Origin of the sequence: Microbacterium sp. LKL04 (genome assembly GCF_900102005.1) — a bacterium.
GTDB lineage: Bacteria > Actinomycetota > Actinomycetes > Actinomycetales > Microbacteriaceae > Microbacterium.
This window is the reverse complement of record NZ_LT627736.1, coordinates 2,775,693-2,831,948: the sequence shown is the minus strand read 5'-3', so window position 1 is coordinate 2,831,948 and position 56,256 is coordinate 2,775,693. Positions and strand designations below refer to the sequence as shown.

General features: G+C 71.2%; 55 protein-coding genes, 1 tRNA gene and 1 pseudogene (2 of these 57 running past the window's edge). 21 read left to right on the top strand and 36 right to left on the bottom strand.

Going from position 1 to position 56,256, the window contains the following annotated elements:
• On the bottom strand, positions 1-385 hold the beginning of the coding sequence (gene xylA / locus BLP38_RS13815) for a xylose isomerase (protein ID WP_091359122.1). The gene continues 803 nt to the left of window position 1, outside the view; the window shows 385 of its 1,188 coding nt (coding positions 1-385); its start codon is at positions 383-385; its stop codon lies off the left edge, out of view.
• Between the two features lie 87 nt (positions 386-472).
• Here xylA and BLP38_RS13810 point away from each other — a divergent pair, with 87 nt between their 5' ends.
• Positions 473-1,651: an ROK family transcriptional regulator gene (locus tag BLP38_RS13810; RefSeq protein WP_091359119.1), complete on the top strand. Its 1,179-nt coding sequence runs from the start codon at positions 473-475 to the stop codon at positions 1,649-1,651.
• Positions 1,652-1,770: 119 nt separating this feature from the next.
• Here the strand turns inward: BLP38_RS13810 and BLP38_RS13805 are convergent, their stop codons facing one another.
• The 8 genes from BLP38_RS13805 to BLP38_RS13770 all read right to left on the bottom strand — a co-directional run bounded on the left by BLP38_RS13805 (position 1,771) and on the right by BLP38_RS13770 (position 8,806).
• Positions 1,771-2,208 (bottom strand): GNAT family N-acetyltransferase, encoded by a 438-nt coding sequence (locus BLP38_RS13805; protein WP_231916523.1) that lies wholly within the window; start codon positions 2,206-2,208, stop codon positions 1,771-1,773.
• Positions 2,209-2,219: 11 nt separating this feature from the next.
• Positions 2,220-2,915, bottom strand: coding sequence for an SDR family oxidoreductase (locus BLP38_RS13800; protein WP_091359113.1), 696 nt, complete (start codon positions 2,913-2,915; stop codon positions 2,220-2,222).
• 27 nt (positions 2,916-2,942) lie between these two features.
• Positions 2,943-3,518 carry a TetR/AcrR family transcriptional regulator gene (locus tag BLP38_RS13795; protein ID WP_091359110.1) on the bottom strand — a complete coding sequence of 192 codons (576 nt, stop codon included), beginning with the start codon at positions 3,516-3,518 and terminating at the stop codon, positions 2,943-2,945.
• Entirely contained in the window at positions 3,515-4,306 is a 792-nt protein-coding gene (locus BLP38_RS13790; protein ID WP_091359107.1) for an HpcH/HpaI aldolase/citrate lyase family protein, read from the bottom strand. Before BLP38_RS13790 ends, BLP38_RS13795 begins: the two co-directional genes overlap by 4 nt.
• Entirely contained in the window at positions 4,303-4,794 is a 492-nt protein-coding gene (locus tag BLP38_RS13785; RefSeq protein ID WP_091359104.1) for a MaoC family dehydratase, read from the bottom strand. Before BLP38_RS13785 ends, BLP38_RS13790 begins: the two co-directional genes overlap by 4 nt.
• On the bottom strand, positions 4,791-6,758 hold the full coding sequence (locus tag BLP38_RS13780) for an acetyl/propionyl/methylcrotonyl-CoA carboxylase subunit alpha (protein WP_091359101.1): 1,968 nt from the start codon (positions 6,756-6,758) through the stop codon (positions 4,791-4,793). The genes BLP38_RS13785 and BLP38_RS13780 overlap by 4 nt, the downstream gene beginning before the upstream one ends.
• Positions 6,758-8,320: a carboxyl transferase domain-containing protein gene (locus tag BLP38_RS13775; RefSeq protein WP_091359921.1), complete on the bottom strand. Its 1,563-nt coding sequence runs from the start codon at positions 8,318-8,320 to the stop codon at positions 6,758-6,760. The genes BLP38_RS13780 and BLP38_RS13775 overlap by 1 nt, the downstream gene beginning before the upstream one ends.
• 90 nt (positions 8,321-8,410) lie before the next feature.
• The gene (locus tag BLP38_RS13770) at positions 8,411-8,806 is read right to left on the bottom strand and encodes a polyketide cyclase (protein ID WP_091359095.1); all 396 of its coding nucleotides are present in this window, start codon (positions 8,804-8,806) and stop codon (positions 8,411-8,413) included.
• 58 nt (positions 8,807-8,864) lie between these two features.
• On the opposite strand from BLP38_RS13770, the gene BLP38_RS13765 reads away from it, so the two are divergent.
• Positions 8,865-9,440 (top strand): nitroreductase family protein, encoded by a 576-nt coding sequence (locus BLP38_RS13765; RefSeq protein ID WP_091359093.1) that lies wholly within the window; start codon positions 8,865-8,867, stop codon positions 9,438-9,440.
• A gap of 10 nt (positions 9,441-9,450) precedes the next feature.
• Here BLP38_RS13765 and BLP38_RS13760 read toward each other — a convergent pair whose 3' ends face one another.
• The 4 genes from BLP38_RS13760 to BLP38_RS13745 all read right to left on the bottom strand — a co-directional run bounded on the left by BLP38_RS13760 (position 9,451) and on the right by BLP38_RS13745 (position 12,779).
• Complete coding sequence (locus BLP38_RS13760) at positions 9,451-10,545, bottom strand: fatty acid desaturase family protein (protein WP_442922945.1); 1,095 nt, start codon at positions 10,543-10,545, stop codon at positions 9,451-9,453.
• Between the two features lie 167 nt (positions 10,546-10,712).
• Complete coding sequence (locus BLP38_RS13755; protein WP_091359090.1) at positions 10,713-11,693, bottom strand: cation diffusion facilitator family transporter; 981 nt, start codon at positions 11,691-11,693, stop codon at positions 10,713-10,715.
• Complete coding sequence (locus tag BLP38_RS13750; RefSeq protein ID WP_091359916.1) at positions 11,690-12,166, bottom strand: transporter substrate-binding domain-containing protein; 477 nt, start codon at positions 12,164-12,166, stop codon at positions 11,690-11,692. Before BLP38_RS13750 ends, BLP38_RS13755 begins: the two co-directional genes overlap by 4 nt.
• A 73-nt stretch (positions 12,167-12,239) precedes the next feature.
• Positions 12,240-12,779, bottom strand: a complete 540-nt coding sequence (locus tag BLP38_RS13745; protein WP_091359086.1) for a YaeQ family protein — start codon at positions 12,777-12,779, stop codon at positions 12,240-12,242.
• 90 nt (positions 12,780-12,869) lie between these two features.
• Between BLP38_RS13745 and BLP38_RS13740 the strand changes: the two genes are divergently transcribed.
• Both BLP38_RS13740 and BLP38_RS13735 read left to right on the top strand, forming a co-directional pair.
• Complete coding sequence (locus BLP38_RS13740) at positions 12,870-13,241, top strand: hypothetical protein (protein ID WP_091359083.1); 372 nt, start codon at positions 12,870-12,872, stop codon at positions 13,239-13,241.
• Positions 13,238-14,065 (top strand): hypothetical protein, encoded by an 828-nt coding sequence (locus BLP38_RS13735; RefSeq protein ID WP_157681117.1) that lies wholly within the window; start codon positions 13,238-13,240, stop codon positions 14,063-14,065. Before BLP38_RS13740 ends, BLP38_RS13735 begins: the two co-directional genes overlap by 4 nt.
• On the opposite strand, the gene BLP38_RS13730 is transcribed toward BLP38_RS13735, so the two are convergent.
• Positions 14,026-15,042, bottom strand: a complete 1,017-nt coding sequence (locus tag BLP38_RS13730) for a methyltransferase family protein (RefSeq protein WP_331710084.1) — start codon at positions 15,040-15,042, stop codon at positions 14,026-14,028. The genes BLP38_RS13735 and BLP38_RS13730 overlap by 40 nt on opposite strands.
• Positions 14,970-15,272, bottom strand: coding sequence for a DUF1540 domain-containing protein (locus tag BLP38_RS13725; protein ID WP_091359073.1), 303 nt, complete (start codon positions 15,270-15,272; stop codon positions 14,970-14,972). Before BLP38_RS13725 ends, BLP38_RS13730 begins: the two co-directional genes overlap by 73 nt.
• Positions 15,273-15,657: 385 nt before the next feature.
• Here BLP38_RS13725 and BLP38_RS13720 point away from each other — a divergent pair, with 385 nt between their 5' ends.
• Entirely contained in the window at positions 15,658-18,120 is a 2,463-nt protein-coding gene (locus BLP38_RS13720) for a helix-turn-helix transcriptional regulator (RefSeq protein ID WP_091359069.1), read from the top strand.
• A gap of 232 nt (positions 18,121-18,352) precedes the next feature.
• On the opposite strand, the gene BLP38_RS13715 is transcribed toward BLP38_RS13720, so the two are convergent.
• Positions 18,353-20,101 (bottom strand): DUF4012 domain-containing protein, encoded by a 1,749-nt coding sequence (locus BLP38_RS13715; protein ID WP_091359065.1) that lies wholly within the window; start codon positions 20,099-20,101, stop codon positions 18,353-18,355.
• Positions 20,098-20,832 (bottom strand): LPXTG cell wall anchor domain-containing protein, encoded by a 735-nt coding sequence (locus BLP38_RS13710; RefSeq protein WP_091359061.1) that lies wholly within the window; start codon positions 20,830-20,832, stop codon positions 20,098-20,100. The genes BLP38_RS13715 and BLP38_RS13710 overlap by 4 nt, the downstream gene beginning before the upstream one ends.
• A gap of 755 nt (positions 20,833-21,587) precedes the next feature.
• Here BLP38_RS13710 and BLP38_RS13705 point away from each other — a divergent pair.
• On the top strand, positions 21,588-22,232 hold the full coding sequence (locus tag BLP38_RS13705; protein ID WP_231916522.1) for a WecB/TagA/CpsF family glycosyltransferase: 645 nt from the start codon (positions 21,588-21,590) through the stop codon (positions 22,230-22,232).
• Positions 22,233-22,388: 156 nt separating this feature from the next.
• On the opposite strand, the gene BLP38_RS13700 is transcribed toward BLP38_RS13705, so the two are convergent.
• The 4 genes from BLP38_RS13700 to BLP38_RS13685 all read right to left on the bottom strand — a co-directional run bounded on the left by BLP38_RS13700 (position 22,389) and on the right by BLP38_RS13685 (position 27,513).
• Positions 22,389-23,567: a DegT/DnrJ/EryC1/StrS family aminotransferase gene (locus tag BLP38_RS13700; protein WP_091359057.1), complete on the bottom strand. Its 1,179-nt coding sequence runs from the start codon at positions 23,565-23,567 to the stop codon at positions 22,389-22,391.
• A 63-nt stretch (positions 23,568-23,630) separates the two neighbouring features.
• Positions 23,631-24,695, bottom strand: coding sequence for a Gfo/Idh/MocA family protein (locus BLP38_RS13695; RefSeq protein ID WP_091359053.1), 1,065 nt, complete (start codon positions 24,693-24,695; stop codon positions 23,631-23,633).
• A gap of 530 nt (positions 24,696-25,225) precedes the next feature.
• Entirely contained in the window at positions 25,226-26,479 is a 1,254-nt protein-coding gene (locus BLP38_RS13690) for a glycosyltransferase family 2 protein (protein WP_091359910.1), read from the bottom strand.
• Positions 26,479-27,513, bottom strand: coding sequence for a hypothetical protein (locus BLP38_RS13685; RefSeq protein WP_091359050.1), 1,035 nt, complete (start codon positions 27,511-27,513; stop codon positions 26,479-26,481). Before BLP38_RS13685 ends, BLP38_RS13690 begins: the two co-directional genes overlap by 1 nt.
• Before the next feature lie 149 nt (positions 27,514-27,662).
• On the opposite strand from BLP38_RS13685, the gene BLP38_RS13680 reads away from it, so the two are divergent.
• From BLP38_RS13680 to BLP38_RS13660, 5 genes are read left to right on the top strand one after another with little or no spacing between them, the layout of a single operon-like run.
• The gene (locus BLP38_RS13680; protein ID WP_091359045.1) at positions 27,663-28,784 is read left to right on the top strand and encodes a hypothetical protein; all 1,122 of its coding nucleotides are present in this window, start codon (positions 27,663-27,665) and stop codon (positions 28,782-28,784) included.
• Positions 28,781-29,887, top strand: coding sequence for a glycosyltransferase (locus BLP38_RS13675; protein WP_091359040.1), 1,107 nt, complete (start codon positions 28,781-28,783; stop codon positions 29,885-29,887). The genes BLP38_RS13680 and BLP38_RS13675 overlap by 4 nt, the downstream gene beginning before the upstream one ends.
• Positions 29,884-30,879: a glycosyltransferase gene (locus BLP38_RS13670; protein WP_091359035.1), complete on the top strand. Its 996-nt coding sequence runs from the start codon at positions 29,884-29,886 to the stop codon at positions 30,877-30,879. Before BLP38_RS13675 ends, BLP38_RS13670 begins: the two co-directional genes overlap by 4 nt.
• Entirely contained in the window at positions 30,876-31,685 is an 810-nt protein-coding gene (locus tag BLP38_RS13665) for a glycosyltransferase family 2 protein (protein WP_091359031.1), read from the top strand. The genes BLP38_RS13670 and BLP38_RS13665 overlap by 4 nt, the downstream gene beginning before the upstream one ends.
• A gap of 42 nt (positions 31,686-31,727) precedes the next feature.
• Positions 31,728-32,411: a hypothetical protein gene (locus BLP38_RS13660; protein ID WP_133398738.1), complete on the top strand. Its 684-nt coding sequence runs from the start codon at positions 31,728-31,730 to the stop codon at positions 32,409-32,411.
• Between the two features lie 19 nt (positions 32,412-32,430).
• On the opposite strand, the gene BLP38_RS13655 is transcribed toward BLP38_RS13660, so the two are convergent.
• From BLP38_RS13655 to BLP38_RS13625, 6 genes and pseudogenes are all read right to left on the bottom strand, one after another.
• On the bottom strand, positions 32,431-32,976 hold the full coding sequence (locus BLP38_RS13655) for a dihydrofolate reductase family protein (RefSeq protein ID WP_091359024.1): 546 nt from the start codon (positions 32,974-32,976) through the stop codon (positions 32,431-32,433).
• Between the two features lie 64 nt (positions 32,977-33,040).
• On the bottom strand, positions 33,041-33,376 hold the full coding sequence (locus tag BLP38_RS13650) for a hypothetical protein (RefSeq protein WP_091359020.1): 336 nt from the start codon (positions 33,374-33,376) through the stop codon (positions 33,041-33,043).
• A gap of 62 nt (positions 33,377-33,438) precedes the next feature.
• The gene (locus tag BLP38_RS13645) at positions 33,439-33,897 is read right to left on the bottom strand and encodes a GNAT family N-acetyltransferase (RefSeq protein ID WP_091359017.1); all 459 of its coding nucleotides are present in this window, start codon (positions 33,895-33,897) and stop codon (positions 33,439-33,441) included.
• Between the two features lie 341 nt (positions 33,898-34,238).
• Positions 34,239-34,823: pseudogene (locus tag BLP38_RS13635) on the bottom strand (APC family permease); the annotation flags it as partial.
• Positions 34,824-34,922: 99 nt separating this feature from the next.
• Complete coding sequence (locus tag BLP38_RS13630) at positions 34,923-36,311, bottom strand: cytochrome P450 (protein ID WP_091359014.1); 1,389 nt, start codon at positions 36,309-36,311, stop codon at positions 34,923-34,925.
• 73 nt (positions 36,312-36,384) lie between these two features.
• Positions 36,385-37,083 (bottom strand): hypothetical protein, encoded by a 699-nt coding sequence (locus BLP38_RS13625; protein ID WP_091359011.1) that lies wholly within the window; start codon positions 37,081-37,083, stop codon positions 36,385-36,387.
• A gap of 90 nt (positions 37,084-37,173) precedes the next feature.
• Between BLP38_RS13625 and BLP38_RS13620 the strand changes: the two genes are divergently transcribed.
• Positions 37,174-38,418, top strand: coding sequence for a phosphotransferase (locus BLP38_RS13620; RefSeq protein ID WP_091359008.1), 1,245 nt, complete (start codon positions 37,174-37,176; stop codon positions 38,416-38,418).
• Between the two features lie 25 nt (positions 38,419-38,443).
• On the opposite strand, the gene BLP38_RS13615 is transcribed toward BLP38_RS13620, so the two are convergent.
• The 5 genes from BLP38_RS13615 to BLP38_RS13595 all read right to left on the bottom strand — a co-directional run bounded on the left by BLP38_RS13615 (position 38,444) and on the right by BLP38_RS13595 (position 45,700).
• Positions 38,444-38,704: a DUF3072 domain-containing protein gene (locus tag BLP38_RS13615; protein ID WP_091359005.1), complete on the bottom strand. Its 261-nt coding sequence runs from the start codon at positions 38,702-38,704 to the stop codon at positions 38,444-38,446.
• A 55-nt stretch (positions 38,705-38,759) separates the two neighbouring features.
• Positions 38,760-41,048 (bottom strand): maltose alpha-D-glucosyltransferase, encoded by a 2,289-nt coding sequence (gene treS, locus BLP38_RS13610; protein ID WP_091359002.1) that lies wholly within the window; start codon positions 41,046-41,048, stop codon positions 38,760-38,762.
• Between the two features lie 240 nt (positions 41,049-41,288).
• Positions 41,289-43,808, bottom strand: a complete 2,520-nt coding sequence (locus tag BLP38_RS13605) for a polynucleotide kinase-phosphatase (protein ID WP_091358997.1) — start codon at positions 43,806-43,808, stop codon at positions 41,289-41,291.
• Complete coding sequence (locus BLP38_RS13600) at positions 43,805-45,154, bottom strand: 3' terminal RNA ribose 2'-O-methyltransferase Hen1 (RefSeq protein WP_091358994.1); 1,350 nt, start codon at positions 45,152-45,154, stop codon at positions 43,805-43,807. The genes BLP38_RS13605 and BLP38_RS13600 overlap by 4 nt, the downstream gene beginning before the upstream one ends.
• A 189-nt stretch (positions 45,155-45,343) precedes the next feature.
• Positions 45,344-45,700, bottom strand: coding sequence for an ArsR/SmtB family transcription factor (locus tag BLP38_RS13595; RefSeq protein WP_091358989.1), 357 nt, complete (start codon positions 45,698-45,700; stop codon positions 45,344-45,346).
• 82 nt (positions 45,701-45,782) lie between these two features.
• Between BLP38_RS13595 and BLP38_RS13590 the strand changes: the two genes are divergently transcribed.
• From BLP38_RS13590 to BLP38_RS13575, 4 genes are read left to right on the top strand one after another with little or no spacing between them, the layout of a single operon-like run.
• Entirely contained in the window at positions 45,783-47,084 is a 1,302-nt protein-coding gene (locus BLP38_RS13590; RefSeq protein WP_091358986.1) for an FAD-dependent oxidoreductase, read from the top strand.
• Positions 47,084-47,602, top strand: coding sequence for a GNAT family N-acetyltransferase (locus tag BLP38_RS13585; RefSeq protein ID WP_091359903.1), 519 nt, complete (start codon positions 47,084-47,086; stop codon positions 47,600-47,602). The genes BLP38_RS13590 and BLP38_RS13585 overlap by 1 nt, the downstream gene beginning before the upstream one ends.
• Positions 47,599-48,000, top strand: coding sequence for an arsenate reductase ArsC (locus BLP38_RS13580; RefSeq protein ID WP_091358983.1), 402 nt, complete (start codon positions 47,599-47,601; stop codon positions 47,998-48,000). The genes BLP38_RS13585 and BLP38_RS13580 overlap by 4 nt, the downstream gene beginning before the upstream one ends.
• Positions 47,997-48,710: an aquaporin gene (locus tag BLP38_RS13575; RefSeq protein ID WP_231916521.1), complete on the top strand. Its 714-nt coding sequence runs from the start codon at positions 47,997-47,999 to the stop codon at positions 48,708-48,710. The genes BLP38_RS13580 and BLP38_RS13575 overlap by 4 nt, the downstream gene beginning before the upstream one ends.
• A gap of 61 nt (positions 48,711-48,771) precedes the next feature.
• Here the strand turns inward: BLP38_RS13575 and BLP38_RS13570 are convergent.
• A tRNA-Ser gene (locus BLP38_RS13570) sits at positions 48,772-48,862 on the bottom strand.
• A 145-nt stretch (positions 48,863-49,007) separates the two neighbouring features.
• Here BLP38_RS13570 and BLP38_RS13565 point away from each other — a divergent pair.
• From BLP38_RS13565 to radA, 4 genes are read left to right on the top strand one after another with little or no spacing between them, the layout of a single operon-like run.
• Positions 49,008-49,778, top strand: coding sequence for a DUF429 domain-containing protein (locus tag BLP38_RS13565; protein ID WP_091358980.1), 771 nt, complete (start codon positions 49,008-49,010; stop codon positions 49,776-49,778).
• 59 nt (positions 49,779-49,837) lie between these two features.
• On the top strand, positions 49,838-51,217 hold the full coding sequence (locus BLP38_RS13560; protein ID WP_091358977.1) for an MFS transporter: 1,380 nt from the start codon (positions 49,838-49,840) through the stop codon (positions 51,215-51,217).
• Between the two features lie 53 nt (positions 51,218-51,270).
• Positions 51,271-52,224, top strand: coding sequence for an L-lactate dehydrogenase (locus tag BLP38_RS13555; protein WP_091358974.1), 954 nt, complete (start codon positions 51,271-51,273; stop codon positions 52,222-52,224).
• 51 nt (positions 52,225-52,275) lie between these two features.
• Positions 52,276-53,634: a DNA repair protein RadA gene (gene radA, locus BLP38_RS13550; protein ID WP_091358969.1), complete on the top strand. Its 1,359-nt coding sequence runs from the start codon at positions 52,276-52,278 to the stop codon at positions 53,632-53,634.
• A 5-nt stretch (positions 53,635-53,639) separates the two neighbouring features.
• Here the strand turns inward: radA and BLP38_RS13545 are convergent, their stop codons facing one another.
• From BLP38_RS13545 to BLP38_RS13535, 3 genes are all read right to left on the bottom strand, one after another.
• Positions 53,640-54,041, bottom strand: coding sequence for a dehydrogenase (locus BLP38_RS13545; RefSeq protein WP_091358966.1), 402 nt, complete (start codon positions 54,039-54,041; stop codon positions 53,640-53,642).
• A 291-nt stretch (positions 54,042-54,332) separates the two neighbouring features.
• Positions 54,333-55,043, bottom strand: a complete 711-nt coding sequence (locus BLP38_RS13540; RefSeq protein WP_231916520.1) for a hypothetical protein — start codon at positions 55,041-55,043, stop codon at positions 54,333-54,335.
• A 45-nt stretch (positions 55,044-55,088) separates the two neighbouring features.
• Positions 55,089-55,601, bottom strand: a complete 513-nt coding sequence (locus BLP38_RS13535) for an amino-acid N-acetyltransferase (RefSeq protein WP_091358863.1) — start codon at positions 55,599-55,601, stop codon at positions 55,089-55,091.
• 86 nt (positions 55,602-55,687) lie between these two features.
• Between BLP38_RS13535 and BLP38_RS13530 the strand changes: the two genes are divergently transcribed.
• Positions 55,688-56,256, top strand: partial view of a circularly permuted type 2 ATP-grasp protein gene (locus tag BLP38_RS13530; protein WP_091358859.1) — the beginning only. Its footprint extends 1,942 nt past the window's final position; only the first 569 of its 2,511 coding nucleotides appear in the window; it begins with the start codon at positions 55,688-55,690; the stop codon falls past the right edge of the window.

Below are 56,256 nucleotides of genomic sequence, written 5' to 3'. Positions count from 1 at the left end.
CGAGCTCGGCGCCGAGGTCGAGCTGACGGAAGACCTTGCGCAAGGCGAACCGTCGCACGTCGCGGTCGTTCGCGGTGAAGCCGCCGTCCTTGAAGACGGGTGCGCTGAAGAGGTTGGTCGTCACCATCGGGACGATCATGCCGGTCGCGTCGAGGGCGCCCTTCAGGCGGTCGATCTCGCGCTGACGATCGGTGTCGCTCGACCCGAAGGCGAACAGGTCGTCGTCGTGGAAGGTGAGACCGTACGCGCCGAACTCGGCGAGCTTCTCGACCGCGTGGACGACGTCGAGCGGGGGACGGGTGGGGCCGCCGAACGGGTCGGTGCCGTTGTAGCCGACGGTCCACAGTCCGAAGCTGAACTTGTCTGCGGGGGTGGGGGTGACCATGACGCTCCTTCGCGAGCCGGACAAAATGTTGTTGTCAGCAACGTATACCAGGCGCGCCGCGGCGACAAACCCCTTTCGGTGGCTATCGTGGGGTCCGTGACCGATCAGGGGCGAACCGTCGAATCCGTGCGGCGCGCGAACCTGGGCAGCATCCTCCGCATCGTGCACCGCGAGGGGCCGCAGTCGCGTGCCGCCCTCACCGAGTCGACCGGACTCAACCGCTCGACCGTCGCCGACCTCGTCGGCACGCTCGTGTCGTTCGGTCTCGTCGCCGAGCGCGCTCCCGACCCGTCCCACCGCGTGGGACGCCCCTCCCCCGTCGTCGCCGTCGACCCCGCCGTCGTCGCGATCGCCGTCAACCCCGAGGTCGATGCGCTCGAGATCGCCGCCGTCGGCCTCGACCGCGACATCCGCGCCGTCGTGGTCCTGCCGCAGGACCATCTGCTCACGCCCGAACGGACCGCGGAGCTCATCGCCGAGCAGATCTCCGCGTGGCGCTCCGCAGAACTCGCGGGCTCCCGCATCCTGGGCGTCGGCCTGGCGGTCCCGGGGCTCGTCCGCATCGAAGACGGCCTCGTCCGCGACGCACCCCACCTGGGCTGGGTCGACGTGCCGCTCCGAGACCTCGTCGCGGGGGCCACCGGCATCCCCGTCGTCGTCGGCAACGACGCGACCCTCGGCACCATCGCCGAGCACCTGTTCGGCGCCGCGCGCGGCATCGACCACGCGGTCTACCTCAACGGCGGCGCGAGCGGCATCGGCGGCGGGATCATCGTGAACGGGATGCCGGTGGTCGGCGCCGGCGGCTACGCCGGGGAGTTCGGGCAGAACCGGCCCGGCATCGCGACCCTCGCCGACCGCCGCGCCCGCGACGGTGTGCTCGAGGACGAGGTCAGCCGCGCGCGCCTGCTGTCGGTCGTGGGACTGATCCGCGGCGACGACCGTGAGCTCGCCGACGCCCTTGCAGCGCACGCCGACACCCCGTCTGTCGCGGGAGAGGTCGACCGACAGCGCCGCATCCTCGCCACCGCTCTCGCGAACGCGGTCAACGTCCTGAACCCGTCGGCGATCGTACTGGGCGGGTTCCTCGCGGTCCTCGCGGAGCTCGACGTCGATGCGCTCCTGCAGGCCGTGCGGGCACAGGCGATGCCGGCCTGCGGGGAGGATCTGCAGATCCTGCCCGCCGCCCTCGCCGAGCATCGGTTGCTCATCGGCGCGGCCGAGGCCGTCTTCGAGGGCGTGCTGGCGAACCCGCAGGCCGTCTGAGCGGCGCGCGGTTGCTCGCGCGTGTGCCGAGTGCAGGTTGAGTAGCCCCGGCAGACCCCGAACATCCCCGGATGCGGGGCTGAACCTGCACTCGGCACATCACAGGCGAACCCGGCGCGTCAGTCGCCGAGGCACCAGGTGACGAACGGGATGCCGGTGACGCCGTCACGCGTGCGGTCGGTCGCCCGCCAGCCGCGCGCGGCGTAGAAGGCCTTCGCGCGCGCGTTGCCGTCCCACACCTCGAGCTCGGCCGGGCGACCGCCGCAGATCTCGTCGAACCGCTCGTGGAGGGCCGACCCGATCCCCCGCCCGAAGAGGTCCGGCAGGACGTACAGGCTCACCAGCTCGACGGTATCCCCGAGCCGCACGTGCAGGAACCCCGTCGGCCCCTCGTCCTCAGCGACGACGGTGACCCGCCCGTCCTCGGCGACGAGCCGCCGCCACATCGGCTGCCGGTCGCGCGCCGCCTCGGCCGGGTCGAGGTGCTCGCCGTAGTACGCGGCGCGCGATGCGACGTGGATCGCGGCGATCGCCGCGGCATCCGCCACCGTCGCCATCCGAAACATCGTCAGCGCGGGCCGGGCTTCACCGACAGGTCGGTGATGACGGCGTCGGGGGGCAGGTCGAGGGCGGTGAGGACGGCGGTGACGACGGATGCCGGCTGGATCCAGGCATCCGCGTCGTAGTCCTTGCCCTCCTGCGCGTGGACCTGCGCCTGCATCGGCGTGGCGGTGCGGCCGGGGTAGACGGTCGTCACCCGCACGCCGCGCTCGGCCTCCTCGCCGCGGAGCGCGTCGGCGAGGGCCTTGAGCCCGTGTTTCGACGCGGCGTAGGCGGCCCACTGCGGGTGGGCGGTGAGCCCCGCGCCGGAGTTCACAAACAGCACCTGTCCGCGCGCGGCGCGCACGCGCGGCAGCAGCAGGCGCGTCAGCTCCGCCGGCGCGACGAGGTTGACGGCGAGCTGGTCCTGCCACGACTGCACCGTCAGATCGGCGACGTGCCCGAGGTCGACGATGCCCGCGGCGTGCACGATCGCGTCGACCTCGTCGGGGGGATCGGATGCCGCGACCGCCGCCGCGAGCGACTCGGGCCGCGCGAGGTCGGCGACGATCGCGCCGGCGCCGGGGTGCTCGGCGACGAGGTCCTCGGCCCGCGAAGCATCCCGCGCGACGAGGACGAGGCGGTCGCCGCGCTCGGTCAGACGCTGGGCGAGGAGCTGCCCGATGCCCGACCCGGCACCGGTGAGGACGATGGTGTGCGGCATCCCCTCATCCTGTCATCGCGGCGCGCGTCAGTCGTCGAGCAGTGCGCGGCGAGCCATCCCGGCCAGGATGCCGCCCGCCCGCTCGCCGCTGGGCGCGGCCGAGTGCGGCGTCGAGTTCAACAGCCCGAACGCGGCGAGCAGCCGGGTCTCGCGCTCGGCGTCGTCGAGGTCCGGGCGGAGCGCGGCGAGCGGCCGATCCCATTCCCGGACGTACTCGCGCTGCAACCGGCGCACCCGCTGGTTGACGTCCGCGGGGAGGTTCGCCAGCTCGCGATCCTGCACGCGGATGACGTTCGCGTCGCTCGTGGCGAAGTCGAGGTGGAAGGCGATGAGCGCGTCGAAGACCTCCCGCGGCCCGCCGCCGGACGACGTGAGCCCTCGCCCACCCTCGAGCAGTCGTTCGCTCGCATCGACCAGCAGGTCGCACAGCAGCGCCTCCTTGCTCGCGAAGTGCCGGTACAGCGCGGGGCCGCTCATCCCGACCGCATCGCCGAGGTCTCCGGTCGACACGGCCGCGAACCCGCGCTCCGCGAACAGCCGCGCCGCCGAGGTCATGAGCTCCGCGCGCCGGTTCGCCTTCTGCGTCGCCCGCCAGGTGGTCATCGCGACAGCGCCCGCCGGGCCTGCCGCAGCACCGGCTCGTCGATCATCTGCCCGCGGAACCGGAACACCCCGGGCTGCCGCGTCGCCTCGTCGAGCACAGCGTCGGCCCACTCGAGCTCCTCGGGCGTCGCCGCGTAGGCGCGGCGGATCACCTCGACTTGGGACGGATGGATGCAGGCGGTCGCCGCGAACCCCGAGGCCGCGGCATCCCGCGCCTCGTCCTCGAGCCCGGCGGTGTCGGTGATGTCGAGGTGGACCGCGTCGACCGCGTCGATCCCGGCAACGGCCGCGGCGATCAGCACGCGCGAGCGGGCGTAGCGCGCGACGTCGCGGTACCGGCCGTCCTCGAAGCGGCTCGAGCGCCCGCCGATCCCGGCGATGAGGTCCTCGGCGCCCCACATGAGCCCATCGACGAGCGGATGCCGCGCGAGCGTACCCGCGTTCTCGACCCCGCGCGGCGTCTCGCACAGCGCGATGACCCGGTACCCGTCGAGCCCGTCGACCTCGGCGGTCTCCTCGGCCTTCGCGAGCATCAACCGGCGGAACCCCGTGCCCTGCAGCGCCGCCAGGTCGCGCTCGAGTTCGGGAGTGGATGCCGGATTCACGCGCACGATCACGCGCGCCGCGTCGACGTCCGCCGCGGCGAGCGCCTCGCGGGCGCCGGCTTTGTCGGCCGGCGCGACGGCGTCCTCGAGGTCGAGGATCACGGCATCGGCCACGGCGAGCGCCTTCGCGTACCGCTCGGGTCGGTCGGCAGGGCAGAACAGCAGCGCAGGGCCCAGGCTCATGCCGGCGCTCCCGGCGACATCCGCATGAGGGTCGAGCGGCGGGCGGTCGCGACGACCTGGTCGTGCTGATTGCGCATCGTGTGCACGAACTCAACGACGCCCTGGCCCGGCCGCGAGCGCGATCCCCGTTTCGAGGCGACGACGGTCTCGGCGTAGAGCGTGTCGCCGTGGCGGACGGGCGCCGGGAAGCTCACCTCCGAGAAGCCGAGGTTCGCGACGATCGTCCCCTGCGTGAGCTGCGCGACCGACAGCCCGACGAGGGTCGACAGGGTGAACATGCTGTTGACCAGCCGGTCGCCGAACTCGGTCTGCTCCGACCACGCGGCATCCAGGTGCAGCGACTGCGTGTTCATCGTGAGCGTCGTGAACAGCACGTTGTCGGCCTCGGTCACGGTACGGCCCGGGCTGTGGACGTAGACCGCGCCCTCCTCGAGCTCGTCGAAGTACAGTCCGCGCTGCACGATGCGCCGCGGAGTCTCCTCGCTCATGCGTCCTCCTCCGGGGTCGGGGTCGGGGTCACGACGGCCAGGGTCTGCCCGCGGCCGACGCTGTCGCCGGTCGCGACGCGCAGCGCCACGGTGCCCGCGACCTCCGCTCTCACCACATGTTCCATCTTCATCGCTTCGACGACCACCACCGCGTCACCGGCGGCGACCTCGGCCCCGTCGGCGACCGAGGTCATCACGACCACACCGGGCATGGGCGAGACGAGTTCGGGTACGGCGGACGCATCCGCGTCGCGGCGATGGTCGAGCCGCACGCGCCGCACCTCGTGCGCGCGTCCGCCCGTCGAGAACCAGACGATGTCGCCGTCGACCGCCGCGACGAGCGAGACGTTCCGGTCGCCGATCCGCACGACAACCCGGTCCCCGGCAGGACGGACGGATGCCGGGGCCGCCGCGCCGTCGACGATCACCCGGTCGCCGACCAGCTCCACGGTCCGTTCCTGCCCGCCGGACACGAGCCGGTACCGTCGCGGCGCGGGCGGGCCCAGACGCCAGCCGTCCGCGCGCCGCCACGGATCGCCGGTGCGCGGCACCGCGGCATCCATCAGCACGGCGGCTTCGGCGAAGGGTGCCTCGCCGTCGGCGGCGACGAGCCCGTCGAGCTCCCGCGCGATGAGCCCCGTGTCGAGGTCGCCGGCGGCGACGGCGGGCAGCTCGAGCAGCGCCCGCAGGAACGGGATGTTCGTCTCGAACCCGAGCACGGCGGTATCGCCGAGCGCCGCGACGAGCCGGCGCCGCGCCTCGTCGCGGGTGGCACCCGTCGCGATGACCTTCGCGAGCATCGGGTCGTAGTCGACCGAGACGTCGAGTCCGTCGGCGAGGGCACTGTCGACCCGGATGCCGGGGCCAGCCGGGTGTCGCACGGCCACGACGTGCCCGCCGGTCGGCAGGAAGCCGGCGGCCGGATCCTCGGCGTAGACGCGCGCCTCGATGCTGTGGCCCGTGAGTGTCACGTCGTCCTGCCCGAACCCGAGCGGCTCACCCGCGGCGATCCGCAGCTGCGCGGCGACGAGGTCGATGCCGGTGACCTCCTCGGTGACGGGGTGCTCGACCTGCAGTCGGGTGTTCATCTCCATGAAGAAGAACTCGTCGGGGCGGTCTGCCGCGACGATGAACTCGACCGTCCCGGCACCTCGGTAGTCGACGCTCCGCGCCGTCTCGCACGCCGCCTGCCCGATCCGGGCGCGGGTCGCCTCGTCGAGGAGAGGCGACGGGGCCTCCTCGATGACCTTCTGGTGCCGGCGCTGCAGCGAGCACTCCCGCTCGCCGAGGTGCACGACGGTGCCGTGCGCGTCGGCGAGCACCTGCACCTCGATGTGCCGCGGGGTGTCGACGTAGCGCTCGAGGAACAGCGTGTCGTCGCCGAAGCTCGCACCCGCCTCGCGGCGCGCGGCGGCCAGCGCGGCGGGGAGGTCCGCGGCATCCGTCACGACGTGCATGCCCTTGCCCCCGCCGCCTGCGGACGGCTTGATGAGCAGCGGATAGCCGACCTCCGGAGCCGCGGCGATGAGCTCGGCGTCGGTCATCCCGGCGCGGGCGACGCCGGGCACGGTGGGGACCCCGCGCGCCTCGACGGCGTGCTTCGCGCCGATCTTGTCGCCCATCGTGCGGATGGCGTCGGCGCTCGGTCCGATGAAAACGATGCCGGCACCCTCGCACGCCGCGGCGAAGGCGGTGTTCTCGGAGAGGAACCCGTAGCCGGGGTGGATCGCCTCCGCACCGGTGGCGCGGGCCGCGGCGATCACCGCGTCGATGTCGAGGTAGCTCAGCGCGGCGGGCGCGGGCCCGAGGCGCACGGCCTCGTCGGCGAGCGCGACGTGGCGGGCACCGGCATCCGCGTCGCTGTAGACGGCGACCGAGCGGATGCCGAGCTCCCGCAGTGTGCGGATGACGCGGCAGGCGATCTCGCCGCGGTTCGCGACCAGGACGGTGTAGAACATGCGCATCACATCCGGAAGACGCCGTAGCCCGGCGCGTCGAAGGGGGCCCGCAGGCAGACGTCCAGGGCGAGGCCGAGGGCGTCGCGCGTCTCGGCGGGGGCGAGGATGCCGTCGTCCCAGAGGCGCGCCGTCGAGTAGTACGGGCTGCCCTGCACCTCGTACTGCGCACGGATCGGCGCCTGGAACGCCGCCTCGTCGTCCGCCGACCACTCCTCACCGCGCGCTTCGATCTGCTCGCGGCGGACGGTGGAGAGGACGGATGCCGCCTGCGGACCGCCCATGACCGACACCCGCGCTCCCGGCCACAGCCACAGGAACCGCGGCGAGTAGGCACGGCCGCACATCGAGTACGTGCCGGCGCCGAACGACCCGCCGACGACGACGGTGAGCTTGGGCACCGAGGCGCACGCCACGGCGTTCACCATCTTCGCGCCGTGCTTGGCGATGCCGGCCGACTCGTACTCGCGGCCGACCATGAACCCGGTGATGTTCTGCAGGAACACGAGCGGGATGCCGCGTTGATCGCACAGCTCGATGAAGTGCGCTCCCTTCAGCGCCGACTCCCCGAACAGGACGCCGTTGTTCGCGAGAATGCCGACGCGGTGCCCGTGCAGGCGGGCGAAGCCGGTGACGAGCGTCTCGCCGTACTCCCGTTTGAACTCGTGCCAGCTGCCCGCGTCGATGAGCCGATCGACGATCGCTCGGGCGTCGTAGGGCGTCGTGAGTTCCACGGGCACGACATCGACGAGGGTCGTCGGATCCGCCGCCGGTGCCGTCACGGGCTCGGGCTGCTCGCGAAGCGGCGCCGGAGCCGGCAGCGTCGCGACGATGTCGCGGACGATCTGCAGCGCGTGCTCGTCGTTCTCGGCGAGGTGGTCCGTGACGCCCGATACCTTCGTGTGCAGGTCGCCGCCCCCGAGGTCCTCGGCCGAGACGACCTCGCCCGTCGCCGCCTTCACGAGCGGCGGGCCGCCGAGGAAGATCGTGCCCTGATTCCGGACGATGACCGTCTCGTCGCTCATGGCCGGCACGTACGCGCCGCCGGCGGTCGACGACCCGAGGACGGCTGCGATCTGCGGGATGCCGTCTCGAGACATCCGTGCCTGGTTGTAAAAGATGCGCCCGAAATGGTCGCGGTCGGGGAAGACCTCGTCCTGCATCGGCAGGAACGCACCGCCCGAGTCGACGAGGTACACGCACGGCAGGCGGTTCTCGGTGGCGATCTCCTGCGCACGGAGGTGCTTCTTGACGGTGATCGGGTAGTACGTGCCGCCCTTCACCGTCGCGTCGTTGGCGACGACCATGACATGCCGGCCGTGGATCAGTCCGATGCCAGCGACGACACCACCCGAGGGGCAGTCGTCCTCGTACAGGTCGAGCCCGGCGAGCGCGCCGACCTCGAGGAAGGGACTGCCGACGTCGAGCAGGGTGTCGATGCGGTCTCGGGCGAGGAGTTTGCCGCGCGCCGTGTGCCGCTCGCGCGCCCGCTCGGGCCCGCCGCGCGCCGCCTCGGCGCGACGGCGCTCGAGGTCGGCGACCAGATCGGGATACGTCGTGGGGGCTGTCATCGTCGACGGCACCTCCGGAAGAGTGCGTCAGTTATCGATTGATAACTCAGACGAACGATAACACCGCCGCCGCGCCGCGGGAAGAGCCGGTCAGCCCTCCAGGATCGCGCGCAGGGCCTCGAGGTCCGCCTCGATCGCGGCGGCATCCTCGGCGAACTCCACGTCCGTGACGCCGTCGCGACGGAAGAGCGTGAAGACCACTTCGCTCCCGGCGTCGTTGCGCAGCACGCGCAGCGGATTGTGCACGACCGTCCCGTCGGGGAGGGCCACATCGTGATCGAGCACGCCCGCCTCGACCGGCCCCGGGAACGACACCTCGATGTCGCCCATCGGCGATTCCGCGAGCCAGCGACCGCCCTCGTTCCGGATGCCGCTGCTCAATCCCGCAGCCCAGCGCGGCAGGTTCGCGGGGTCACCCGCGAAGGCGATCACGTCGCGAGGCGGAGACTCGATCGTGCGAGACAGGTGATGCGCGGTCCAGGTCATGACCGGGACGCTACTCCGCCTCGGCGACACCCGCCTCGGAAGCGACGAGGATGGAGGGATGGCGACGTTCGACGATCCGGTCCTCCAGGCGATGGCGATGCGACGGTCGCTCGCGAAGGTGGGCCCGGGTGCCCCCACCGATGACGAACTGCGCGAATTGCTCGCGGCGGTCACGCCGGTGGCAGACCACAAAGCCCTCCGACCCTGGCGGCTGCTGATCCTGCGCGGTGACGACCGTGCTCGCCTGGGCGATGCGCTGGACGCCGCCACCGGAACCGAGCGCGAGCCCGGCGAACGCAACGGGAAGCCGTTCCGCGCGGACCTGCTGATCGCCGTCGTCGCGAGCCCGAAGAATCACCCGGCCGTTCCCGTCTGGGAACAGCATGCGACCGCCGCCGGCGCCGCGCATCTGCTCGAGCTCGCCCTCTGGCGGGCCGGGTGGGGCGTCATGTGGCGGACGGGTCTGGTCGTGAACTCGCCCCAGGTCCGCGCACTGCACGGCGTCGCCGACCACGAACTGCTCATGGGGTGGCTCTACGTCGGCAGCGTCGACGCAGAGCTCCGCGCCAGAATCGACGACGCGCCGAGGAAGACGCTCGATCCCGAACCCTTCCTCGGCGCGCTCCCGGGCTGATCCCGGTCGGTCAGCCGCGGCGCATCGTCGCGGTCATCGGGCAGTCGAACGGATCGCGCGCGGCGAGGCCCACGCGGTTCAGGTACTCGATGACGATGGCGTACGACCGCCCGAGGCTCGTCTCGGTGTACGGAACGCCGAGCGTCGCGCAATGCTCGCGCACGATCGCGCGCGCCTTCGACAGGTGCGGACGGGGCATGTTCGGGAACAGGTGGTGCTCCACCTGGTAGTTCAGACCGCCCATGAGCCAGGTCGCCCACCAGCCGCCGCGGATGTTGCGGGAGGTGCGCACCTGCTTGCTGAAGAAGTCGAGCTTCGCGTCGGGGGCGATGACCGGCATCCCCTTGTGGTTCGGGGCGAAAGACGCACCCATGTACACACCGAAGACGGCGAGCTGCACACCGACGAAGGCGAACGCCATGCCGAGAGGCAGGAGCAGGAAGACCGGGACGAGGACCACGGCGAGGCGGACGACGATCATGCCGATCTCGAGCCAGCGCGCCTTCACGTCCTTCTCGGTGAAGAGGTACTTCAGGCCGAGGTAATGCAGATTGAGACCCTCGAGGGTCAGGAGGGGGAAGAACAACCAGCCCTGGCGCTTCGTGATCTCGCGTCGCAGGCCGCGAGCCGATGCGGCATCCGTCTCGAGGAACGAGATCGTGTCGATCTCGATGTCGGGATCCTTGCCGACGCGGTTGGGATTCGCGTGGTGGCGCGTGTGCTTACCGGTCCACCAGGCGTAGCTGATGCCGACGACGCCGGCCGCGAGGATGCGTGCCAGGCGGTCGTTGGCAGGACCGGAGCTCAGGATCTGACGGTGCGCCGCCTCGTGGGCGAGGAAGGCGGCCTGCGTGAAGATGATGCCGAGGGCGCCCGCCATGAGCAGCTGGAACCAGCTGTCGCCGAGGAGGATGAAGCCGGTGACCGCACCGCCGAAGGCCAGGGCCAGAGCGATGCCGACCATGAGGTAGAAGACGGACGTGCGCTGCAGCAGTCCCGTCTCGCGGACGATGCGCGAGACGTCGGTGAACGCCTTCGTCATCGGGGGGAACTGCGTTGTTCCGGAGTACGTCTGACGGACGGGACCGAGACGCGACTCGGTGATGGTGGAAGCGATAGAAGCACCTGCTCGAGATCGGGTGTCCGCCGCGGCGGAGAGGAGCGAGCAGCGTATGCCGATCACGTGAGGGCCACGCTACGGGGAGGTGCATCGCTGTGGCGGCATGCATCGGCGATGCCCACGCGACTGCCAGGGCCTGCCCAGGCTCGGGGCTAGCTCTCGCCCGATCGCGCGGACGCCGTTTCGGGGAACTTCTGCACCGGGACGATGACGACGTCGTGCATCTTCCAGTCCAGCTCACGGCACTCGGCGCTCGCCCGCTCGAGCTGGGAGAGGCGCGGCATCCGCCCCTTGCGCGGCCTGACGAAAGCCTCGACGTGGAAGAACTGGCCCTGGTCGCGGGTACGGGTGCGCACCTCGTCCACCCATCCGAGCGACGACAGGTGATCGTGGATCCGGTCGATGTCGGGATGCGGCTCCACGTCGTCGAAGGTCGTGGCACGGGTGTCCATCAGGTCGGTGATCGAGCCCTTCGTGTTCTTCACCCCGTCCCACAGGATGCTGCCCGAGATGAAGATCGCAGCCGCGGCATCCGCCCACCAGAGTCCCAGCCCGATGCCGCCGACACCGACGATCGAGCCGACCGCCGTCATCCAGTCGGCCTTGTTCATGTCGGCATCGGCGTAGAGGACCTTGTTGTGCAGCTGGCGCGCCAGCCGCATCTTCACGCGGCCGAACCAGATGGGGAGCGGGATCGTCGCCGCCATGACGGCCATCATGAACCAGCCGAGCCACACCGACTGTCCGAAGATCTCGACCGAGCCGATCGGCGGACGCTCGCCGCGGACGAGGGTCGACGCGGACTCGATCAGCAGGAACGCGCCCATGGTGAGCAGCGCGACCCCCGCCACCAGGTGCGCGACGCCGACCGAACGGAAGTATCCGTAGGGGTAGCGCGGGGTCGCCGCTCGCGACATCACCCTCACGGCGACCAGGAACGCGATCGGCGGGGCGAGCGAGAGCATGTCCTCGATCCACGCGGCGCGCATCGCCTGCGAGCTGCCGGTGACGATGCCGACGACCGGGATGGTGACGGCGAGGAAGGCGATCGTCGCCCACTCCATCCGCACGGCTCGGCGAAGCGCCTTCCGACCGGCGTCGTCGAGTCCCTGCTGCAAGGCGGTCCGCGTCATCGCCGACCCTCCTCACGCAGGAAGACCTCGAGGTCCATGAGGAAGCCGTTCTCCCCGGCGCGGGTGAGCATGACGTGCTTCTCGGTCTCGCCCGACGCACGCGTCACCTCGCGGTACACGTCGCTGACGGCGGCCTTGTCGACCCACGGCGTCGTGTCGGTGAGTCCGCCCACGACGATGTCCAGCTCGCCCGCGTGGAGGGCGTCGACAAGGACCTCCTCGGTCCCCTCCCGCCAGCGGACATCCGCACCGTGCCCGGCCGCGTACTCCTCGACCAGGGCGACCTCCGTCCCCGACGGCTTATCACCGAGCTCGGTCCAGGGTGGATTCTCGGTCACGCCCACTCGCAGGACACCGCCCTCCGCGATGCGCTCGAGGGTGCTGTCGGCGTCGGCGGGACGGACCCCGCAGCCGGACAGACCGAGTCCGACGATGAGGGATGCGGCTGCAGCCGCACGCGCGCGACGTGACATGGGAACCTCCATAGGCACCCTACGAACGGGACGGATCCTCCCCCGCCGGGGTTGACAGCTCCCTCGGGTCGCGTCAGCCGACCCGCTGCTCCTCGATCGGCGAGGACGACGAGCGCCCGTTGACGTCGAGGTACAGCTGCCGCTCGGTGACGGACACCGTGATCACGTTGCGTCGTTCGAGAGCGGATGCCGCATCCTCGACGAAGTCGCGGTCGAAGCTGAACAGCGGGATGTCAGCCGCGCGATGGATGATCTTGCCCGCCCACGCCTGTGCGAGCCGGTTCGGCTCCCGCTGTGTGTACACGGCCACCCGATCGGCCGCCTTGCTGCCGGCGTGGAGGCGCGCGGCATCCGGTGCACCCACCTCGATCCACGCGGTGAGCCGACCCGTCGCATCGCGCACGAGGACGGCGGGCTCGTCCGTCGCCGAGATCCCCTCGCTGAAGGCGATCCCCTCCTCGTACTCCAGGGCGTACGCGAGCACCCGCAGGAGGACGTTCGCGGCCGTCTCGGATGCGTGTCGCGCGATACGCAGGGAAAGCTCCTCGTACACGCCGCGATCGACGTCGGCGAGCTGCACGGTGAATGTGTGCATCGTGGATCCGATGGCCATCCTCCGAGCCTAGGCGGGGGATGCCGCACCCAGACGCACGGGTCATAATGGTCGCACCCCATCCGATGCACTCAGTCAGGGAGTCGTGTCATGCCCTTCCACAGCAAGGAGATGCTCGAGCAGTGGCTCGAGGAGTTCGCCGCGCTGGGCTACTCGATCAGTGATCGCGTGAAGGTCATCCCGCAGGACGGTGCCGATGGCCTCGACACCGGGCTCATCTCGCTGAACCTGCTGGACTCGATGACCCTCACCTACATCCAGCCCGAGCCGCTGGGCTCCATCCACTGGGGCATCACGTTCGAAGCGCGCGACGTCGACCTCAAGCTGAACCCCGGGCGCACACTCGAGCTCTCGAGCGAACTCGCGATGGTGTCGATCCTCTGCACGTTCTTGCAGACCAAGTCCCTCGCCGAAGTCGAAGCGGTGGCCGGCACCGTCGAATCCGGATCGCTCGGTCTGTGATGGACGGCGACCTGCAGGCCGAACTGCGCGAACTGCAGGCGAGGGCATACGGACCCGGTGGTGGCCTCGGCGACGACCCCGTTGCGCGACGGCGTCTGAACGAGCTGGAATCTCGGGCCCGTGCCGAGCAGCGCCACCCTCGGATCGTCGACCAGGTTCCTGCGCCGACGCGCACTGCGGCGGTGAGTCCGGCGGCGCCCATTCAGCTCCCGCCGGCCCCGACGGTACCCGCCGCGGTCGCCGCCACCGCACGAGCCGCGCAGCGCCGTGCCGCGCCCCCGTCCGGGGGTTCACGGAAACGTCGGCTCCTGACGGGCATCGCGTGGGCCGGATCGCTCGCGATGGTCGCGACCGTCGCGGTGGGCATCACCGCAGCCGCCAGTGCACGGGTGAGCGGTGCGGGCGCGCCGACCACGTCCGGCGCCGCCATCACCCACGTGACGACACTCGCGCTCGACCCCGAGCGCAGCTGGCCGGAAGCGCTCAGCGCTCCACCCTCGGACGGGCGCATCTACGCGGCCCTCGCCGGAATGACCCCCATCGTGGCTCAGTACGACACCGGGTTCGGGGACAAGGCACAGTGCATCCAGGTCCTGCCGGACGAGGCCTGGAGCGCATCCCCCGAGGACGGCTGGTCGGGTGCCTGGTACACCAGTTGCGCTGCAGAGCCGTTCGCTCCGGCGGCGAGCGTCATCGTGTCGGACGAGACGCCGGCCGAGCTCCGCGAGCGGTTCCGGGAGGGCACCCGCCTGCAGTTCGTGCTCGGCGACGGCGTCGTCGAGGTCTACTCGGCCGACGCTCCCACCGGCGAAGCGACGGGTTGATCGAGAGGGACAGGCGTCAGGCGCGGCATCCAGCACCGCACCCGATCCCGGTAGCGGCGGAACTCTTCGCCGAATCGCGCCTCGAGGTCGCGCTCCTCGAGCGGGCGGATCGCGCCGTTCCACACCACTGATCCGCACACCGCATAGATCACGACGATCCACGACGAGAGCATCACCCCGACGGCGATGCCCTGCGTGATCCCCGCGACCGCCATCGGATTCCGGACGAACCGGTAGGGGCCACGGATCACCAGTCGTCGCGCCGTCGCGATCGGAAGCGGAGTGCCGTCCCCGTGCGCGGACATGACGGCACCGGACCACAGCCCCACAGCGCTGGCGGCGACGAACAGGACGGCCCCGCCGATGCGCACCCCGGCGGGAACCGGGACGTGCAGCATCCACCGCGTCTCGACCCAGACCAGCAACGCCGGAACGGCCCCGAGCGCGAGGCCCCAGAAGACGACGATCTGCCCTGCCGTCGCGCCGACATGGCGCCTCGTCGGCAGACCGGCCTTCGCGGGACGGATGCGGAAGGGTCCGACCATGAGCCAGTGCGTGGGCGCGGAACCGTGCAGGATCACGACGCAGGCGAGGACGGATGCCGCCGATGCCGCCGTCATGAGAACGGCTCCCCACCCCGCCGTCATGGTCACGAGCGCGAAGACACCGAGGAATGTCGTGACGCCGATGGTCCACGCCGTCGCGACGATCACGGCGATCCGCTGTCCGGTCGCTGCGATCGCCGATGCGACGACGAACAGCGGCACGTCCCACAGGGCCATCGCGACGGGGTCGATCGTCGCAAGCGTCGCCTCGCGGACGACGGGCACCGTGAAGACGGCGACCCACCAGAGCGCTCCTGCTGCCGCCTGGAGTGCGAAGTAGGTGCGCGCGACGGCGGGGGTCAGGCGGCCTGGTAGGTGAGGCAGTCCGCCGACTCCGCTCCTGGTCCGACGCGCACCGCGGTCGCGGTGCACTCGAGCGACGAGTTGAAGACGCACTCCGACCGCTGGCACGCGCCGACGTGGCTGACGACCTTGTCGAGGCCGCCCTTCGTGCCGAGCGGGATGAAGGTCGCGCACTCGGCGTCGCCGGGAGCACCACCGATGGTGACGGCGGCGGCGTGACAGTGCGAGTGGTCGTTGTACGAACAGCCGAGGGCGTTGCACTCGGACACGCGGGGCAGGTCGTCGAGAGTCATGCTCATGGGAGCCTCCTTCAGGGGTCGTGCCTCGAGAGTACGCGCCGACCCCCGCGGTTCGGACAGCCTAAGTTCCACCTTTCTCCCCGGTCAGATCGGGAAAGTTCTGTTAGGTGAGCCTGACCTTCGCACGGCGCCGCAGCGCCCCGCGGAAGACCTCTGCTACCACACAATCCACCGGTTTTACATCTGGTCCCGTGCAGAGCCCGGGCGGTGGTAGATTTCCGGGAATCTCGCCGTGGGCGGGAAACCCCGGGTCGGACCCGAATCTCGACACGGGCGTCGAGGGTACGGTTCGACGCAGGCGCGTCGGATCGGAGGGGTCAGCCGGCTGGGCGCCGAAACGTCGCGCCGGATGTCCGCTCGTCCCGTTCAGAGGAGGGGGAACGCGATGGCACTCGCCGCGATGTCCGCCGACCTCCCCCCTTCGCTTCTCCTGTGGCCTCAACTCGCGTTGACCCACGTCGAAGAAGAGCTGAGCGCCGGAACACGTCCTGCCCGGTTGGTGGTGGTCGGCGCCGCGGGCTCCGGTAAGAGCCCCCTCCTCGACGAGATCGCCCTACGGGTCTCCCACGTCGAGGACACCCTCTTCGTGGACGATGCGCACCTTCTGACCGATGACCAGATCCGCGTCCTCGACCGGCATCTCGACGACCCCGGCGCAGGACTCATCATCGGCTGCCGACCGTGGCCGTGGACTCCGGCGCTGACGGCCCTCATCCGCCGCATCGAGCAGTCCCGACCGGCCTTGGCGGTGGGACAGGTCGACACCGAGGACGTCGTCCGCGCCGTCGAGCGTGCCGGCCGGTCGATCGACACGGGGTGCATCGGAGCGATCGTCCGAATGGCGGCATCCGTCACCTGGCTCGTGCAGCAAGCACTGGCGGCCCACGGTGACGGATACTGCAGCGACCCCTCGCACGAGCGCATCATCCGTGCCGTCGGAGAGGTGATCGCGTTGCGGATCGACACACTCGAACCATCCGTCGCCGCCGTCGTCCGCCGCGCAAGCCTCGGCGGTGACGAAGACCTGCCGGCTGCGACCGACGAGGCCGTCGCCACGGCGCTCGCCATCGGGCACGCCGAAGGACTCCTGCTGCGGGGAGGTCGCCCGGTGCCGATCGTCCGCACGACCGTCACCCGGACGACACCCGTCGCCCAGCTGATCGAGGCGATGGATACGTCGGCGATTCCGTCTCTCGACGCCGAGGTGGCAACATCACTCGGCCACCATGTCGACGCCCGCCTCGCTCGGGTCCTCCAGGCTCACGCAGACCAGGCCGCCACCCACGACCTGGCTCGGGCCACGGAACTCTACGATGCCGCACTGGCGGCGGGGGCGGATCCGAACCGCATCGCGCTCCGGAAGGCGCGCATGGCGTGGGCGCGGGGCGATATCGACGAGGCTGCCTCCTTGGTCGACGAGGTGGCGCTGTCGGCGACAGGCGACGATCACAGCGAAGCGCTGCGCATCCTCGGCTCCGCCTGGAGTGCGCGCGGATTCCTCCGCGCGAGCGCGATGACCTACCGAGCACAGCCCGGTGACGACTTCCTTCTGCATGCGCAGGGCGCCGTGGCCTCGTTCGGCACAGGCGACCCCGCTCCCCTGCTCACCGCGGTCGAACGCCTGAACGCCGGAACCGGAGGCGTCCCGACGACGCTGAGGGTGGCGCACGCCAAATTGATGCGGGGTCTGGCGGCGTCGCTCAGCTGGCCGTCGGGCGGCGCGTTCGATGAACTCGTGCGCGCCAGCGAGACCTACGGGGACTCGGCGGAGGACGGCCCGGTGCCCGAACTGCCGGCAGTGATCGCCGCGATCGGGGCGATCAACCTCGGGGAGCTGCAGACCGCCGCGAACCTCCTGGGTGACGCGTTGATGGACGACCACGGCGGCCCCTGGGCGCGCTCGAGGCTCCTTCTCTGGGCCGCCTGGGTCGCGGTGCACCGGCAGCATCCGGAGGAGTCGGTCGCCCGCCTGGCCGACGTCGACGCGTCGTTCCTGCCGCTCAGCAGCCGCGAGATCCTCATCCGGGATGCCGTCATGCTCGCCCATGTGCGCCGCTACGGTTCGATCGACGAGCTTCGCGCCCTGTGGATGCGGGTGCGAGACGACGTCCGTCACGTCGAGCCGGACCTCTTCCTCCTCCACCCTCTGCGGGAGTTCATCGAGACAGCCCCGGTGTTCGATGACTCCGAGCGCGTCGCGCCCGCGCTCGACGCCCTGAACGGCATCCTCCACGGCCTCGGTAACCCGCTGATGTGGTCTGTCCCGCTGACCTGGTCGTCCTTCCAGCGCGCACTGTTCGCGCGGGACTCGCATAGCCAGGCGCAGACGGTGCGGGCCCTCGCCGCCGTCGCGCGCGAGTCGCGACTGGCGGGGGCGCTGTCGGCGGCCGCCACCGAATGGTCTCGGAACCGGGTCGACGAGGGCGCTGCGGAACGCGTCGAAGATGTGGCGTCTCGCCTGGCCGAGATGGGCCTCGGGTGGGAAGGTGCGCGACTGGCGATCGCTTTGTCGGAACGCTCTCGCGATCGCCGCACAGGTATTCGGCTTGCCGCGTTCGCGCGGACGTTGCACCCGAACGCGGCTCCGGGGACGACGAGCGACGATGTCGCGCTCGGGGACAGCGGGCTCCTGAGCGCGCGCGAGCGAGAGGTCGCCGCCCTCGTCCTCAGCGGCATGACCTATGCCGAGATCGGCGAGGCCATCTTCATGTCGCCGCGAACGGCCGAGCACCACATCGCGCGCATCCGCCGTCGCCTCGGTGCGACATCCCGCACGGACCTGATCGCCAAACTCCAGGCGATCGTCGGCAGCGAAGAAGGCGGCACGGACAGCAGCGCGGGACGCTGAGGAACGGCGATGAAGGGGCGGACCCCCTCGGGCCAGTTCAGTGGGGACTGCGGCGTGAGGGGGTCCGCGAAGCCATCCGGGACGCCAGAGACGAACACGTTTGGGGACAATGCGCGTCGAGACCGCTTGGGGAACGGCCTGGCAGCCGTAGGGGGATGGCCCTCCAATGCTAAAGGAAAGCGCGCTCTTTCCGGATACAGATCCGAGAAATCTTGAGGTGAGTGACCTCACCTCACGCCGCGGGACACCCGATCGCCGACGACGCGACCTCGACCCGCTTCAACAGGGGCGTGTGGAGGAGCTCAGGTACCGCCGCGTCGGGCGGGACGTCCGGTCCGGCGATGAACCGGAAAGTCAGGACGTGCGAGCCCCCCGGTTCGACGTCGACGCGCCGGGTGACGAGGATGCGGCCGCCGTCATCGGCGTCCACGGATGCCGACGGTGCGCCGTCGAGCGACACCCCACCCGCGTACCACCCCGGCGGCGTGACGACCGTCAGTGTCGGCGAGATATGGCCGGCGGCGACACCGTAGAAGCCACCCCCGGTGACGCTGACCGGCAGGATCGCGGCATCCCGGTTCGTCAAAGAGTTGGCGAGGGAGACCTCCACCTCGACCTCGCGGAGACCGTCGGCTCGACACACCCCCGAGCGCGTCGCGAGTCCGACCGTCAGGTAGGGGGTGAGCTTTCCGCCTGTCGCGTCGTTGAAGTACGCCGCGAAGGCGTTCGGGCCGGCGGCATCCTGCCTCGCGAGCGGACCGGCCAGCGCGGTGCCGGCGAGGATCACCTGCTCGTCGGCATGCCGACTCCACACCGAGATCCGTCCCTCGTCGACCGCTCCCACGAGCCCGGGGATCATCGCGGCGGGGCGGGCACGTTCGGTGACAGCAGTGAACACGGCAGCCGCGGCATCCGAGAACAGACGCCCTTGTGCGTCCTGGTCGAGCGTGCGGTACGGCTCGACCAGGAGGCGGTCGATGACGTTCTTCTGATCCAGGACGCCGGCCGGCGTTTCGACCGGGCCGATGGCTCCGAGGATCGCCGAGAGGACGACGGGGTCCATCGAGACCACGACGTCCGGTACGGCCTCGCCCGACTTCTGCCACCACGCCGACGCGAGCTCGGCGGTCACCCGGAAGTCGGAGGTCATCGACGCGTTCTGTACATAGCGACCGATTCCGTCGCCCAGAGAGCGCACCTCCGCGGCGGGCACCGTCGTCAGAGGGGCCGCGACCGGCGAGAACTGAGACGAGTCGCGCTGAGCCCCGAGTGAAAGAACCCCGTCGCGGGCCCGCAGTTCGAGGAAGGTGCCCGTGATCCCGCCGCCGGTGCGCAGCTCTGCCGTGTTCTGGAGGACGACCAGGATGCGGCGGTCCCCCTCGGCACCGAGGATCGCGGGCACCAGATCCGCCGCCTGCGAGGCACCGTCCGTCAGCGGCTGGAGCGCGTCGACCGCGTCGACGACACGGCCGACGCCGCCCGCCAGCTGCGGCACAAGGGCGTTCCGATCGATATCGACGAGGTCGTCCGCGACGTGGTCGCGCGACGCCGCCGCACGGGCGAGGGAGGGAGCCGCGTGTCGCAGGACGCGGACCGCGGCCTCGGCGTCGGCACCCTCGAGGTCCCGCGCCGTGTCGAGTACGGCGGGGGCGACGCCGTCTGCGACGTCGACGACCGCGGTGGCGGCTCGTCGTGCGGCGGAGAGGTTCGGCCCGATACCCGGAAGGGCCTCGGCGGCGAACCACAGCGGGTCGTCCGGGATCTCGTGCGAGATCCCGTCGACGAGCCGGTCGGCCGCAGCTTTCGCGCCCTCGATGTCACCCGAACCGACGGCCTCGGCCGCGAGCGCGGCATCGTCGCCCGCGGCATCGAGCGCCTCTGCGAGATCCCAGGCCGACCGACCGACGTGCACGGCCGCGGCCGCGGTTCCGATGAGGAGGAGTGCGCCGGCGACCAGAACGAGTCGACGGCGCCTTCTCACGATTCGACCCGGCGGCGACGACGCGAGACGAGGACGGCACCCGCGACGACCGCGGCGGTCCCCCCGACGGCAGCAGCGACAGGCCACTGGCCGCCCGTCTGCGGCAAGCCGCCGGAGACGCCGCCCGACGCGACGCCGACAGGCGTCGCACAGTCGTCGGAGTACCCCGGGTAGGCGAGCGGGACGTCGATACTGTCATCCCCGACCCGCAACTGGGCGGTCACGTCTCCGGTAGTCCAGGCCGCGGCATCGTTGCGCGGCTCCCACCCATCACCGGACCGCACCCAGCCCGGCAGAGCCTCGACGGTGCCGTCGCTCGCAACCTCGACACCGGGCCAGAGGATGCTGCCGGAGCCTTCACCCGAGGCATCCACTCGGAGCGGTACGGCGATCTCCTGCCCGTTGCCCCGGATCACGAGCTCGGCGGTCGGTGTCGACGGCGCGGCCGCGACGACCGCGGCCCGGACCGTCGACAGTGCAGCCAGAGCGGTCGACACCGTCACCGGGCCCGTCGATAGGCTGCCCGCGGACGCCGTCGCGGCGACGCGCACGATCGAGTAGCCGATCGTCGGCGCCTCATTCACGCACAGTGCCTGCACGACAGAGCCGTCGAGCCCGTCCTCGGGCGGGCTGCTCGGGACGTACGATCCGTCCGCGGCGTACGCCGACGTCGAGCCGGCTCCTGCGATGACAGCGACCACGATCGCGGCACGCCAGATGTTCCCCCACATGTCAGCCTCCCCAAAGGCATTTCGAGATCACGCCTCAGGCAGGCGCGCTCGATGTACAGGCGCCACGTTATCCCCGATCCGGCGGATGGGCCTCCCGTGTTTCTCCCGGAACCCCTAATCGGACCCCCTAGCTGTCCCCCAATTGGGGGACAAGCAGATTAGGTTTGTCCCCCTATTGGTGGACGCCCGACTCGGCTGTAGCGTTCGGATATCGCCGCCGTCGAGGCTTTGGGGAGTCGAAACGGCACACGGCGGAGCAGAGGAAGTGGCGCGAGCTTGGGGGCCGTAACCATGTCTGCCTGGGCTCTTCGTACGTCTTCGTTCGCGCAACGAACACGTACGAAGAGCCCACATACCGCGCGACGTCGGGGGCGGCGCGCGGCGGTCGCTGAGCGACCAGGGGGAGAGAGTGCGGTGACCGAGAGGGTCGGCTCACCGCGCAGACGCCGACGGGGACCGGCGTCAGTAAAAGGGGACGGCGGATCGGTTCCGCACTGGGGCACAGGTCAGGGGCCGGTCGTTAATTGGGGGGATGGAACGTTCATGGGGACAGAACGGAACACGAGTGCGCGCCGACTTCGTCGCGCACTCGGCGCAGGACAGCTCTGCGCCGCAGGCCTATCGGTGCTGCGAACGCGGCGGGGGGTCTGATGGCCATTCGCACGGTGACTTCACCGATACGGACTGATGCCCACCTCACCGATGCATCGGGCGCGTGCGACCTCATCGCCGCCACGATCCATGATCGTCATCTCTTGCCCCTCGCCGTGGTCCCGGCGACGCTCGACCATTATCCGACCGCATCTCCTGCGGGAGGCATCCGGCACCTGACCCTCGTCGACGACGGGCCGATGACGTCGCGCGCGCGGCGAGCAGCGGGAGCGGATCGGCCGCGGTGGCACGGCAGCGATCTGATCGGCGGCGTCCTGGACCGCGCGAGCGCCCAGCGCTGGCGCGTGGCGGTGGTGGGTGGAACCCCCGACATGCGCGAGACACTCCACCGGCGTGTGATGGCCGGCTGGCCCGGTGTCGCACTTATCGGCCACTGGACGCCGACGCCTGAACAGGTCTCGTCTCCGGGCGCGTCCGCGGAGATTGCGGAGCAGCTCCGGCACACCGACACGGACCTCGTGATCGTCTGCGTCGATCGTGCCTCGCAGGAGCCGTGGATCGAGACGTTCGGCGAAGCCACGGGCGCACGCGTGCTGCTGGCTGCCGACACGGTGATGGATTTTCTGACAGGTCGAGTCGTGCGCGTCCCCCGGTGGGTCGGACGAGCCGGACTCGACAAGATGTGGCGGCTCATGCTCGAGCCGAAGCGATCAGCGACGCGGGGCCTCATCGAGGAACCGCAGGCCTCTCTGGCCGACCGCCGGTCCTCGGCTCATCACGATGCATGATCCGTCACCCGCACGCGGGCACGGCCGGACCTCCCCCCGTCCGTCCGTGCCCGCCTGATGGGTCGTTGAGGACCCCTCCGGCGCCCGCCTGAGCGGATCCCTACGCGCACAGTCGCGCGACAGGGCCATCCGCTCGTCAGCGGAGAACGCAGGTGCTCAGCGAACGATCTCCGCCGCCGTCGCAACCGCACGCCGGGTCCCGGTCAGGAGCGCGATGACGCGACCCTGCTCCGCATCCGTGAGCGCATGGTGGACCGGGAGGACGAGCGTGCCGTCCGTCAATCGGTCGGTCCCGGGCAAGCCCTCCGGCGGAGTGAGCGAACGGTACGGCGCCTGCCGGTGCGCGGCCGGCGTGCCGCGGCGCGCGAACACCCCTGCGTCGTGGAGCGCCGCGAGCAGCTGGTCGCGCTCGAGCGGATAGACCCGCTCGACCTCGACCCAGAGGTCGAGGTCGTTGCCGGTACCCCACGCAGGATCGGCGACGAGTCGGAGGCCGGGGACGCCCTGCAGCTCCCGGCGATAACGATCGGCGATCTCGCGTCGCCGACGAAGGATCGCGGGAAGCCTCATGAGCTGCACGAGACCCACCGCGGCCTGCAGATCGGTCATCCGGCAGTCCCAGCCCACTTCCACATACTCCTCGGCCGGCGGGGGCAGGACATCGCCGCCATCGTGCGCGGCAGCATCCTTCGCGTGCCCGCGCAGACGCCTCGCTCGCGTGGCCCACCGCGCGTGGCTCGTCGAGAGCATGCCGCCCTCCCCGGTGGTGAGGAGGGAACGGTCGCTGAACGACCAGGCCGTGACCTCGGCCGTGGCTCCCACCGGCCGCGCGCGATAGGTCGATCCCGCGGCGCACGCGGCGTCCTCGATCACGATGATCCCGAGCGGATCCGTCACATCGCGGATGTCCTCCAGATCGACGGGGATTCCCGCATGATCGACGACGACGACCGCCGTCGTGACCGGAGTGAGAACGCTCTCGATGGTCGCCCCCGTGACGGTGCCGGTGTGCGGATCGACATCGGCGAAGACGGGCGTCGCACCGACGTGCCGCACGGCGTTCGCCGTGGCGATGAAGGCCAAGGACGGAACGACGACGTCGTCGCCGGGTCGCACGCCCGCCACGATCAGCGCCAGCTGCAGCGCAGCACTCCCGCTGGCGACGGCCACGGCATAGGGCGCCCTCATGACACGGGCGAACTCCTCCTCGAAGCGGGCGACCGTCAGCCCCTCTGCGATCCATCCTCCGGCGACGACGCGAGCGACCGCCTCGGCCTCCTCCGGACCGAGGCAGGGAACCATGACCTCGATGATCGACTCAGCCACGATCGTCATCCCGCACGAGGCCCGTGCCTGCAGCTCGACCGGCGACCGGGATACCGGTCGCGCGGCTCGTGGTCATGCCGCGACCCCGGCCGAGCGGCGCGCAAGCCGCAGGGGCTGCGGCACACCGTACGCAGCCAGGCTCCGGGCCGCGGCATCCAGGATCGACAGAACGCGCAAGCCCGCCGCCCCGCTCGTGCGCGGCGCGCGCTTCTCACGGATCGCCGAGGCGAATTCTGAGACCACGGCACCGAGGGCTTCCCGCTCCTCGACAGCCTGTGCGCGGATGCCTCCGATGCGGAATGTGTCGGCGGCACGACGGTCGCGCGCGGTCGCACGCGAGATCGACGAGACGTCGACCCCCGGGTCGTAGACGCTGAGACGCTGTTCCGGATCGAGGTCGTCCCAGACGAGCGTGTGGCGCGTCCCGCCGATCACCATCCGACGGGTGCGGGTGGGACTCAGCCAGTTGACGTGCACGTGCGCCATCGCTCCCCCGTCGAGGGGCATCGAAAGATGGCCGATGCACGATTTGCCGGTGTTCGTCGGATCGGATCCGTGCGCTGCCACCGAGGTCGCCTGCAGGCCGCCGGGCAGGATGAAGTCCATGATCGACAGCTCGTGAGGCGCGAGATCCCAGAACACGTCGACGTCGGGCTGTGTGAGGCCGAAGTTGATGCGCACACTGTCGATGAAGAGGATGTCGCCGAGCGCACCGCCGGCGATCAGCTCGCGCATCTTCATCACGGCCGGTGTGTAGCACTGGGTGTGGTCGGTCATCAGCACGAGGCTGCGTTCGGATGCCCGGCGCACCATCTCGGCGCCGCGTTTCTGCGTGTCGGCCAGGGGCTTCTCGACCATGACGTGCTTGCCCGCGTCGAGAGCCGCCATGGCGATCTCGTGGTGCGTGGCGGCAGGGGTGGCGATGGCTATCGCATCGACGAGCGGATCCGCGAGCACCGACCCGACCTCTGACGTGACCGGGGCCCCTCCCACCGCATCAGCCACCCGACGCGCACGATCGATGTCGACGTCGCAGATGGCAGCGAGGTTCCACTCCCGATTGGCGCGCAGATTGCGCGCCAATTGAGGCCCCCAGTACCCCGCACCGATGACGGCGATGTTCAATTTCCTGCTCACGTGTGTCCCCCCACATTTCCCCAAGTCGTGCACGCTCCCCAAGAGCGTCCCCTCGCGGCTCACGCCGCAGCCCGGACAGCGCCGTCGCCGGTGCCGTCTCGGAGCCTTGTCATCGCGGGGGTTCGGGCCCCCGCCGCGAAGTCGTGCGCCGGCGCGCGAGTCGCATCGCCAGGCGCCGATAGGTGCTGTTCGGAGCCCGGCGCGGATCGGATGGGCACGAGAACGATCGGCGCGCAGGTGGCCACGAGAACGATCGGCGCATCGGTGCGCTCGCGGCTCGCCGCTCGTGCGACGGCTGTCCCCACTGTCCCCATTGCTCTTCCCCAGTCGCGAACACCCCGAGCAAGAGGTGTGTGCGTTAGACCGGCTCCGGCGACGATCCTATTCGTCGCCGGTGTGCACGCCTCCCCAGGCGGGCACGACCGGTGTCCCCGTCGATATGAAACCAGACCCGGGCGCTGCGCACAACACGATTCGTCACACGGATGAGGAAGACCCGCCCCGCGGCCGACATTGGGTCGCCCGAGTGCTTAGCCCCACCCACCGAGGTACGCGGCGACATCGGGCTCGCCGGCCAGGAGCCGGACCCCCTCGACGCGTTCCGACACGTGCGGGAACAGGTCTTCCCGACCCCACCGCCCCTCTCGCGCGGACGCGCGCAACGAGCGGATGCGCAGGAGCACATCGTCGTCCTCGTCGAGGATGCTGACGGTGCCGATCCCGTCGCGCGCGATGCGCTCGAGGAGGTCATCGAGTCGGCGATCCACGCGCACCTGCCGGACGATCTCGATGTGCAGCCGCACGCGGTCGAGGCGCCCCCGGGCGTCGATGAGGGCGGCGGCATCCACCCACTCCGATCCGGGGACGGCCGCGACGACGGAGTCGACGCTCACGAACGTGGCGCCCTCGGACGCTCCAGGTGGTGCGGTCACCGCGATGTCGACGTGCGACGAGGGCAGCCCTCGCGGGCGGGTCCTGGGGACCGGGATGAGGCCGGCGAGCAGGATCGCCTCCGCGTTCCGGGTCACACGATCGTGGTCGTCTCGGGCCCCGGCATCCGGTCCGTCGTGCCAGGCGACCGCCTCGGGAACGTGAGCGAGAAGGGCCCCGCTCAGCCACGCCCGGTACGTCCACTCCCAGTCCTCGCCGCCATAGGAGCGGAACGACTCGTCGAAGCCCCCGGTCGCGTCGAAGACGACGCGGCTGCAGGCGAGGACCGCACCGATCGTGTGCCGATAGCTCCGATCGTCGGCATCCAGGAGGTTGCGGGATCGGTCGTAGGCCTCGGCGAGCCACGCGGGCTCGGGCAGTTCGCGCCCCGTCACGACGGAACGGACGTCTGCGACCGGCGCCACCCCGGTGAGGTCGGCGTGGCGCCGCCGCCCGACCGTGACGACGTCGGGGGCGAGCCCCGGCATCCGCGTCAGCTCGCGGACGAAACCGGGCTCGGGAACGGTGTCGGCATCGAGGAAGACGAGTACGTCGCCGGTCGCGTGAGCCGCACCGAGGTTCCGCACGGCCGCGAGCCGGAACCCTTCGTCAGCGTGGCGAACGAGACGAACCCCCTCGGGAACGTCCGGTGCGACGGCCGACCCGTCGTCGGCGACGATCACTTCGAGGCGGTCCGCGGGGTGATCCTGCCCGGCGAGGCCCGCGAGGCACCTCCCGAGCTGTTCGGGCTGCTCGTAGTGGGCCACGACGACGGAGACCGACGGGGCGATATCGGGCGTGCGCCCGTCGAGGAGATCCCAGCGATTGCCCGGCAGTGCGATGCCCCCCGTCATCACGCCGCCCACCAGCGGACGTACGCGGCGGCCACGTCGTCGAGTGTCGGCGCCAGGGAAACGCCCGCTGCCAGCCGAGTGGATGCCGGATCGCGCCACGCGTCGACGAGTCGATCGGCGAGGTCGTCGGCGCTGTATCGCGCGAGCGTCCCCGGCCGCAGCTCGTCCATCTCCGCCGCGTACCGGGAGTCGACGACGAGCGGGCGCCGCCCGGCTTCGACCCAGTCGAGCATCGACCGCGAGGCCGACACGTGTTCGTGGGCTGCGAGCGGGATGCCGGGGGCCGCGAGTTCGCGGGCGAAGGCGTCGTCGCCCAGGAATCCGGTCACCTCGACGGCGACCCCTAGTGCCGCAGCCTCTTCCCGCAACTGCTCGACGTCGGCCTCGTGCCCGCGTGAGGGTGCGCCGATGGCGCGAACGGCGACGACCTCCGGTCCGTCGCCGCGCTCCCGCAGCACCTCGGCTGCGCGGGCCGCGGCGATCACCGCGGGACGGTGCCCCTTGCCGGGGTAGATGAAACCGGCGATGAGCACGCGGAGGTCGCTGCCTCCGGTGACGGCTCCGACGGGAGGGATGCCGGTGCGCGCCCCCAGGGCGATCGCGTGCGCGTGGGCGGAGCCGGGGAGGTACTCGTCCATCAGGTGCTGCTCGTGACGACTGTTGACGACGACCCGATCCGCCGCGGCGATCATGCGCGCATAGGCAGCACGGCGTCGGTCGAACATGGTGCCGTCGGAGGGCTGCGGGACGTCGTGGAGCGTCATCGTGAGGCGGCAGCGTCCGGCCCACCGCTCGACGACGTCGGCGGCATCCTCCGGCCGGGAGCCGAACAGGCGATCCGTGGCGTGGAGATGGACGCGGGTCCCCGCCTCGACGTCGTCGAGGGCAAGATCCCCGGACGCCACATCGGCGACTCGGACGACCCTCGCGTCGGGGTGCGCAGCCGTCACTGCCGCGGCGACGTCGTCGCCGTACCGGGTGACCCCGTGCCCCTCCGGACCGAGGACGAGCAGGACGGGCGGCGCAGAGATCACTCGGCATGGTTATCCGCCCGTGGGGGTGAGGTCAAGCCCCCCTCTCGGCTACCGCTTCATTGCGTACGGTCGGGGCGTTCAGGCGCACCCATTCCACACTGGTCGGCGCGTTTCCCTCTGCTCGGCGCGATGGCGCCGGAAGGAGCCACGTGGATACGACGATGCGCATCGACCCGCCGACGGGAGCGGGATCCACCGCCGCGGTGACGATCGTCTCCGTTCCTGCGGGTCATCCGTACGTGCAGCAGGCCACCGCGGATCCTCGCGTGGCGGTGCTCGACGATCCGATCGCGCCCGGCTCGGACCCCGCGGTCTGGTGGCCGCCGGCAGCGCTCGATCCCGCCTGGATCCGCGCCTACGCCGACGAGGCATCTCTCCTCCACATCCACTTCGGCACGGAGTCGTTCCCGCCAGGGCACCTGACCGCATGCCTCGACGCGGCCCACGCCGCCGGATGGCCCGTCGCGTTCACGCTCCACGACCTCGAGCACCCGCAACTGGGCGACAGCTCCGCCTACCTCGCGCAGCTCGACGAGATCATGGCGGGCGCCGACGCCGTCACGACGCTGACGGTCGGCGCGGCCCGCGCGGTGCGCGAACGGTGGGGTCGGCACGCCACCGTCATCCCGCACCCGTCGGTCCTCCCCCGCGACGCGACCATCGAACCGGCCGTCGGTGCGGGGCGCGTCGTCGGCGTCCACCTGAAGGACCTCCGGCCCAGCGTCGACGGACCGGGCACCGTGCGGACGCTCGACGCGGCACTCACCGCGCTCCGCGACGCAGGGCACGACGTCCGCGGCGAGGTCCGACTGCACCAGCGGGTCCGGGATGCGGATGCCGCAGCCGAGGTACGTGCGCTGTGCGCGGCATCCGACGCCCTCGATCTCGTCGAGCACGAGCGGCTCGACGATGCCGGGCTCTTCGCGGCGTTGGCGCGACTGGACGCCTGCGTCCTGCCCTACCGGCACGGCACGCACTCGGGATGGCTCGAACTGTGCTGGGACCTCGGCGTCCCCGTCGCCGCCCCGAAGGTGGGGTTCTTCGCCGAGCAGCACGACGACGGCACGGTCGCGTCGTTCTCGCCGGGCGACGCGACGGGGCTCGCCGGCGCACTGGCCGCGCTGTGGACCGCTCCCGCGTCGCGCCCGGCGAGTCCCGCGCGGGATGCGCTGGTCGATCAGCGCCGTGGTGTGCGCTCCGTGATGGATGCCGCAATCGCCCAGCGTCATGCGGAGCTGTATCTCTCGTTGCTCGAAAGCCGCACCGCGTGAGCGCCCGCCCGCTCCGCATCGTCGTCATCGCACCGCTGCGCTTCCCCATCCGCCGCCCGCACGCCGGGGGTCTCGAATCCGCCGTCTGGGCCGAGGTCGACGCCCTCCGCCGTCGCGGCCACGAGGTCACGTTCATCGCACCGGAGGGGTCGGACTTCCTCTCGGACGCGAGCGTGTTCCGCCTGCCGCCCGTCGTGTGGCCCGAGGGCGCGCGGCCCACCGACAAGACCTGGCCCGAGAGCTACCACCGCGAGAGCGCGCCGGCGCTCGGTCGCGCCCTCGACCGGATCGCCGCGCACCCCGAGCGGTACGACGTGATCTCGAACCACTGCCTCGACGCCCTGCCGCTGCAGCGGGCGTCGCAGCTCGGCGTACCCATGGTGACGACCCTGCACACGCCGGTCGACGCACTCGCGGTCGCCGCGCACGCCGCGGCCGACGGCGGCGGTTCGCAGTTCCTGTCGGTGAGCACGCACACGAAGACGCAGTGGGATGCCGCCGGTGTCCCCTCGACGCTTCTGCCCAACGGCGTCGACCCGCGGGCGTGGCCCCTGGGTCCCGGCGGCGACGACCTCGTCTGGTTCGGGCGGATCGTTCCCGAGAAAGCTCCGCACGTCGCGGTGGAGGTGGCGCGGCGTCTCGGGCGGCGCCTCGTGATCGCGGGTCGTATCGGCGACGAGGAGTACGCCCGCGAGGTCGTGTTCCCGCGCCTCGGCGGCGGTGTCGAGTACGCGGGCGAGCTCGCTCCGGCGCCGCTCGCGGACCTCGTGGGACGCAGCGGCCTCGCCCTGGCGACGCCGGCGTGGGCCGAGCCGTTCGGACTCGTCGGCCCCGAGGCGCTCATGTGCGGAACGCCCGTCGTCGGCTTCGCCGTCGGCGGTGTCCCCGAGATCGCTGCGGCGACGATGGGCATGCAGCTGGTCGCTGCGGGCGACGTCGACGCGATGACGGAGCGCGCGGCGGCGATGCTGCCGAGCGGGAGGGATGCCGCGTTCCGCGCGGTCGTCCGCGAGACCGCCGAGCGCCGCTTCTCGCTCGACCTGCGCATCGACGCCCTCGAGGCGAGCTTCGCGCGACTGCTCGCGACGGAGAGCGCCGCGTGAGCGACGGCGCGCCCCGACTCGGGTGGTACGTCCACAACCACGGCCGCGGGCACCTCACCCGCCTGCTCGCGATCGCCCCGCACCTGGACGCCGCGGTCGACTGCCTCAGCAGCCTCCCTGCTCCGCCCGGTCTGCCCTCGGGGTGGACCTGGACCGTCCTCGAGCGCGACGACGACGGCGGCGATCCCGTCGACCCGACCGTGGACGGGCTGCTGCACTGGGCACCCATCGGACACGTCGGTCACCGCTCTCGACTCTCGGTCATCGCCGCTGCGGCGACCGCGCGGCGGTGGGACGCCATGGTCGTCGACACGTCCGTCGAGGTGACGCTCCTCGCCCGCCTGCTGGGGCTGCGCACCGTCGTGGTGACGCAGCCGGGCAACCGTGTCGACCGCCCTCACCTGCTCGGCTTCGCGGCAGCCGACACCGTCCTGGCACCGTGGGCGCGCGGTATCCTGTCGCCTCCGCACCTCGAGGCGCTCGGCGACAAGGTCGTGCACACGGGCGGGATCAGCCGTTTCTCGAGCCGCTATCCGCGGAGCGGGCGCTCCGATGAGGTCGTCCTGCTGGCCGGAGCGGGCGGGTCCGCCGTGGGGCCGGCGGCGATCCGGGATGCCGAGAAGGCGACGGGTCGGCCGTGGCGAGTCCTCGGGGGCAGCGCCTGGGCCGACGACCCCTGGGAGGCGCTGACCTCCGCGGCGGTCGTCGTCTCGTACGCCGGCCAGAACGCCGTCGCCGACCTCGCCGCCGCACACGCTCCCGCGATCGTCGTCCCGCAGGATCGTCCGTTCGACGAGCAGCGCGAGACAGGACGCGCCCTTCGCCGCGCCGGCCTCGCTCAGGTCTCGGACGAATGGCCCGACGCGGCGGGGTGGCCGGAGCTCGTCGACCGCGCGTCGACCGCGCAGCCGGAATGGGAGCGCTGGGAGGTGGCGGGCGCGCCGGAGCGTGCGGCCTCGGCCATCGTCGACACCGTGCGGGGCGACCGATGAGCATTGCCGTCGTCAGCATGTGCTCACTGCCGCGTGTCGAGCACCTGCGCGCGCAGTTACGGGCCCTGGCGGGCGTGCCGGACGTCCGCCGCATCGTCGTCTGGATCGGCGACGACGAGCCGCCGGAGCTGGACGCCGAGACGGTCCTCCGGGTGCCTCCTGGACCCGAGGGGCTGCGACTGGCCGCCGGGCGCAACGCGGGCGCCGCCGCCGCCGAGGGCGCCGAGTTGCTCGTCTTCCTCGACGCGGACTGCATCCCGGGGCCCGACCTGCTGCGCCGTTACGGCGAGGCGGCAGGGCGCCACGCGGATGCCGTGCTGTGCGGACCGGTCACCTACCTCGCCGAGGGGGTCACGGCATCCGACCCCGCCGACCTGGTCGCTCACACCGCACCGCACGCGGCTCGCCCGATGCCCGCCGACGACGAGGATCGTGTCGCCACCGACGCGGAGTACGCACTGTTCTGGTCGCTCTCGTTCGCCCTCACGCCCGAGACCTGGCGGCGCATCGGCGGATTCGACGAGGCCTACGAGGGGTATGGCGGCGAGGACACCGACTTCGCGTTCCGGATGCGGTCGCACGGAATCCCGCTCGTCTGGACGGGCGGAGCGCACGCCTACCACCAGTACCACCCGACGTCATCACCCCCGTGGCAGCACGTCGACGACATCCTCCGCAACGGCGCGCTCTTCCATCGACGCTGGGACGAGTGGCCGATGACCGGGTGGCTCGAGGCCTTCGAGCGCGGCGGCGCGGTGGTGAGGGATGCCGCCGGCTGGCGGCGTGCCGACGGCATCCGTTCGTAGCCCCCGTGCGCGGTGCGACCCGACAGGTCGTATCCTTCGCTCATGGCAGACACGGGGGTGAAGACGTGGTCCCGAGGGCACCGCACCCGCGAGATGACGCGCGTGCTTCGACCGGCCGGCTTCGAGCGCCGCGGCGACGAGTGGATCCTGGACACGTCCGAGCTCCGGTGGTGGGTCCACCTCGGCACGGCAAAGTGGGACGCCCACGAGCACGAGCTGGCCGTGGGTTCCCTGATCCTTCGGGACGGCGAGCCCGACTATGACGCCCCTCACCCCGCCACCTTCGGGCTGAGCGACCTGCCCGGTGCATCCCGCCGCCGGTATCTCGACACGGACGAGGCTGCCCGCGATCCCCTCGTCCTCGACACCGAAGCGCTTCTGATCCCCCTGCTCGCGAGGCTCAGGACGATCGATTCGGTGATCGAGATGTGGCTCGCCGGGGATGTCGCGGCGGGAACCGTCTCGGACAGTCGGCCGCTGCAGGTGTGGCATGCGTGGCTCCTCGCGAAGAGCACGGACCGGTACGTGCTCGCCGATCGCGCGCTGAGGATCGCCGAGACCGTGCGGTGGACGCCCGACGCCCGGCGGACCCTGGCCGACCTGGGGATGCCGATCGATCGACCTGCGGGGCGTGCGAAGAACCTCACGGCTGTCGACCGCGTGGTGCAGCGGGCCTACGTCCGCAGGTTCAGTCCGTACGCCGACGCGGAGCGCCTGCCCCTGTGAAGGCGGGGGTCGAGCCCGCTCAGCGCCTCGGCACGTAGGTCTCGGCGGTCACGCCGGAGGCGAACGAGACGCGATCCACGAGCTCCAGATCCAGCGGCTCCTGCAGCCCCTCGAACAGCCGCGGACCGTGCCCGGCGAGGCGAGGGTGGACCACGAACGTGTACTCGTCGATGAGCCCCCAGCCCGCAAGCGTCGTCGCGAGGGTGACGCCCGCCGTGTACAGCCCGTCTCCCGACGTCGCCTTGAGCGACTCGACCTCCGTGCGCAGGTCCCCGGTGACCAGCTCGGCGTTCCAGTCCACCGAGCCCAGCGTCGACGAGACGACGTACTTCTTCGCGGCGTCGATGGTGTGCGCGAACGGTTGCATCCACTCCGGCCGCCCATCGGATGCCGGTGGACGCCAGGCATCCTCCATCATCCAGTAGACGGTGCGGCCGAACAGGAGGGCGTCGGCGCGGGCGATCTGCTCTGCGGCGTGGGCATGCGTCTGCGGATCGGGGATGCCGGCGAGGTGGTCGACGCACCCGTCGAGGGTGACGTTGATGGAGTAGCGGAGGGGGCGCACAGCGCGAGGCTACGCCCGGACCCCTGCCCCGCGCATCAGCCGATCGACCGCCGCCGTGCGCGCGTCAGAACGACTCCTCGAACCAGGGGTCGTCCTCCTCGTAGGGGTACTCGCCGATCGACGCCGGCGGATGGACGAGCCGGTCGTTGCGACTGAGGAGGTCCATGACCGCGGCCTCGTCGTCCAGGCGGACCGCGAAGCCCGTGTGCGGCGTCGTGTAGAGCTGGCTCGCGGGGCCGATGAGCATCGACGAGGTCGCCGCGCCCTCGGTGGTCGAGATGGGGACGGTGATGAGGTCCGAGGCTTTCTGCTCCGCGAGGCTCTTCGCGTACCGCATCACCGCATCCGCGATCGCGTCCGTCGTCACGACGTAGCCATCGGAGTAGTGCAGTTCGAGCATTGGTCGATAGTGCGGGCCGTTCGCGTCACGCAGATGGGGGTCGCGCCCCCGGCATCCGTCTCCTACACTGCGGCGTCTGCGGAACGGGTCATCGGTACGTGCGGAATGCGGTCCTCGACGTAGGACGCACCGCTGACGACGAACCCGAAGCGGCCGTACCAGTCCGCGAGGTGCTCCTGCGCGTCGAGGACGAACGGGCGCGAGGCGTCCTGGGCGATCGCGTGATCGATCGCGAGGCGCATGAGGTCGGCGCCGACACCTCGGCCGCGGGCGGCGGCACTCGTGACGACGCGTCCGATCCGCCACCGCGTGCCCTCATCCAGCACGCGGAGCGTTCCGAGGACCTCGCCGTCCTCCTCCGCCCACGCGAGGAGCGCGCCGGGCTCGATGTCGCGACCGTCGAGCTCCGGATAGGCGGCCTCCTGCTCGACGACGAACACGCCGACCCGCAGCCACATGATCCGGTAGAGGGTCGTCGCCGGGATCTCGGCGAGCGGGGACAGATGGATGCCGACGGTCACCGCTTCACGCTACGCGAACCCGGCCACCACACTCACCCGGTGCTCGCAAGCCCCTGCCGCGGGCTCCGCCGGAGTCGGAGCGTGGGGACATGAGCGAATCCGATGACATCCGACAGCCCCTGGACCACCTGCCCAAGAAGGAGGACCGCGACCGCGCGATCGAGATCGAGGAGCCGTCGTACCCCGGCACCGATTCCCCGCACGGCGAGTCGGCGGCATCTCCCGCGACCGCCGCGGAACCGGACGAGCCCGCCCGCCACGGCGTCGCGAAGCTCCCGCCCACCGGTCGATGACCCGGGTTCGGGGCGTCCGCCGCGCCGGATGACGCCCTGAACCGGTTCCCCCGCCCGCGAGCGCAGCCACCGGGTCGCGAAGAACAGTGCGACGCCGACCACGAGCAGGCCCGCGCCGAACAGCCAGACGATGCCGGACTGCTGCGTGAGCAGCAGGATGCAGGACGCGATCCCGAGGATCGGGATGACCGTCCAGACGCGGAAGTGATCGTGCTCGACCCGGTCGCGGCGCAGGACGAGAACCGACACGTTCGCGCTCAGGAAGACGAACAGCAGCAGGAGCACGACCGTCTCCGCGAGCAGACCGAGATCGCCGACGAGTGTGAGCAGCATGGCGATGAGCGTGGTCGTGAGGATCGCCACCCACGGCGTGCGGCGGTTCGGGAGCACCCGTCCGAGGACACCGGGGAGAAGCCCCTGCTCAGACATCCCGTACGTGAGACGACTCGCCATGATCATCGTGAGGAGCGCTCCGTTGGCGACCGCGACGAGCGCGATCAGGCTGAAGAGCCAGGCCGGCACGCCGACTCCCGCAGCCGCGACCACGTCGAGAAGGGGACCGCTGGAGTCGACGAGGTCCTCCGGCGGCAGGGCGGTCGCGCTCGCGAGGCCTACCAGTACGCACACGACCCCGCCGTGATGAGCTGCGGGCGCCGCCTTCCCGTGCGGACCCCCTTGCGCCGCGCGCCGGGCTGTGGCATCCCCGCCCGGTCGCGTCGCGGGATACCGACCTCAGGCGCGGTGGAAGGGGCAGCGCGCGCTGCCCGCCGGCGACCCGCTCGCGCGGACGCGACCGCCGGAGCGGGGCTTGGTCGGCATCCGGCGCTCGTTCACGTCGAGGCCCGCCGGAAGGATCGCGAGCCGCGGGTCGCTCATCGCGCTGATGGATGCCGCGAGCCCGGCGATCGCGAGCTTCTCGCCCGGGCAGCGGTGCCCCGTCGCGACGTCGGCGCCGCCGTGCGGGACGAAGGCAGCGATCGCCTCGTAGTCGTCGACGTCGACGAAGCGCTCGGGACCGAACTCGTCCGCGCGATCCCAGGACCGCTCGTCCGTGTCGGTGCCGAGGATGTCGAGGACGATCCGCCCGCCGGCGCGGACCGTGCGCCCGTCGACCTCGATGTCCTGCGTCGCGAAGGCGGGGAGCATCGGAACGAACGGTGAGGTGCGGCGGATCTCCTGCGCGAACGCCGTCGCGAGCGGGCCGTCCACGAGGGATCCGCGCTCGGCGACCTCCGCCGCGATCCGCTCGCGCCATTCAGGGTGCTCCTGCAGCCGCTTCGCCGCAAAGGCCGTGAACCGCGCGACGGCGATCATCGGCCGGAAGCTGTTCTGCAGCTCGATGCCGGCGAGGCGCGCGGGAAGCAACTGCCCGTCGCGATCACGGTGCCACGCCCAGGCGTTCAGCGCCGTCCCGGGCTGCGCGTCGAGACGACCCGCGCGCACCGCCCGGACCAGCCGCTCAGCGTGACGGTCGGACCAGCGTCGGTTCGCGAACGCCAGCACGTATTCGGGCGAGTACGGCACTCCGAAGCCGTCGACGATCTGCGCCTGCCGGCGAGCCCATCTCGTCTTGGCGTCGCCGGTCCCCGGCAGCCCCGCCCAGCGCATGATCGCCCGTCCCAGAGCACCGACCGCCGCGTCGTACGCCGATCGTTCACCGCCGGCGATCCACGCGTCGACCTCGTGCCGCCACTCCCGTTCGAGGTGCGGACGCAGCCGGGCGACCTGCTCGTCCTCGTACAGCGCCGAGACGAAGGTGGCCTTGCGGTGCCGATGCTCGTCGCCGTCGAGGCTGTGCACCGAGTCGTGCCCGAAGAGGGTCTCCTGGATGAACGGCGGCATCGCGCCGTGCCGTGCCACACGCTCGTCGTCGTAGAACGCCGCCACACCCTCGGCACCGCGGACGAGCAGCGCGTCGGAGAACAGCAGGCGCAAAGGTGCGGAACGCGCCCCCCGCGGAGCGCGGCTCCAGATTCGCTCACCGAACCGGTAGCCGCGGATCAGAAGCGACGCCGAGTCGTCGCGCCAGGCAGGGCGCGAGACGACACCGAGCGTCGGGTCCGCGCTGCGCTCCGCGCGGGTCGAGGGGACGGCGGTCGAGGGCTCATCGATGGTCGACATACCTCGACGCTCTCAGCGGCGGACGGCCTCTGCCCAGGGGCGTGCGCCCACGGATGCCGTGTGGTACCCGGGCTCAGTCGCACTCGTCGCGGGGGCCCGCGGAGAACCAGATCCCGGAGTCTTCGGGCGACGATACGGCCCGCTGCACGCCCAGACCGGAGACGGTCACCTGAGGCGGCGTCGGCATGAACCCGGAGCAGACGGTGTACCCATCGGCATCCTCGGCGTTCGCTTCGACGATGACCGTGAAGGCCCGCTGTTCCCCGGCGGGGACGGGCATGCCCTCGATCGCGAAGACCGCCGCGTCGTCGGTGTCGGCGAGCCTCGTCTGACCGTTCGGATTCACCATCGTCGGACGGACAAGGGAGACGTGATCCTCCTGCATCCCCGGGAGGGCGACGGCCTGGGCATCGACCTCGCTCCAGCCGTCGTTGACGACGAAGAACCGGATCGCGCAGGTCATCCCGGGCTCGACCCACAGAACCGACGAGTAAAACGTCTCGTCCCACGCGAAGCCGTTGTCACCCGCGACCTCGCCCGACGCGCCCGACGGCTGGAGGCCCACCTCGGCGCCTTCGCATACGACCGGCCGCGCGTCGTAGACGATCCGCACCGCGCCGAGCGCCGTCCATGCGGCGATCTGCCACCCGGCGACCACCACGGCGATCGCCCCGACCGCGAGCGCGGCGATCAGCAGGACCCGACGACGCGGTGCCCATCGCTTCTTCTCCGGCGCCGTCCCGAGCCGCTCCGCGAGCATCGTCTCCCCCATGCGCCGATCATGGCAGGCGGATCCCTAACCTGCGAATGAATCCCCGTCCACCCCTTCCGCGATCCCGCTTCGCCACGCCACAGTGATCGTGTGCGATTCGACGACGACCTCAGCGCCTGGGTGGCGCGACAGCGCTGGTACGCGGGCAAGAGTCACGATCCGCGATTCCGCATCCTCGATGCGCAGCCGGCACCCGGTGGCGCCACGAGCTATCTCCTCATGGACGACGCCGGAGCGCTTCCCACGCTCTACAACGTGCCCCTCGCCGAGGCCGACGACGCGCCGGACGAGGCGGTCGTCACCACGACCGAGGACGGGCACCGGCTGATCGACGCGACGCGGCATCCCGGGTTCACGGTCGGTCTCCTCGCCCAGATGGGCGTCGACACGAGCCGCGTCACCGGCTCGCGGGTGCTGACCGGCGAGCAGTCGAACACCTCCATCGTGTACGAGGTCTACGGGTCGCCCACGATCATCCTCAAGCTCTTCCGCACCCTGCACCACGGCGAGAACCCGGACGTGACCGTCCAGCGCGTCCTCAGCGACGCGGGGTCGCCCTACGTGCCGAAGTTCTATGGCAGCGCGGATGCCGAGTGGCCCGACGTCGGCCGCGAGACCGGCACCGCCCAGGGCACCCTCGGGTTCGCGCAGGAGTTCCTGCCCGGCGTCCGCGACGGCTGGGCGATCGCGCTCGACGCCGCTCGCGAGGGACGCGACTTCACCGACGCGGCGCGCGACCTGGGGGTCGCAGTCGCCGGCGTGCACGGCGCACTCGGCGACGCGCTCGAGTCGGTGGACGCCTCGCCCGAGCAGCTCGAGGCCGTCGGGCGCGCGTGGCGTCGCCGGCTGGCGATCGCCTCGGCCGAGGTTCCCGCCGTCGCCGACCGACTCTCGGCCATCGACGCCGTCTACGCCGACGCTCTCGAGCGCCCGTGGCCGCGGTTGCAGCGGATCCACGGCGACCTGCACCTGGGACAGGTGCTCGCCGTGCCGAACGGCGGCTGGCGCATCGTCGACTTCGAGGGCGAACCGCTCCGGCCGATGGCCGAGCGTGCGATCCCCGACCTGCCGCCGCGTGACGTGGCCGGCATGCTGCGGTCGTTCGACTACGCGGGCGCCGTCGGCGGAGGACCGGATGCCGCGGCGTGGGCGGCATCGTGCCGTGAGGCATTCCTGTCGGCGTACGACGCGGCCCCGGGCGCGATAGAACTCGACCCTGCTCTGCTGCGAGCGCTCGTGCTCGACAAGGCCGTCTACGAGTCGATCTACGAGGCGCGGAACCGTCCGGATTGGCTGCCCGTACCGCTCGCCGGGATCGACGCCGCGCTCGCCTGATCGGGCGAACGCGACGTCAGCCTCGTCAGTTCGAGGCGCCGCGGCCGGTCGCCTGCTGCAGGCGATCGATGTGCTCGGAGGCCTCTGCCTTCGTCAGGTTCGCGGGGATCTCCTCCCCTGCCTCGCGCGCGAGGGTGTCGAGGTAGCTTCGCTGCGCGCCCGTCATCGGCTCGTCGCCGGTGACCCACTCGTCAGGGTCCTTCACCGCGGTGTCACCGCTGGGGCCGCCCAGCATCTCGGGCTCGTCGGCAGGGTCGTTCTCGGGGGAGCTGCTCTGATCAGTCATGACATGACGCTACGCAGGATCCCCGACATCGCGCGGGGGCTTGCGCAGCGCCGCGTCAGTCCTCTTCGACCTGCGGCTGCAGGACGAGGAACCGCGCGCCGTAGGCGGGCAGTGACACCGAGAAGCTCTGCAGGTCGTCGACCCGGCCGATGACCTCGCCCTGCGCAGCGTCGAGGACGTCGCTCTGCGCAGTCAGGTGCTCCGACCGAACGGTGCCCTCGATCGGCTCGGGCGAGAAGTTGAGGACGGTCACCTGGAGAGGGGCGTCGGCCTCCGGCATCCCCTCGTCGAGACGGTGGACGAGCACAAGCATGCCCGCGTGCGCGACCTCGGGGATGTCGACGGCCGACGCCGTCGCGATGCCGTACTCGCGACGCAGGTCGAGGATCGCCGACAGCTTCGAGGCGAACGACTCGGGGTCCTCGAGCTGGGCGGGGAGCGGCCCGTACAGGGCGCGCCCGCGCGGCATGCCCGAGATCGAGCGTGTGGCGGCGGGGTCGACGTCGAGGAGGTCGTGCGCACCGCGCTCGATCCAGCGGGTGTCGCCCACGCGGATCAGGTCGGCCACCTCGTCGCCGGGGAGCGTCAGCATGCCGACGAGGTCCCAGCCCGACAGGGCGAACACCCCCGGCTGCCAGGCGTTGTAGGCCGAGAGCAGCAGGTGCGCGTCGCGGATGGCGGGCACCTCCGCCTCGGTGATGTCGTCGAGGGTCGGGATGCCGCGGGTCGCCGCGATGAGCGACGTCGTCGTGCAGGCGATGCCGTTCTGCGTGAACACGCGGTTGTAGTCACCGGCATCCACCAGCTTCTCGGTCAGCTCGGCGCGGACGACCTCGGCGAGGTCGGCGCCCGTGATGACGTCGCCGCGGAAGCCGTACTCCTCCTCGGCGTGCCGCGTCGCCCAGTGCACGAGCTCGTAGGTGAGCTCGTCGTGGTTCTGCAGGCCGTGCACGAGCTGCACCGGCGCGACCCCGAGCGCGAGCGAGGACGTGAGCGCCAGGCGCAGGAACTCGGTCTGACCGGTGGCGAGGGCGTGGTGGTAGCCCGGGCGTCCGATGAAGTCGTACGACAGGTCGGCGCCGACGGCACCGGTGTCGCGGATGTCCTCCATCGTGAGGTTCAGCTCCTGGAAGGTGAACCCGCCGACCTTGCGGACCATGCCCGCGATGATGTGGTTCGCGGCGTGCGAGAGTGGATGACCCTCGGACCACGCCGGCAGACCCTCGGCGCTCTTCTCCACGCCGAGGAAGCCGTTGGCGTCGAGGCGCAGCGCGCTCGTGCCGAGCTCGCCCAGGGAGTGCAGCGCGTCGCCGATGACCAGTCGCATGCCCGCGAAGGTCGGGTCGAGCCAGTTGATCGAGGGCTGGCCCTGCTTGAAGTAGTGCAGGTACACCCAGCGTCGGGTCACGCCGTCGGGGCCGATCGAGGGCGCCGTGGCGCTCCAGTTCGTCTCCTTCACGCCCGGCGTGTAGAAAATGACGCGCTGCAGGGCGCCGATGATGTAGCCGTGCTCGGCGAGCGTGTGCTCGGTCGCGGGGTCGAGGTTGACGCTGTCGTAGCCCTCGGGGACGTCGGGCAGCAGGTGCCAGTCCTCGGGCGGGATCGCGACCATGTGGTAGATCCCCGGGTAGTCCTTGAAACCCATCTCGGCGAGGCGGAAGTCCGCGCCCTTGCCGGTGTGGCCGGGGACGATGTCGTCGATGATGCTGCCGCCGTGCGTGTCGGCCACGTCGCACAGGGCACGGAACTCGTCCTCCGTGCCGAAGGTCGCGTCGATCGCCGTACTGATGCGGTCGAAGTGACCGTCGACGCTGGGCGTCTCGCCCCACCCCTCGATGCCGCCGGCGCGCTTGACGGGGCCGGTGTGGACGGCGGTGATGCCGATCCGCTCGAACACCGACCAGAGCTCCTCGTCGCCGAGCGCCGAGAGGAAAGACTGCCCCGGCCGCGTGATGAGCGAGATCGGATAGGCGGTGAACCACACGTCACTGGTCGCGATCGCGCGACGCGCGTCGGGGCGCGCATAGGCGTTCCGCCACATCGTCGGCTGACCGGACAGCTGACGGGCGAGGACGTCGGCATCCTTCAACATCGACTGCCGCACCAGCCACTCGACGTACGACGGGTTCGTGCCGTTCGCGGTGCGCGGGTCGGTGCGGATGCGTCGCACACTGCTGCCGCGCAGGTTGTCGCGCGGGCGGAGTCTGCGCGGACGGGCGGGATAGCGCTGCTCGTCGTAGCTGATCTCGGGCATCTCGAGATCGCCGTCCTCGGCCGCGGCGAGCGCCGCCAGGTCGATGGGTCCGGTGTAGAGATCCTCGGGTCGGTCGTCGTCACGCGCCATGGAGTCCACGCTACGAAGTCGCGCCGGTCGGCCGGAAGGGGTGGTGCGCAGATTCTCGAACCGTTATGGGATGCCGCCGGCCGGCATCCCGCTCGTTCGTGCGCCGACGCGTCGCAGATGGTCGCCCCGTCCCTCGCAACGCGACCATCTGCGACGGCTCAGCGGCGCTATGTGCGCCGACCCGACGCGAACTGCGGCTCCCCGGCCGGAATGGGCGCACTTCGCGTCGGCTCGACGTCGTCACAAACGCGGGTCGATCGGGTCGGACTCCAGGGCGAGCACGCCGAACACCGCCTCGTGCACGCGCCAGAGCGGCTCGCCGGCGGTGAAGCGGTGCAGGGATTCGATCCCGAGGGCGTACTCGCGGGCGGCGAGCGAGCGCTTGTGTCCGACGTTGCGATCCCGCAGGCGCGAGAGGTTGGCGGGCTCGGTGTAGTCCGGGCCGTAGATGATCCGCAGGTATTCGCGGCCGCGCACCTTGATGCCCGGCTGCACGAGACCCTTCTCGGTGCGCGTGAGGTTGGCGAACGGCTTCACGACCATGCCCTCCCCGCCCGCGCCGGTCAGCTCCTCCCACCAGTCGACGGCAGCGGTGACGGATGCCTCGTCCCCGAGGTCGATCCGTCGTCGCCGCGTCGGCGCCACGAGGTCGGGCGCGACCTCGACGAGACGGTCGGCGATCCCGAGGTGCCACCCGTGGTCGCGCGTCTCGAACGTCGCCTCGCCCGCGGCCAGCACCTGGAACGGCGCGATGCGGGCGTCGGACCCGTCGCCGACGTACCGGCGGTAGGCCGCGCGGAACCCGCGCGCACCCTCGGCGCGTGCCCGGTTCCGTGAGGCGAGGGCGCTGACGTCGATCCCGGATGCCGCGGCCCGGGCGAGCACCGCACCGGCGGCATCCGTGGCCGTCTCAGCCGCAGCGGCCACCGAGGCGTAGAGGTCCCGGATGAGGTCGCCGGCCTTGAGCGACCAGGGCAGAATCTCGGCGTCGAGGAGGACCCACGACGAGCCGAGCTCGTCCCACAGACCGGCGCGCTCGATCGCCGCGTCAAGACGCGCGAGCATGTCGGCCTCGACGTCGGGCGCGAAGAAGGGGCGACCCGTCCGCGTGTGGATCGCGCCGCGCCATCCCTCGGGTGCCGAGAACCGGGCCGGATCGCGGGCGACGAGCACGAGGGCGCGCGAGCCCATGTGCTTCTCCTCGGCGATCAGGTCGGTGACGCCGTTCGCGCGGTACGTCGCGAAGGCCTCGTCGGGGTGCTCGAGGTAGCCCTCCCGCGCCGATGTGTTCGGCGGCGACATCGTCGGCGGCAGGTGGATGAGCCAACGGGGGTCGGTCGCCCACCGGCTGATCGTCTCGAGACCGCCGGCGGACTGCTCCTCCTGGATGCCGACACGGCCGTGCAGGCTCGTCTGGACGATGAGCTTGCCCTGCACGTCGGCGAGGTCGAGTACACCGGGGGCGCGCACGGGCGCGGCGGGAGCGAGCGGACGGATCGGCTCGTACCAGACCTGCTCGGCCGGCACCGAGACGACCTCGCGCTCGGGGTAGCGCATCGCCGACAGCGCCCCGCCGAAGACGCACCCGGTGTCGAGGCACGCGGTGTTGTTCACCCACTCGACCGTCGGCACCGGCGTGTGCCCGTAGAGGACGACCGCCTTGCCGCGGTAGTCCTGCGCCCACGGGTGGCGCACGGGCAGCCCGTACTCGTCGGTCTCGCCGGTCGTCTCGCCGTACAGGGCGAAGGCGCGCACACGTCCGGACGCGCGACCGTGGTACTGCTCCTTGAGCCCGGCGTGCGCCACGACGAGCCGCCCCTCGTCGAGGATCAGGTGCGACACGAGGTCGTAGCAGAACGCCTCGACCTGCTCGCGGAACTCCGCGCTCTCGCCCGCCAACTGCGCGAGCGTCTCCTCGAGTCCATGCGAGATGGTCACGTTCGCGCCGCGGAGCGCGCGGACGAGCTTGGCCTCGTGGTTCCCCGGGACGGCGAGGGCGCTCCCCGAGGCGACCATCCCCATCGCGAGGCGCAGCACGCCGACGACGTCGGGCCCGCGGTCGACGAGGTCGCCGACGAACACGACGCGACGCTCTTCGGGATGCCGCGCGTCGACCGCCCGGCCCTGCTCGTCTCGCACGAGCTCGTAGCCGAGCTCGCGGAGCAGGGTCTCGAGCTCGCTGCGGCATCCGTGCACGTCGCCGATGACATCGAATGGACCGCGTTCATCGGTGCGGTCGTTGAGGAGGCGGGTGCGTTCGATCGTGGCGTCGGCGACGTCCTCGGGGCTGCGGAGCACGTGCACCTTGCGGAATCCCTCGCGCCCGAGGTGGCGGAGTCCGCGGCGCAGCTGATCGTTCTGCCGCTTCACGACACCCGCCGAGATGTGACGGTCGGTGCGCGCGGCGTTGCGTTCGACCGAGACCGCCTCGGGCACGTCGAAGACGATCGCGACGGGGAGCACGTCGTGGGCCTTCGCGAGCTCGACGAGCTTGCGCCTCGCCTCGGGCTGCACGCTCGTCGCGTCGACGACGGTGAGCAGGCCTGCGTCGAGACGCTTGCCGGCGACGTACTGCAGCGCGTCGAAGGCGGCGGCGGTCACGGACTGGTCCGACTCGTCGTTGCCGACGAGGCCGCGGAAGGCGTCGCTCGAGAGCGTCTCGTACGGGCCGAAGTGCTCCCGCGCGAAGGTCGACTTGCCCGATCCGGATGCCCCGACGAGGACGACGAGCGAGAGGGCGGGGATGTCGAGGACGGTCATGCGGCGGCCTCCTTGCGGAACAGGGCGAGCTGCGTGGGGGCGCCGCGGTCGGCATCCAGATCGCCGACCGGACGGAACGAGACCGCGTACCCGCGCCGAGCGGCGACCCCCTCGGCCCACTCCTGGAACTCCGTGCGCGTCCACTCGAACCGGTGGTCATCGTGACGGAACGAGCCCGCGGGCAGGTCGGGATAGAGGACGTTGTAGTCGGCGTTGGGTGTCGTGACGACGACAGCGCCGGGCGCGGCCGAGGCGAAGACGGCGTCTTCGAGCGCTCCGAGCCGCGACGGATCGACGTGCTCGATGACCTCCATGAGCACCATCGCATCGAACCCTTGCAGCCGCTCGTCGCGGTAGACGACCGAGCCGTGGAGCAGGTCGATGCGCTCGCGTTCGGCGTCGGACGCCTCGGCGAGCCGCAGCATCCGTGCCGCCTGGTCGAGCGAGCGGGCCGACACGTCGACGCCGACGATCTTCGTGAAGGAGCGGTCCTTGGCGAAGCGGGCGAGGAGGGCTCCGGGGCCGCAGCCCATGTCCACGACGCGGTGTGCGCCGACCTCGGCGAGCGCGGCGAGGACCGCGTCGGCGCGGTGCTCGCGGAGCGGTGTCGGGCGGTCCTCCGAAGCGGGCTCGTCCAGGAGCGCGCGCTGGTGCACGAGGTAGCGCCGCGTGATGAGGTCGCGCTCGGGGTGGACTGCGAGCCATCCCTCTCCGGCGCGTTCGAGCTTGCCGATCTCGTCGTCCCCGACCCAGTAGTGCTTCGCGTCGTCGAGGACGGGGAGCAGCACATAGAGCTGGCGGAGCGCCTCGGCGAGCCGGACCTCTCCCGTCAGGACGACGGAGCTGTACCGCGAGTCGCCCCACTCCCGGTGCTCGTCATCGAGCGCGATGCGAGTCTGTTCGACGGACCATCCGCACGGCTCGAACAGCCGGCGCACGAGATCCTCATCACCCCGGGCCGAGACGACGGGGACCTCGATCCGCAGCGGCAGAGCGGATGCCGCCAGCTCGGGGTACGAGTCGCTGCGCCCGGTCATCGCGGTGCGGAAGACGGTCCCGATCGCGACGGCGAGCATGCTCGAGGCGACGTACGGCCGGTCGTTGACGTAGTGGCCGAGAGCCCCGGCATCCCCTCGGAACCGCTTGTTGCGGACGAGCGCGATCGGATCCACCTCGAGCATCACCGCGACGGTAGTGACCTCAGGGGTCGCCTCAGGATAGAAGACGTGGATGTCGCCGACCGGCGCCGAGAACGTCTGGACTTTGGCGGGGTGTTTGTGCACGAGGAATCCGAGCGCGGTCGCATCCTGACCGTCCGTCGGCGCATAGGTCACCGTCACGAGCATCGTCGCCTCCCCCGTCGTGGCATCCGATTCACTCTAGGGCGGCGGGGCGTGCTCGAGACGGCGCAGATGGTCGCTGTCAGGCGCGTCGCGCGACCATCTGCGACGTCTCGGCGAAGCGAGCCGACGCGACGTGCGCGTTCGGGGCGGGAATGAGCGCAGTTCGCGTCGGGTCGGCGGCGCGGGCGGGGGTCAGACGGCGAGGAACTCCGCGACCCCCGCGAGCGCCTCGGGCTGCAGCCGGTAGTACGCCCACGTCCCGCGCTTGGAGCGAGAGAGGAAGCCGGCTTCGGTCAGCACCTTGAGGTGATGCGACACGGTCGGTTGCGAGAGGCCGATCGGCTCGATGAGGTCGCAGACGCACGCTTCCTGATCGGCCGACGACGCGACGATCGAGAGGAGTCGCAGGCGGGCCGGATCGGCGAGCGCCTTGAGGGTCGCGGCGAGACGCTCCGCCTCGCTCTGGCTGATCGGCTCCTTCACCAGCGGCGCGCAGCAGACTGCCGCATCGTTCGCCGGACGGTCGATCAGCGGGAGCACGGTCCTCATGTATCGATGCTAATCGATATTGACAGTCATCGATAGAGCGACGCATACTTTCCCTCGACATCCATCGATACCGGAGGACCGGATGACGCTGCTCGACCTCACCCCCCGCACGGCGACCGCGCCTCGGCTCGACGCCCTCCCGGTCGTCGTGATCGGCGCCGGCCCGATCGGACTCGCCGCGGCCGCCAATCTCGTCGAACGCGGGATCGACGTGGTGGTCCTCGAGGCGGGCGAGGAGCCCGCCGCCGCCGTCCGACGGTGGGGCCACATCCGCCTCTTCTCGCCCTGGCGACACCTCGTCGACCCGGCATCCCGCCGCCTGCTCGAGGCTTCGGGGTGGACCGAGCCCGACGCGGATGCCGCACCGACCGGGCGCGAGCTGGTCGATGCCTACGTCGCTCCGCTCGCCGAGCTCAAGCCGCTGCGCTCCCGTATCCGCTACGGGTCTCGGGTCCTCGCCGTCGCGCGCGAGGGCATGGATCGCACCCGCAGCGCCGGCCGCGAGACAACCCCCTTCGTCGTCCGCTACGCCACGGCCGACGGGGTCATCGAGCTCACGGCCAGGGCCGTCATCGACGCCTCGGGAACGTTCGACTCCCCTAATCCCCTGGGCTCGACGGGCCTCGATCCGCTGGGCGCGCCGGATCTCGGCGACCGGCTCGTCCATCCCCTCCCCGATGTCCTCGGCATCGACCGGGCGCGCTTCGCGGGGCGACACACGACGGTGGTGGGCGCCGGACACTCCGCCGCGAACACGCTTCTCGCTCTCGCAACGCTCGCCGAGTCCGAACCGGGTACCCGCATCACCTGGCTGATCCGCAACGACTCCGCGGTCCGGGTCTCGTCGTCCGCTGACGACGAGCTCGGCGACCGGGCCGCGCTCGGGTCACGGCTGGACACGCTCGTGCACCGCGGCATCGTCGAGAAGATCGACGCGTTCGAGATCGCGACGGTGGAGCGCCGGGCGGGCGGTGTGAGATTGATCGGGATGCGGCGGGGCGCGGCATCCGTCCACGACACCGACCTCGTGGTCGCTGCCACCGGCTTCCGTCCCGACCTGTCGATGCTGCGCGAGATCCGGCTCGGCCTCGACGACATCGTCGAGGCTCCCGTCCGACTCGCTCCGCTCATCGATCCCAACGTGCACTCCTGCGGCACCGTCGAACCGCACGGGTTCGACGAGCTCCGGCATCCCGAGCATGGCTTCTTCATCGTCGGCATGAAGTCCTATGGTCGCGCGCCGACCTTCCTGCTGGCGACGGGATACGAGCAGGTGCGGTCTGTCGTGGCGTGGATCGACGGCGACATGCGCTCTGCCACCCGAGTGCAGTTGACCCTGCCGGCTACGGGCGTGTGCTCGACGGATGCCGGGGGATGCTGCTGATGGCACGCACCCGGCCGATGACCGCCGCCGACTGGCCCGCCGTCGAGCGCATCCTCGCGGCGGGGATCGCGGGCGGAGAGGCGACCTTCGAGACGTCCACGCCGACCTGGGAAGCGTTCGACGCGGGCAAGGTACCGGACGCGCGCCTGGTCGCCGTCGATGCCGACGACCAGGTCGTGGGGTGGGTGGCGGCATCCCGCGTGTCCGCCCGCGACGTATACCGGGGCGTCATCGAGCACTCCGTCTACGTAGACCCCGCCGATACGGGCCGGGGTGTGGGACGCGCGCTGCTCGACGCCTTCATCGACGCCGCGGAGGCAGCCGGGTACTGGACGATCCAGGCGAGCGTCTTCCCCGAGAACGCGGCGAGCCTCCACCTTCACGCCGGCGCCGGATTCCGCACCGTCGGACGGCGCGAACGCATCGCCCGCTCCACGCTCGGCGCCCACGCCGGGCAGTGGCGCGACACCATCTTCATCGAACGCCGATCCACCCGAAACGGAAGCGACCTCCCATGACCACCACCCCCACCGTCCTCTTCGTCTGCGTCCACAACGCGGGCCGCTCCCAGATGGCTGCCGGCTACCTGCAGCACCTCGCCGGCGACCGCATCCAGGTGCTGTCGGCCGGCTCGGAGCCGAAGGACCGGATCAACCCGGTCGCGATCGACGCCATGGCGGAAGAGGGCATCGACATCACCTCGAACACCCCGAAGCTGCTGACCGTCGATGCGGTCCGCGAGTCGGACGTCGTGATCACGATGGGGTGCGGCGACGCCTGCCCGATCTTCCCCGGCAAGCGTTACGAGGACTGGGAGCTCGATGACCCGGCGGGTCGGGGCATCGACGACGTCCGCCGCATCCGCGACGACATCCGCGGTCGCGTCGAATCGCTTATCACAGACCTGACCCCGTGACCGCGCCGCTGTGGCGCCGCGCCGTCGCCGAGGCGCTCGGCACGGGGCTGCTCGTCGCAGTAATAGTCGGCTCGGGCATCACCGCTGAGCGACTGTCGGCCGATGCCGGGCTCCGCCTGCTCGAGAACTCCATCGCGACCGCGCTCGGCCTCTTCGCCATCATCGTGTTGCTCGCCCCGGTGTCGGGTGCGCACCTGAACCCGGCGGTGACTGCAGCGGATGCCATGCTGCGACGCGTGCGGGTCGGCGAGGCGCTCGCGTACGTGGCCGCACAGCTCGCCGGTGCGGTCTGCGGTGCCCTCCTCGCCGGCGCCATGTTCGCACAGCCCGTCGCATTGTCGTCGACCCCGCGTGCCGAGCCTGCGACCTTCCTCGCCGAAGTCGTGGCGACGGCCGGGCTCGTGCTGCTGATCACTGGTCTCGTGCGGACGCGCGCGGCGATCGCGGTGATCGCCGCCGCCGTCGGCGCATACATCGGGGCCGCCTACTGGTTCACCAGCTCGACGTCGTTCGCGAACCCCGCGGTCACCCTCGGCCGGGTGTTCACCGACACGTTCTCCGGCATCGCGCCCGCCTCGGCCGCTGCCTTGGTCCTCGCCCAGTGCCTCGGGGCGGCCGTCGGCACAGTGCTTACCCTGGTGCTCTTCCCGCGCGGGGCGTCCTCCGCCTCCCCCGCGAGCCCACGCGACCTGTCGCTCCGGCGCTGCTGAAGCAACCGGTCGGGCGGCTGTCCAAGAAAAGCGAAAACCCCCGCATCAGCAGGGGTTTTCATGGCGGTGACGGTGGGATTTGAACCCACGGTAGGGGGTTACCCTACACAACTTTTCGAGAGTTGCACCTTCGGCCGCTCGGACACGTCACCGTCGTCCAGCTTACGACACGAGAGCGGATGCCGCGAACCGAGCCTCATCACGGCTCGCCGAGGCGTCGCAGATGGTCACTTCCCGGCCGCGAGGGCGACCATCTGCGACCTCTCGACGAACGGGCGGGCGGGGTAGCGTCGCGGTGTGATCACCACCGGAGTCGACCTCGCGGCGCAGCCGGCGCGCACGGCGGTCGCGGTCGTCGACTGGCAGGGCGGGGGCGCCCGGCTCACGACGCTCCGCCTCGGCAACACGGACGGCGACATCGTCGGGCTCGCGCAGGGCTCAGCGCGAGTCGGCGTCGACTGCGCCTTCGGCTGGCCCGACGACTTCGTCGCCTACGTCGCGGCGAACGCACGGGGCGAAGTTCCCGACCCGGACCTGCGCGGCATCGAGGGACGTCGCCGACTCGCCTACCGCGAGACCGATCGTGCCACCCACCGGGTCACGGGGCGCCTCCCGCTCAGCGTCTCGACCGATCGACTGGGACTCACCGCCATGCGGTGCGCCGACCTGCTCGCCGCGTTCGCCGACGCCGGCGACGCGGTTGACCGGTCCGGCGCGACGGGACGACTCGTCGAGGTCTACCCGGCGGCATCCCTCCGCCTCTGGGGCGTAGCAGTGTCCGGATACAAGACGGATGCCGCGGCCCGCCGCGCGGCGACAGCGAACCTCCTCGCCGCAGCCCCCTGGCTCACCGTCTCCCCCGACCAGCGCGCACTGATGGAAGCATCCGACGACGCGTTCGACGCCGTCGTCGCCGCGCTCATCGCCCGCGCACATGCGCTGCGCGCGACGCACCCCGTCCCGCCCGCCGAACTCGACCGCGCCCGCCGGGAGGGCTGGATCGCTCTCCCCGCCGCTCCCCTCGACGAGCTCGACCCGACGCGAACTGTCATTCCACTCCCGGAATGACGACAGTTCCCGTCGGCTCGACCTCCCGATCGACCCCGCCCCGGGCGTAACGTGAGCCTGTGAACGCTCCGACGACATCCCCCCGGTTCGGGCTGATCGTCGCGATCGCAGCCCTCGCCTCGGCGGTCGCGTTCCTCGACGGCACGGTCGTCAACGTCGCACTCCCCGCCATCCGCGATGAGCTGGGCGGTGGACTGTCCACGCAGCAGTGGGCGGTGGATGCCTACCTCCTCACTCTGAGCTCCCTCATCCTGTTCGCGGGGTCGGTGAGCGACGCGTTCGGTCGCGTGCTCGTCCTCCGGATCGGGCTGATCGGCTTCGGGATCGCGTCGATCGGCGTCGGTCTCGCACCCGATCCGGTCGTACTGATCATCGCGCGGGCCCTGCAGGGCGCCGCGGGCGCATTCCTCGTACCGAGCTCGCTCGCCCTCATCACGTCGCTGCTGAACGGACCGGCGCAGGCCCGGGCGATCGGCCAATGGACCGCGTGGACGACGGCCGCCAACCTCGCCGGCCCCCTCATCGGCGGCCTCTTCGTCGACCTGCTGTCATGGCGGTTCGCGTTCCTCGTCAACATCCTCCCGATCGTCGTGACGTTCGTCCTCCTGTCCCGCCTCGGCCACGTCGACCACCGCCGCGACGACGCGCACATCGACCTCGTGAGCGCGGCCCTGTGCACCCTGGGCCTCGGCGGCATCGTCTTCGCGCTCATCGAACAGCCGAACCTGGGGTGGGCGCATCCGGCGATCTGGATGCCGCTGGCCGCCGGCATCCTCCTGTTCACGGCGTTCCTGCTTCGTCAGCGCAGGGTGCGCTCGCCCATCCTGCCGCTGGGGATCTTCCGCGTCCGGAACTTCTGGACCGGCAACCTCGCCACCTTCTTCATCTACGCGGCGCTCTCGCTGAACGGTTTCGTCGTCGGGGTCTACCTGCAGCAGGGCGCGGGGCTGAGCGCGACCTTCGCCGGGCTCGCGAGCCTGCCGACGACCGTTGCTCTGATCGCGCTCAGCTCGGTTGTGGGCGGGTGGGTGAACCGGTTCGGCCCACGCCTGTTCATGACGGTCGGCCCGCTCGTCATGGCGGTCGGCGCGCTGATGCTGCTCGCCGTCCGCGAGGACTTCGACTACTGGACTCAGGTCCTGCCGGGTCTCGTCGTCTTCGGTCTGGGGCTCGGCGTCACCGTGTCCCCCCTGACATCGACGATCCTCGGCGCGATCGGCGGCGAGCGGTCGGGCATCGCCTCGGCGACCAACAACGCCGTCTCACGGATCGCAGGGCTCGTCGTCATCGCGATCCTCGCGGTCATCATCGGCGGCGCGCTGGATCTCGAGGGGTTCCACCGCGCAGCCCTGGTCACGGCCGTCCTCATGGTGCTGGGCGGCGTGGTTTCGTTCCTCGGCATCCGCCGGCCCGCCACCGCTGACGCCCAGCCCATCTGATTTGCACGGCTGGATCCGGGCATTCGGCATCCGTCCACTGCCACACTGGCGGTATGAGCGTCATCGAGAACTCGAAACTGACCGTCGTCGGCGCGGGCGCCGTCGGATCGAGCGTCGCCTACGCCGCCCTCATCCGCGGATCGGCCCGGCATGTCGCCCTGTACGACATCGCTGCGGAGAAGGTCGAGGCCGAGGTCCTCGACCTCGCCCACGGGGCGCAGTTCACCGGATCGAGCGACATCTCCGGCGGCTCGGACGTCTCGGTCGCCGCGGGTTCCCACGTCGTCGTCATCACCGCGGGGGCGAAGCAGAACCCCGGGCAGACCCGCACCGAGCTCGCCGGGGTGAACGCCGGCATCCTCAAGCGGATGCTGCCCGAGCTGCTCGAGGTCGCACCCAACGCCGTCTACGTCATCGTCACGAACCCGTGCGACGTGCTCACCGTCATCGGGCAGGAGGTCACCGGGCTCCCGCCCGAGCGGATCTTCGCGTCCGGCACCGTGCTCGACACGTCCCGCCTGCGCTGGAAGCTCGCGCAGCGCGCGGGGGTGTCGACCTCGAGCGTCCACGCCTACATCGTCGGCGAGCACGGCGACACCGAGTTCCCGCACTGGTCGCGCGCGACGATCGGCACCGTCCCGATCCTCGACTGGCAGCCCCTCGACGGGCAGCCGCCCTTCACGGTGGAGGAGCTCGACCGCATCGCCGTCGATGTGCGGGATGCCGCCTACACGGTGATCCGCGGCAAGGGCGCGACGAACTACGCGATCGGCCTGTCGAGCGCCCGCATCGTCGAGGCGATCCTCGGCGATCAGCACGCGGTCATGCCCGTGTCGACCGTGCTGAGCGACTTCCAGGGCGTCGACGGCGTCGCGCTCTCGGTGCCGTCCGTCGTCAGCAGCGCGGGCGCCCGGCCGATCCTCGAGACGTCGTTCTCGGACGACGAGCTCGCGCTCTTCCACCGTTCCGCCGACGCTCTGAAGGCGGTCGCCGCCTCGCTGCGCTGAAGCCCGCCGCGCGACGGCGGTGATGTCGGATGCCGCGATTAGCCTGAACGCATGGCTTCACGACGACCCGCCCCGACCGCGGCCTTCCGCTGCACCGAGTGCGGGTGGACGACCGCCAAGTGGGTCGGTCGCTGCGGCGAATGCCAGCAGTGGGGCACGGTCGTCGAAGCCGCCACGCAGACCGGGATCACGGCATCCGTCACCCCGATCGCGCCGACGCGGAGCGCGCGTCGCATCACCGAGATCGACACCCGCGAGACGCCGCGACGCTCGAGCGGAGTCGGCGAGTTCGACCGCGTCCTGGGCGGCGGCATCGTCCCCGGTGCGGCGATCCTGCTCTCGGGCGAGCCGGGGGTCGGCAAGTCGACCCTCCTTCTCGAGGTCGCCGCGCAGAGCGCACGCGCCGGGCGACGCGTCCTCTATGTCAGCGCGGAGGAGTCCCTCAGCCAGGTGCGCCTGCGCGCCGAACGCACCGGAGCGCTGCACGACGAGCTCTACCTCGCGAGCGAGACCGACCTGGCCACGACCCTCGGGCACATCGACGACGTGAAGCCCGACCTGCTGATCGTCGACTCGGTGCAGACCGTCTCGTCAGGGCTCATCGACGGGGCGGCGGGGCAGCCGAGTCAGGTTCGGGAGGTGGCATCCACCCTCATCCGCGTCGCGAAGGAACGCGACCTGCCCGTCGTGATCGTCGGGCACGTCACGAAGGACGGTCAGGTCGCGGGACCGCGGATCCTCGAACACCTCGTCGACGTCGTCTGCCACTTCGAAGGCGACCGGCAGACGTCGCTGCGCTTCGTGCGGGCGCTCAAGAACCGGTTCGGGGCGACCGACGAGGTGGGATGCTTCGACATGGCCGGCGACGGCATCGCCGAAGTGCCCGATCCGAGCGCGCTCTTCCTCAGCAACCGTCCCAGCGAGCCCGGCACGTGCGTGACGGTCGCGCTCGAGGGCCGGCGGGCACTGCCCGTGGAGGTGCAGGCGCTCACCCTCCACACCTCGGCGCCGAATCCGCGACGGATCGTGAGCGGTGTCGACGGCGCCCGTGTCGCGATGGTGCTGGCCGTGCTCGAGAAGCGCGCCGGCATCAAGCTGTCGGACCAGGACGTCTACGTCTCGACGGTCGGCGGGGTGCGGCTCACCGAGCCGGCCGCAGACCTCGCCATCGCCCTCGCGATCGCGAGTGCGGCGACCGAGCGGCCGAACCCCGCGAAACTCGCGGCCATCGGCGAACTGAGCCTGTCGGGCGAGATCCGCCGGGTCACCCAGCACGATCAGCGGCGGTCCGAGGCGGCGCGACTGGGATACAAGGCGGTCATCGACGCGGGCGCCGGCACCCTGCGGGATGCCCTCGCCCAGCGATCGCGCCACCACGCTCCCCGGCCGGACGACCGACCCGACTTCTGAGCGGGTCAGGCGTCGAGTGCGGCGATGAGGTCCGCCGGCGCCGCCTGCATGGGGTGCGGGCCGGCGATATCGAAGAACACCGTCGTGATCTCCTCGCCATACGTGCCGAGGAAGGCGCGCAGCCAGGCGGGAGACTGCAGTCCGACACCCGACGGAAGCGTCGCGGGCTTGTTGGCCGCGTCGCTGAACAGCAACAGGGCGACGTCGCCGGTGGCGGGGTCGCGGTACGTCCACACCTCGCCCGAGTCCCGGGGGTCGTCCCGCGCACCTGGACGCAGGAGCGGCACGACCGTCGGACCGTGCCGCAGAGCGAACGCCAGGGCCGCCATGTCCTGGGTCTGAAGAGCATCGGCGAGAGCCGTGTTCCGGAACTCCAGCGGCTTCTTCTCGCGCTTCTTTCCAGCCATCCCCTCAGCCTAAGTGGATGCCGCAGATCGCCGCGCCGGGCGCCCGAACGTAAGGGGGCCCCCTCGAACTCCCCATTGGGGACTGGAGAAGTCGAGAGGGCCCATCGCTCGCCGGCAACCGGGGGATCCGAAATCCTGCCTCTGGGGGGAGCAGGACTCCGTTGCTGGGGACAACGGAGGGGTGCCGCCGGGAGCTGACCCCCAGGGTACGCGTCGAGGGTCGCCGCGGAACACCCCGTACGGGCGATCGCAGATGAGAATGTTCTCAGAGAACCCGGTGCGCGAGGTGGGTCACCGGAGCGTGAACGACGCCGGCTCCGCCGAGCCGATTCCGCCGATGCTGACGGAGAGGTTGTACCAGCCGGGCAGCGCCTTCTGCCGGTCACCGTCGCACGTGTCGACCGAGGACCGGGTGCGATCCCAGACGATCGGGCTCGCGCTCGCGACCGTTTTCCCGGCATCCAGCTGGACGACCTGATCGCTCGGCTCCGTCTGACAATCGGTGGAACGCCACCACGTGTCCGACCCGCTCGTGATCTCGAACGCCTGCGCGGCCGTTCCGACGTTGATGAGGCAGGGCTGGTCCGTGTCGTTGACGAGCGTGATGGAGAGCTTGGGCAACTCGCCCGTCCCGTAGGAGCCCTTGTCGACGCCGGCGGTCACGGTCACGTCGCCCGTCGTGCACGCCGGCACGTCGGTCGGCTTCTCGTCGCCGCTGTCGACGGACCCTTCAGCGTCGCCGTCGGCGGAGCTCGTGACCCGGGGACTCGGCGTGCCCGAGGGCGTCGGCGGAACGGAGCCGTCGGGATTCGGTGCGGGACTGGCGGATGCCGGGGCATCCCCGGAGGGTGAGGACGCGGCATCCGTCATCGCACGCCACGGCTGCCACACGACGAGCGCGACGATGCCCCCGACGATGAGGACCGCGAGCAGCAGCACGGCCAGCCGGCGACGGCGGTACACGGCCGGGGTCGGCCGGCGGCGGGGGGTGTGGCTGCTCACGCGTCCAGGGTATGCGCGGGGTTCGCGGACGCCCGCCCGGCGCGCCTACAACTGCTTGAGCATGCGGGTGTTGCCCAGGGTGTTGGGCTTCACGTGCGCCAGGTCCAGGAACTCCGCGACGCCCTCATCGGGGCTGCGGAGGAGCTGGGAGTAGACGTCGGGGGCGACGACCTGCTCGCCGATCTCCGAGAACCCGCGGCGGGAGAAGAACGGGACCTCGAAGGTGAGGCAGAACAGCCGACTGAGCCCGAGCGCGCGGGCGTTGTCTTCGAGGAGGTCGACGACGGCGCCGCCCACTCCCCGGTGCAGCCAGTCGTCGGCGACGATGAGGGTGCGGATCTCACCGAGGTCCTCCCACATCACGTGGAGGGCACCGCACCCGACGAGCCGGTCACCTGCTTCGGCGACGACGAACTCCTGCACGGTCTCGTACAGGGTGACGCGCTCTTTGCCGAGGAGGATGCGCCGCTGCACCCACGGCTCCAGGAGCTGCTGGATGCGAGGGACGTCGGAGGTCCGCGCGGGGCGCACGGTGTAGGTCTCGTCCGGTCCCGTCATGCGTCCCACTGTATTCGCCCCGCACCGCGTCGACGCGCGGAGCGAGGGGGCCCGTGGGCCCTACGCTGGACGCAGGGAGGGACCTCGTGAGTGTGCTCCGAGACTACGCCGCGGCCGTGTCGCAGCCGACGCTGCCGTTCGCGTCGGCGACGCCGCGCTACGACGAGGTCGTCGACGCCGACGGTGCGCTGCGTCCCGCCTGGCAGGGGCTCGCCTCGCTCGCCCTCGGGCTGACCCGCGACGAGCTGGACCGCGTCGACGGGGAGATCTCGCGGTTCCTCGCCGACGACGGCGTCTCGTACGCGCGCGCCGGCGACGACTTGCAGCCGTGGCAACTCGATCCGATGCCGTTCGTCCTGGATGCCGCGGGATGGGCGCGTCTCGACGTCGGTCTGGCCCAACGCGCCGAACTCCTGAACGCGCTCCTGGCGGACCTCTACGGACCGCAGGTGGTGATCCGCGAGCGCATCGTCCCCGCAGCGGTCATCCTCGGCCATGCCGGATTCGTGCGCGCGATGGCTCGACGGGGCGGGGAGAGCCTGCCGCCCGACCTGCTGCTGTCGGCCACCGACCTGGGTCGGGATGCGGCGGGCGAGTGGCGCGTGCTCGCCGACCGCGTGCAGGCCCCGTCGGGGCTGGGCTACGCGGCCGAGAA

Excerpts from the sequence above, each read along its gene's own strand:
- BLP38_RS13805 (WP_231916523.1), bottom strand. The coding sequence starts at position 2,208 with ATGGCGACGGTGGCGGATGCCGCGGCGATCGCCGCGATCCACGTCGCA.
- BLP38_RS13800 (WP_091359113.1), bottom strand. The coding sequence starts at position 2,915 with ATGCCGCACACCATCGTCCTCACCGGTGCCGGGTCGGGCATCGGGCAG.
- BLP38_RS13795 (WP_091359110.1), bottom strand. The coding sequence starts at position 3,518 with ATGACCACCTGGCGGGCGACGCAGAAGGCGAACCGGCGCGCGGAGCTC.
- BLP38_RS13790 (WP_091359107.1), bottom strand. The coding sequence starts at position 4,306 with ATGAGCCTGGGCCCTGCGCTGCTGTTCTGCCCTGCCGACCGACCCGAG.
- BLP38_RS13785 (WP_091359104.1), bottom strand. The coding sequence starts at position 4,794 with ATGAGCGAGGAGACTCCGCGGCGCATCGTGCAGCGCGGACTGTACTTC.
- BLP38_RS13780 (WP_091359101.1), bottom strand. The coding sequence starts at position 6,758 with ATGCGCATGTTCTACACCGTCCTGGTCGCGAACCGCGGCGAGATCGCC.
- BLP38_RS13775 (WP_091359921.1), bottom strand. The coding sequence starts at position 8,320 with ATGACAGCCCCCACGACGTATCCCGATCTGGTCGCCGACCTCGAGCGC.
- BLP38_RS13770 (WP_091359095.1), bottom strand. The coding sequence starts at position 8,806 with ATGACCTGGACCGCGCATCACCTGTCTCGCACGATCGAGTCTCCGCCT.
- BLP38_RS13765 (WP_091359093.1), top strand. The coding sequence starts at position 8,865 with ATGGCGACGTTCGACGATCCGGTCCTCCAGGCGATGGCGATGCGACGG.
- BLP38_RS13755 (WP_091359090.1), bottom strand. The coding sequence starts at position 11,693 with ATGACGCGGACCGCCTTGCAGCAGGGACTCGACGACGCCGGTCGGAAG.
- BLP38_RS13750 (WP_091359916.1), bottom strand. The coding sequence starts at position 12,166 with ATGTCACGTCGCGCGCGTGCGGCTGCAGCCGCATCCCTCATCGTCGGA.
- BLP38_RS13745 (WP_091359086.1), bottom strand. The coding sequence starts at position 12,779 with ATGGCCATCGGATCCACGATGCACACATTCACCGTGCAGCTCGCCGAC.
- BLP38_RS13740 (WP_091359083.1), top strand. The coding sequence starts at position 12,870 with ATGCCCTTCCACAGCAAGGAGATGCTCGAGCAGTGGCTCGAGGAGTTC.
- BLP38_RS13725 (WP_091359073.1), bottom strand. The coding sequence starts at position 15,272 with ATGAGCATGACTCTCGACGACCTGCCCCGCGTGTCCGAGTGCAACGCC.
- BLP38_RS13720 (WP_091359069.1), top strand. The coding sequence starts at position 15,658 with ATGGCACTCGCCGCGATGTCCGCCGACCTCCCCCCTTCGCTTCTCCTG.
- BLP38_RS13710 (WP_091359061.1), bottom strand. The coding sequence starts at position 20,832 with ATGTGGGGGAACATCTGGCGTGCCGCGATCGTGGTCGCTGTCATCGCA.
- BLP38_RS13700 (WP_091359057.1), bottom strand. The coding sequence starts at position 23,567 with ATGACGATCGTGGCTGAGTCGATCATCGAGGTCATGGTTCCCTGCCTC.
- BLP38_RS13690 (WP_091359910.1), bottom strand. The coding sequence starts at position 26,479 with ATGACGGGGGGCATCGCACTGCCGGGCAATCGCTGGGATCTCCTCGAC.
- BLP38_RS13665 (WP_091359031.1), top strand. The coding sequence starts at position 30,876 with ATGAGCATTGCCGTCGTCAGCATGTGCTCACTGCCGCGTGTCGAGCAC.
- BLP38_RS13660 (WP_133398738.1), top strand. The coding sequence starts at position 31,728 with ATGGCAGACACGGGGGTGAAGACGTGGTCCCGAGGGCACCGCACCCGC.
- BLP38_RS13650 (WP_091359020.1), bottom strand. The coding sequence starts at position 33,376 with ATGCTCGAACTGCACTACTCCGATGGCTACGTCGTGACGACGGACGCG.
- BLP38_RS13630 (WP_091359014.1), bottom strand. The coding sequence starts at position 36,311 with ATGTCGACCATCGATGAGCCCTCGACCGCCGTCCCCTCGACCCGCGCG.
- BLP38_RS13625 (WP_091359011.1), bottom strand. The coding sequence starts at position 37,083 with ATGGGGGAGACGATGCTCGCGGAGCGGCTCGGGACGGCGCCGGAGAAG.
- BLP38_RS13615 (WP_091359005.1), bottom strand. The coding sequence starts at position 38,704 with ATGACTGATCAGAGCAGCTCCCCCGAGAACGACCCTGCCGACGAGCCC.
- treS (WP_091359002.1), bottom strand. The coding sequence starts at position 41,048 with ATGGCGCGTGACGACGACCGACCCGAGGATCTCTACACCGGACCCATC.
- BLP38_RS13605 (WP_091358997.1), bottom strand. The coding sequence starts at position 43,808 with ATGACCGTCCTCGACATCCCCGCCCTCTCGCTCGTCGTCCTCGTCGGG.
- BLP38_RS13600 (WP_091358994.1), bottom strand. The coding sequence starts at position 45,154 with ATGCTCGTGACGGTGACCTATGCGCCGACGGACGGTCAGGATGCGACC.
- BLP38_RS13595 (WP_091358989.1), bottom strand. The coding sequence starts at position 45,700 with ATGAGGACCGTGCTCCCGCTGATCGACCGTCCGGCGAACGATGCGGCA.
- BLP38_RS13590 (WP_091358986.1), top strand. The coding sequence starts at position 45,783 with ATGACGCTGCTCGACCTCACCCCCCGCACGGCGACCGCGCCTCGGCTC.
- BLP38_RS13585 (WP_091359903.1), top strand. The coding sequence starts at position 47,084 with ATGGCACGCACCCGGCCGATGACCGCCGCCGACTGGCCCGCCGTCGAG.
- BLP38_RS13580 (WP_091358983.1), top strand. The coding sequence starts at position 47,599 with ATGACCACCACCCCCACCGTCCTCTTCGTCTGCGTCCACAACGCGGGC.
- BLP38_RS13555 (WP_091358974.1), top strand. The coding sequence starts at position 51,271 with ATGAGCGTCATCGAGAACTCGAAACTGACCGTCGTCGGCGCGGGCGCC.
- radA (WP_091358969.1), top strand. The coding sequence starts at position 52,276 with ATGGCTTCACGACGACCCGCCCCGACCGCGGCCTTCCGCTGCACCGAG.
- BLP38_RS13545 (WP_091358966.1), bottom strand. The coding sequence starts at position 54,041 with ATGGCTGGAAAGAAGCGCGAGAAGAAGCCGCTGGAGTTCCGGAACACG.
- BLP38_RS13535 (WP_091358863.1), bottom strand. The coding sequence starts at position 55,601 with ATGACGGGACCGGACGAGACCTACACCGTGCGCCCCGCGCGGACCTCC.